Source organism: Arthrobacter sp. MDT2-3 (assembly GCF_059090465.1).
The window spans coordinates 1-55368 of the sequence record NZ_JBNHFS010000008.1 but is presented as its reverse complement, the minus strand read 5'-3'; the positions used below and the strand labels follow the sequence as shown (position 1 = coordinate 55368).

At 64.6% G+C, this 55368-nt stretch carries 56 protein-coding genes, 2 pseudogenes and 1 riboswitch (1 of these 59 only partly in view); of the genes and pseudogenes, 37 read left to right on the top strand and 21 right to left on the bottom strand.

The genetic code is table 11. From position 1 onward, the window contains the following. The 3 genes in view from AC5RUQ_RS19160 to AC5RUQ_RS19150 are tightly spaced (at most 51 nt apart) and all read left to right on the top strand, a layout consistent with a single transcriptional unit that may run on beyond the window. Positions 1 to 770 carry the 3' portion of an ABC transporter permease gene (locus tag AC5RUQ_RS19160; RefSeq protein WP_493948877.1) on the top strand. Its footprint begins 343 nt before the window's first position, so the window shows 770 of its 1113 coding nt (coding positions 344-1113); its start codon lies off the left edge, out of view; its stop codon occupies positions 768 to 770. Continuing rightward, positions 770 to 1993 (top strand): substrate-binding domain-containing protein, encoded by a 1224-nt coding sequence (locus tag AC5RUQ_RS19155; RefSeq protein ID WP_493948876.1) that lies wholly within the window; start codon positions 770 to 772, stop codon positions 1991 to 1993. Before AC5RUQ_RS19160 ends, AC5RUQ_RS19155 begins: the two co-directional genes overlap by 1 nt. A gap of 51 nt (positions 1994 to 2044) precedes the next feature. Next, positions 2045 to 2893, top strand: a complete 849-nt coding sequence (locus AC5RUQ_RS19150; protein ID WP_493948875.1) for a sugar phosphate isomerase/epimerase family protein — start codon at positions 2045 to 2047, stop codon at positions 2891 to 2893. Positions 2894 to 3612: 719 nt separating this feature from the next. Here the strand turns inward: AC5RUQ_RS19150 and AC5RUQ_RS19145 are convergent. Together AC5RUQ_RS19145 and AC5RUQ_RS19140 are read right to left on the bottom strand one after the other, a co-directional pair. Continuing rightward, positions 3613 to 3807 carry a nuclear transport factor 2 family protein gene (locus AC5RUQ_RS19145; protein ID WP_493948874.1) on the bottom strand — a complete coding sequence of 65 codons (195 nt, stop codon included), beginning with the start codon at positions 3805 to 3807 and terminating at the stop codon, positions 3613 to 3615. A 76-nt stretch (positions 3808 to 3883) separates the two neighbouring features. Next, the gene (locus AC5RUQ_RS19140) at positions 3884 to 4360 is read right to left on the bottom strand and encodes a DUF2087 domain-containing protein (RefSeq protein ID WP_493948873.1); all 477 of its coding nucleotides are present in this window, start codon (positions 4358 to 4360) and stop codon (positions 3884 to 3886) included. 241 nt (positions 4361 to 4601) lie between these two features. On the opposite strand from AC5RUQ_RS19140, the gene AC5RUQ_RS19135 reads away from it, so the two are divergent. Next, positions 4602 to 4874, top strand: coding sequence for a hypothetical protein (locus tag AC5RUQ_RS19135; RefSeq protein ID WP_163164015.1), 273 nt, complete (start codon positions 4602 to 4604; stop codon positions 4872 to 4874). Positions 4875 to 4909: 35 nt separating this feature from the next. On the opposite strand, the gene AC5RUQ_RS19130 is transcribed toward AC5RUQ_RS19135, so the two are convergent. From AC5RUQ_RS19130 to AC5RUQ_RS19115, 4 genes and pseudogenes are all read right to left on the bottom strand, one after another. After that, positions 4910 to 5782 (bottom strand): HNH endonuclease, encoded by an 873-nt coding sequence (locus tag AC5RUQ_RS19130; RefSeq protein ID WP_493948872.1) that lies wholly within the window; start codon positions 5780 to 5782, stop codon positions 4910 to 4912. Between the two features lie 55 nt (positions 5783 to 5837). Continuing rightward, entirely contained in the window at positions 5838 to 6035 is a 198-nt protein-coding gene (locus AC5RUQ_RS19125; RefSeq protein WP_493948871.1) for a hypothetical protein, read from the bottom strand. Between the two features lie 237 nt (positions 6036 to 6272). Further along, positions 6273 to 7030 (bottom strand): annotated as a pseudogene (locus AC5RUQ_RS19120) (SDR family NAD(P)-dependent oxidoreductase). Positions 7031 to 7119: 89 nt separating this feature from the next. After that, a complete protein-coding gene (locus AC5RUQ_RS19115; RefSeq protein WP_493948870.1) occupies positions 7120 to 8634 on the bottom strand; it encodes a DUF4389 domain-containing protein in 1515 nt (504 codons plus the stop codon). A gap of 479 nt (positions 8635 to 9113) precedes the next feature. Between AC5RUQ_RS19115 and AC5RUQ_RS19110 the strand changes: the two genes are divergently transcribed. From AC5RUQ_RS19110 to AC5RUQ_RS19085, 6 genes are all read left to right on the top strand, one after another. Next, a complete protein-coding gene (locus AC5RUQ_RS19110) occupies positions 9114 to 9326 on the top strand; it encodes a hypothetical protein (protein WP_430225519.1) in 213 nt (70 codons plus the stop codon). 78 nt (positions 9327 to 9404) lie between these two features. Beyond that, complete coding sequence (locus AC5RUQ_RS19105; protein ID WP_493948869.1) at positions 9405 to 9833, top strand: hypothetical protein; 429 nt, start codon at positions 9405 to 9407, stop codon at positions 9831 to 9833. A gap of 122 nt (positions 9834 to 9955) precedes the next feature. Continuing rightward, positions 9956 to 10144 carry a hypothetical protein gene (locus AC5RUQ_RS19100; protein ID WP_493948868.1) on the top strand — a complete coding sequence of 63 codons (189 nt, stop codon included), beginning with the start codon at positions 9956 to 9958 and terminating at the stop codon, positions 10142 to 10144. A gap of 70 nt (positions 10145 to 10214) precedes the next feature. Beyond that, the gene (locus AC5RUQ_RS19095; protein ID WP_493948867.1) at positions 10215 to 11159 is read left to right on the top strand and encodes a ribonuclease Z; all 945 of its coding nucleotides are present in this window, start codon (positions 10215 to 10217) and stop codon (positions 11157 to 11159) included. A 66-nt stretch (positions 11160 to 11225) separates the two neighbouring features. Then, a complete protein-coding gene (locus AC5RUQ_RS19090) occupies positions 11226 to 12683 on the top strand; it encodes an APC family permease (protein ID WP_493948866.1) in 1458 nt (485 codons plus the stop codon). Positions 12684 to 12686: 3 nt separating this feature from the next. Continuing rightward, positions 12687 to 14162, top strand: a complete 1476-nt coding sequence (locus AC5RUQ_RS19085) for a protein adenylyltransferase SelO (protein ID WP_493948865.1) — start codon at positions 12687 to 12689, stop codon at positions 14160 to 14162. Between the two features lie 169 nt (positions 14163 to 14331). Here the strand turns inward: AC5RUQ_RS19085 and AC5RUQ_RS19080 are convergent, their stop codons facing one another. Beyond that, complete coding sequence (locus AC5RUQ_RS19080) at positions 14332 to 15204, bottom strand: LysM peptidoglycan-binding domain-containing protein (RefSeq protein ID WP_493948864.1); 873 nt, start codon at positions 15202 to 15204, stop codon at positions 14332 to 14334. A 3-nt stretch (positions 15205 to 15207) separates the two neighbouring features. Further along, a riboswitch (cyclic di-AMP (ydaO/yuaA leader) is annotated at positions 15208 to 15371 on the bottom strand. Positions 15372 to 15675: 304 nt separating this feature from the next. Between AC5RUQ_RS19080 and AC5RUQ_RS19075 the strand changes: the two genes are divergently transcribed. The 4 genes from AC5RUQ_RS19075 to AC5RUQ_RS19060 all read left to right on the top strand — a co-directional run bounded on the left by AC5RUQ_RS19075 (position 15676) and on the right by AC5RUQ_RS19060 (position 18146). Continuing rightward, positions 15676 to 16650 carry a dienelactone hydrolase family protein gene (locus AC5RUQ_RS19075; RefSeq protein WP_493948863.1) on the top strand — a complete coding sequence of 325 codons (975 nt, stop codon included), beginning with the start codon at positions 15676 to 15678 and terminating at the stop codon, positions 16648 to 16650. A gap of 146 nt (positions 16651 to 16796) precedes the next feature. Beyond that, positions 16797 to 17156 (top strand): TraR/DksA family transcriptional regulator, encoded by a 360-nt coding sequence (locus AC5RUQ_RS19070; RefSeq protein ID WP_493948862.1) that lies wholly within the window; start codon positions 16797 to 16799, stop codon positions 17154 to 17156. Beyond that, positions 17153 to 17719, top strand: a complete 567-nt coding sequence (locus AC5RUQ_RS19065) for a DNA alkylation repair protein (RefSeq protein ID WP_493948861.1) — start codon at positions 17153 to 17155, stop codon at positions 17717 to 17719. Before AC5RUQ_RS19070 ends, AC5RUQ_RS19065 begins: the two co-directional genes overlap by 4 nt. Continuing rightward, positions 17703 to 18146 carry a DUF1810 domain-containing protein gene (locus AC5RUQ_RS19060; RefSeq protein WP_493948860.1) on the top strand — a complete coding sequence of 148 codons (444 nt, stop codon included), beginning with the start codon at positions 17703 to 17705 and terminating at the stop codon, positions 18144 to 18146. Before AC5RUQ_RS19065 ends, AC5RUQ_RS19060 begins: the two co-directional genes overlap by 17 nt. Positions 18147 to 18229: 83 nt before the next feature. Here the strand turns inward: AC5RUQ_RS19060 and AC5RUQ_RS19055 are convergent, their stop codons facing one another. Both AC5RUQ_RS19055 and AC5RUQ_RS19050 read right to left on the bottom strand, forming a co-directional pair. After that, positions 18230 to 19123, bottom strand: a complete 894-nt coding sequence (locus AC5RUQ_RS19055) for a glucose 1-dehydrogenase (RefSeq protein WP_493948859.1) — start codon at positions 19121 to 19123, stop codon at positions 18230 to 18232. A 109-nt stretch (positions 19124 to 19232) separates the two neighbouring features. After that, positions 19233 to 19751: a metallophosphoesterase family protein gene (locus tag AC5RUQ_RS19050; RefSeq protein ID WP_493948858.1), complete on the bottom strand. Its 519-nt coding sequence runs from the start codon at positions 19749 to 19751 to the stop codon at positions 19233 to 19235. 98 nt (positions 19752 to 19849) lie between these two features. On the opposite strand from AC5RUQ_RS19050, the gene AC5RUQ_RS19045 reads away from it, so the two are divergent. Further along, positions 19850 to 20041 carry a DUF1918 domain-containing protein gene (locus AC5RUQ_RS19045; protein ID WP_493948857.1) on the top strand — a complete coding sequence of 64 codons (192 nt, stop codon included), beginning with the start codon at positions 19850 to 19852 and terminating at the stop codon, positions 20039 to 20041. 47 nt (positions 20042 to 20088) lie between these two features. After that, on the top strand, positions 20089 to 20598 hold the full coding sequence (locus AC5RUQ_RS19040; protein ID WP_493948856.1) for an NUDIX domain-containing protein: 510 nt from the start codon (positions 20089 to 20091) through the stop codon (positions 20596 to 20598). A gap of 13 nt (positions 20599 to 20611) precedes the next feature. Here AC5RUQ_RS19040 and AC5RUQ_RS19035 read toward each other — a convergent pair whose 3' ends face one another. Continuing rightward, entirely contained in the window at positions 20612 to 21289 is a 678-nt protein-coding gene (locus tag AC5RUQ_RS19035; RefSeq protein WP_163163987.1) for an endonuclease/exonuclease/phosphatase family protein, read from the bottom strand. A gap of 170 nt (positions 21290 to 21459) precedes the next feature. Between AC5RUQ_RS19035 and AC5RUQ_RS19030 the strand changes: the two genes are divergently transcribed. Then, positions 21460 to 22263 carry a thioesterase family protein gene (locus AC5RUQ_RS19030; RefSeq protein WP_493948855.1) on the top strand — a complete coding sequence of 268 codons (804 nt, stop codon included), beginning with the start codon at positions 21460 to 21462 and terminating at the stop codon, positions 22261 to 22263. 53 nt (positions 22264 to 22316) lie between these two features. Here AC5RUQ_RS19030 and AC5RUQ_RS19025 read toward each other — a convergent pair whose 3' ends face one another. Continuing rightward, a complete protein-coding gene (locus tag AC5RUQ_RS19025; protein WP_493948854.1) occupies positions 22317 to 22709 on the bottom strand; it encodes a DUF2177 family protein in 393 nt (130 codons plus the stop codon). Positions 22710 to 22725: 16 nt separating this feature from the next. On the opposite strand from AC5RUQ_RS19025, the gene AC5RUQ_RS19020 reads away from it, so the two are divergent. Beyond that, the gene (locus tag AC5RUQ_RS19020) at positions 22726 to 23472 is read left to right on the top strand and encodes a lipoate--protein ligase family protein (protein ID WP_493948971.1); all 747 of its coding nucleotides are present in this window, start codon (positions 22726 to 22728) and stop codon (positions 23470 to 23472) included. Positions 23473 to 23592: 120 nt separating this feature from the next. Here AC5RUQ_RS19020 and AC5RUQ_RS19015 read toward each other — a convergent pair whose 3' ends face one another. Then, complete coding sequence (locus AC5RUQ_RS19015) at positions 23593 to 23850, bottom strand: mycoredoxin (protein WP_163163980.1); 258 nt, start codon at positions 23848 to 23850, stop codon at positions 23593 to 23595. Positions 23851 to 23978: 128 nt separating this feature from the next. Between AC5RUQ_RS19015 and AC5RUQ_RS19010 the strand changes: the two genes are divergently transcribed. After that, the gene (locus AC5RUQ_RS19010) at positions 23979 to 24740 is read left to right on the top strand and encodes an SOS response-associated peptidase (protein ID WP_493948853.1); all 762 of its coding nucleotides are present in this window, start codon (positions 23979 to 23981) and stop codon (positions 24738 to 24740) included. A 38-nt stretch (positions 24741 to 24778) separates the two neighbouring features. Here AC5RUQ_RS19010 and AC5RUQ_RS19005 read toward each other — a convergent pair whose 3' ends face one another. Further along, the gene (locus tag AC5RUQ_RS19005; protein WP_493948852.1) at positions 24779 to 25201 is read right to left on the bottom strand and encodes a VOC family protein; all 423 of its coding nucleotides are present in this window, start codon (positions 25199 to 25201) and stop codon (positions 24779 to 24781) included. Between the two features lie 19 nt (positions 25202 to 25220). Between AC5RUQ_RS19005 and AC5RUQ_RS19000 the strand changes: the two genes are divergently transcribed. Continuing rightward, positions 25221 to 25541 (top strand): chorismate mutase, encoded by a 321-nt coding sequence (locus tag AC5RUQ_RS19000; RefSeq protein WP_256248964.1) that lies wholly within the window; start codon positions 25221 to 25223, stop codon positions 25539 to 25541. Between the two features lie 18 nt (positions 25542 to 25559). Here AC5RUQ_RS19000 and AC5RUQ_RS18995 read toward each other — a convergent pair whose 3' ends face one another. Continuing rightward, positions 25560 to 25949 (bottom strand): hypothetical protein, encoded by a 390-nt coding sequence (locus tag AC5RUQ_RS18995; RefSeq protein ID WP_493948851.1) that lies wholly within the window; start codon positions 25947 to 25949, stop codon positions 25560 to 25562. 132 nt (positions 25950 to 26081) lie between these two features. Here AC5RUQ_RS18995 and AC5RUQ_RS18990 point away from each other — a divergent pair, with 132 nt between their 5' ends. The 6 genes from AC5RUQ_RS18990 to pdxS all read left to right on the top strand — a co-directional run bounded on the left by AC5RUQ_RS18990 (position 26082) and on the right by pdxS (position 34322). Then, complete coding sequence (locus AC5RUQ_RS18990; RefSeq protein ID WP_493948850.1) at positions 26082 to 26420, top strand: DUF6504 family protein; 339 nt, start codon at positions 26082 to 26084, stop codon at positions 26418 to 26420. Next, positions 26417 to 29905: a DNA polymerase III subunit alpha gene (locus tag AC5RUQ_RS18985; protein ID WP_493948849.1), complete on the top strand. Its 3489-nt coding sequence runs from the start codon at positions 26417 to 26419 to the stop codon at positions 29903 to 29905. The genes AC5RUQ_RS18990 and AC5RUQ_RS18985 overlap by 4 nt, the downstream gene beginning before the upstream one ends. 116 nt (positions 29906 to 30021) lie before the next feature. Continuing rightward, positions 30022 to 32031 carry a threonine--tRNA ligase gene (gene thrS / locus AC5RUQ_RS18980; protein WP_493948848.1) on the top strand — a complete coding sequence of 670 codons (2010 nt, stop codon included), beginning with the start codon at positions 30022 to 30024 and terminating at the stop codon, positions 32029 to 32031. 18 nt (positions 32032 to 32049) lie between these two features. After that, positions 32050 to 32637, top strand: a complete 588-nt coding sequence (locus AC5RUQ_RS18975; protein ID WP_430225503.1) for an HIT family protein — start codon at positions 32050 to 32052, stop codon at positions 32635 to 32637. After that, the gene (pgsA, locus tag AC5RUQ_RS18970) at positions 32627 to 33250 is read left to right on the top strand and encodes a phosphatidylinositol phosphate synthase (RefSeq protein ID WP_493948847.1); all 624 of its coding nucleotides are present in this window, start codon (positions 32627 to 32629) and stop codon (positions 33248 to 33250) included. The genes AC5RUQ_RS18975 and pgsA overlap by 11 nt, the downstream gene beginning before the upstream one ends. Positions 33251 to 33395: 145 nt before the next feature. Further along, a complete protein-coding gene (gene pdxS, locus AC5RUQ_RS18965) occupies positions 33396 to 34322 on the top strand; it encodes a pyridoxal 5'-phosphate synthase lyase subunit PdxS (protein WP_430225502.1) in 927 nt (308 codons plus the stop codon). Positions 34323 to 34455: 133 nt separating this feature from the next. Here pdxS and AC5RUQ_RS18960 read toward each other — a convergent pair. Continuing rightward, a pseudogene (locus AC5RUQ_RS18960) lies at positions 34456 to 36472 on the bottom strand (M3 family metallopeptidase). 76 nt (positions 36473 to 36548) lie between these two features. Here AC5RUQ_RS18960 and AC5RUQ_RS18955 point away from each other — a divergent pair. Further along, positions 36549 to 37844 (top strand): CapA family protein, encoded by a 1296-nt coding sequence (locus AC5RUQ_RS18955; RefSeq protein ID WP_493948846.1) that lies wholly within the window; start codon positions 36549 to 36551, stop codon positions 37842 to 37844. 52 nt (positions 37845 to 37896) lie between these two features. Here AC5RUQ_RS18955 and AC5RUQ_RS18950 read toward each other — a convergent pair whose 3' ends face one another. Together AC5RUQ_RS18950 and AC5RUQ_RS18945 are read right to left on the bottom strand one after the other, a co-directional pair. Then, positions 37897 to 38658, bottom strand: a complete 762-nt coding sequence (locus AC5RUQ_RS18950) for a type 1 glutamine amidotransferase (protein WP_493948845.1) — start codon at positions 38656 to 38658, stop codon at positions 37897 to 37899. Further along, positions 38655 to 39947, bottom strand: coding sequence for a MurT ligase domain-containing protein (locus AC5RUQ_RS18945; protein WP_493948844.1), 1293 nt, complete (start codon positions 39945 to 39947; stop codon positions 38655 to 38657). Before AC5RUQ_RS18945 ends, AC5RUQ_RS18950 begins: the two co-directional genes overlap by 4 nt. 91 nt (positions 39948 to 40038) lie before the next feature. Here AC5RUQ_RS18945 and pdxT point away from each other — a divergent pair, with 91 nt between their 5' ends. The 9 genes from pdxT to AC5RUQ_RS18900 all read left to right on the top strand — a co-directional run bounded on the left by pdxT (position 40039) and on the right by AC5RUQ_RS18900 (position 49956). Then, positions 40039 to 40749 (top strand): pyridoxal 5'-phosphate synthase glutaminase subunit PdxT, encoded by a 711-nt coding sequence (pdxT, locus tag AC5RUQ_RS18940; RefSeq protein WP_493948843.1) that lies wholly within the window; start codon positions 40039 to 40041, stop codon positions 40747 to 40749. 3 nt (positions 40750 to 40752) lie between these two features. Then, entirely contained in the window at positions 40753 to 41508 is a 756-nt protein-coding gene (locus tag AC5RUQ_RS18935) for a YebC/PmpR family DNA-binding transcriptional regulator (protein ID WP_256249738.1), read from the top strand. A 32-nt stretch (positions 41509 to 41540) separates the two neighbouring features. Continuing rightward, positions 41541 to 42119, top strand: a complete 579-nt coding sequence (ruvC, locus tag AC5RUQ_RS18930) for a crossover junction endodeoxyribonuclease RuvC (RefSeq protein ID WP_493948842.1) — start codon at positions 41541 to 41543, stop codon at positions 42117 to 42119. A gap of 89 nt (positions 42120 to 42208) precedes the next feature. Next, complete coding sequence (gene ruvA / locus AC5RUQ_RS18925) at positions 42209 to 42853, top strand: Holliday junction branch migration protein RuvA (protein WP_493948841.1); 645 nt, start codon at positions 42209 to 42211, stop codon at positions 42851 to 42853. After that, positions 42846 to 43934 (top strand): Holliday junction branch migration DNA helicase RuvB, encoded by a 1089-nt coding sequence (ruvB, locus tag AC5RUQ_RS18920; protein ID WP_493948840.1) that lies wholly within the window; start codon positions 42846 to 42848, stop codon positions 43932 to 43934. Before ruvA ends, ruvB begins: the two co-directional genes overlap by 8 nt. A gap of 209 nt (positions 43935 to 44143) precedes the next feature. After that, positions 44144 to 44548, top strand: coding sequence for a preprotein translocase subunit YajC (gene yajC / locus AC5RUQ_RS18915; RefSeq protein ID WP_430226356.1), 405 nt, complete (start codon positions 44144 to 44146; stop codon positions 44546 to 44548). Positions 44549 to 44650: 102 nt separating this feature from the next. Beyond that, positions 44651 to 46411, top strand: a complete 1761-nt coding sequence (gene secD / locus AC5RUQ_RS18910; protein WP_493948839.1) for a protein translocase subunit SecD — start codon at positions 44651 to 44653, stop codon at positions 46409 to 46411. Beyond that, positions 46411 to 47433, top strand: coding sequence for a protein translocase subunit SecF (secF, locus tag AC5RUQ_RS18905; RefSeq protein ID WP_493948838.1), 1023 nt, complete (start codon positions 46411 to 46413; stop codon positions 47431 to 47433). Before secD ends, secF begins: the two co-directional genes overlap by 1 nt. Before the next feature lie 132 nt (positions 47434 to 47565). Then, on the top strand, positions 47566 to 49956 hold the full coding sequence (locus AC5RUQ_RS18900) for a RelA/SpoT family protein (protein WP_256249729.1): 2391 nt from the start codon (positions 47566 to 47568) through the stop codon (positions 49954 to 49956). Here the strand turns inward: AC5RUQ_RS18900 and AC5RUQ_RS18895 are convergent. The 3 genes from AC5RUQ_RS18895 to AC5RUQ_RS18885 form a co-directional block, all read right to left on the bottom strand. Continuing rightward, positions 49837 to 50565 carry a type IV toxin-antitoxin system AbiEi family antitoxin gene (locus AC5RUQ_RS18895; RefSeq protein WP_493948837.1) on the bottom strand — a complete coding sequence of 243 codons (729 nt, stop codon included), beginning with the start codon at positions 50563 to 50565 and terminating at the stop codon, positions 49837 to 49839. The two genes, AC5RUQ_RS18900 and AC5RUQ_RS18895, sit on opposite strands and share 120 nt — an antisense overlap. 112 nt (positions 50566 to 50677) lie before the next feature. After that, positions 50678 to 52297, bottom strand: coding sequence for a DUF349 domain-containing protein (locus tag AC5RUQ_RS18890; RefSeq protein WP_493948836.1), 1620 nt, complete (start codon positions 52295 to 52297; stop codon positions 50678 to 50680). Between the two features lie 67 nt (positions 52298 to 52364). Beyond that, positions 52365 to 53177, bottom strand: coding sequence for a peptidylprolyl isomerase (locus tag AC5RUQ_RS18885; RefSeq protein ID WP_493948835.1), 813 nt, complete (start codon positions 53175 to 53177; stop codon positions 52365 to 52367). Between the two features lie 229 nt (positions 53178 to 53406). Here AC5RUQ_RS18885 and hisS point away from each other — a divergent pair, with 229 nt between their 5' ends. After that, positions 53407 to 54777, top strand: coding sequence for a histidine--tRNA ligase (gene hisS / locus AC5RUQ_RS18880; protein WP_493948834.1), 1371 nt, complete (start codon positions 53407 to 53409; stop codon positions 54775 to 54777). A 12-nt stretch (positions 54778 to 54789) separates the two neighbouring features. Here hisS and AC5RUQ_RS18875 read toward each other — a convergent pair. Continuing rightward, positions 54790 to 55368 (bottom strand): HNH endonuclease (locus AC5RUQ_RS18875; protein ID WP_493948833.1); only part of this gene is annotated, 579 nt, incomplete at its 5' end.

Sequence of the window (55368 nt, the reverse complement as noted above, 5' to 3'; positions counted from 1 at the left end):
TGATCCTCATGTTTGTGCTCGGCGCCTTCATCGGACTGGTGAACGGACTGATCACAACGCTGCTCAAGGTGCCCAGCTTCATTGTGACGCTGGGCATGATGCTGGCCCTGCTCGGGCTGGTCCTCTACTGGACGGGCGGCGCGGCCCAGGGAAACCCGGCGGACAGCTTCCGCCAGATAGGGCGGGGCGGGATCCAGGATGTCCCGGTTCTGGACATCATTCCCTACCCTGTGATCATCCTGACGGCGGTGGCCATCCTGGCCGTGGTCCTGATGCGCCGCCCCTTTGGCCGCATGCTCATCGCAGTGGGCGACAACCCGAGGGCTGCTGAACTGTCCGGTTCCCGCGTCTGGTGGGTGCGGACTCGGGCGTTCATCATCTCGTCACTGTCGGCCACCGTGGCAGGCATCCTGCTCGTGGGCTATGCCGGAGTCCATCCTTCGGTGGGGCGCGGTTACGAGTTCACGGCGATCACCGCCGTCGTCCTCGGTGGCGTGGTGCTGGGAGGCGGACGCGGCTGGGTCCTGTCTGCGGCAGCAGGCGCGTTTGCCCTCGAGGCGCTGTTCACCCTCCTGAACTTCATGGGCGTCCAGGCCACGTGGCGGGACACGGTCCAGGGGGTCATCATCATCATCGCTGTGGCAGCAGCGTCCAAGTCATGGCAGCGAAAACGCAAGGGCGCCGCATCCGCTGCCCATGACGAACGGCACCGGCTAAGCGCAGCACCTATGCCCCGCGAGGGCACCGAACAAGGAGGAGATCGAGTCTGATGCGCAAACACTCTATCCGCGCTGTCGCGCTTGGGGCGGCGTTGCCGCTGGTGGTGCTGACCGCCTGTACCACCACGGATCCGTCAGTTACCGAAACGACGGCGCCGGGTACCGGCTCGCCCGCGGCAACCACTCCGGCGAGCCAGGACTGGTTTGACCAGAAGCTGTACGATGACCAGTTTGAGCAACGCTCAGCGACCTTCGAAGGGAATGCGGAGCAGCCCTACCTGCAGTACATTGCCGGTGACATGACGGACACCGCGAAGTTCGCCTCAACGGGGGCAAAGAAGGTCTGCTTCGCCAACGCGTCCATCTCGAACCCGTGGCGCCAGACCGGCTGGATCACCATGAACCAGCAGCTCAAGGTCCTGCAGGACTCAGGGGTCATTTCCGAGATGGAAACCCGGGACGCCAAGGACAACGACAACACGCAGATTGCGGACATTGACTACTTCATCGACGAGGGAAACTGCGATGCGTTCGTCATCTCGCCCAACTCGACGGCGGCCCTGACCCAGGCTGTGGAACGCGCCTGCGAGACCGGCAAGCCGGTGGTTGTCTTTGACCGGGGGGTGGAAACGGACTGCGCCACCACGTTCATCCACCCGATCGGCGGCTTTGCCTGGGGCATTGACACCGCCACGTTCCTGACCGACAAGCTGCAGTCCGGTGACAAGGTGGTGGCCCTCCGCATCCTTCCCGGCGTGGACGTGCTGGAACACCGCTGGGCGGCGGCGAAGAAGATCTTCGAGGAGAAGGGGATCGAGGCCAAGGACTACTTCACCGGGGCGGACCCCACCGAGATCAAGAAAATCATCTCCGATGAACTGGCCACCGGCGACGTCCGGGGCGTCTGGATGGACGCCGGCGACGGTGCCGTGGCTGCCCTCGAGGCGTTCGAGGATGCCGGCAAGGACCTTCCGGTGATGACCGGCGAGGATGAGATGAGCTTCCTGACCAAGTGGAAGGAGACCGGCATCGATGCCATGGCCCCTGTCTACTCCAACTTCCAGTGGCGGACCCCGCTGTTGGCCGTGGAAAAGATCTTCAAGGGTGAGCAAGTCCCGGCAGAATGGATTCTCCCGCAGAAGCCCATCCTCGCGGACGAGCTGGACGACTGGCTGCAGCGCAACCAGGGGATGCCCGGCGGCCACTACGCCAAGTTCGGCGGAGAAGACCTCCCCGGCTACCCGCAGGTTTGGCAGCAGCGGCAGATACCCTGACACTGTCCCTTTGCGAGCAGCGTGGAAGGGAGTGGCGTTGGAGGGAGCGGCGTGAAGCGTTCCATCGGGATCAGCACATGGGTCTGGGAATCTCCCCTGACCGATGCCAACCTGGGCGGGCACCTGGCGAGGATCGCCGCGCTGGGGTTTGACGCCGTCGAACTCCCGTTGGAAAACCCCGGCGACTTCACTGCCGCCGCGGTGCGCGAATCGCTGGAGTCCACGGGGCTTTCACCGTTTCTTGTTGGTGCCATGGCGCCGGGCCGGGACCTCGTAGCCACGGACCCGGCCTCCGTGGAACGGACCCAGGCCTACCTCATGGCCTGCGTCACCATGGCCAGCAGTATCGGTTCGCCCACTGTTTGCGGTCCCTTCTACGCCCGGACGGGCCGCGTCTGGCAGATGTCGGCGGGGCAGCGGCGGGAGGCCTACGCCGAGCTGCGCCGGAACCTGGAGCCGGTAGCCGCCCGGGCCCTGGAAGCGGGCGTAGTGCTCGGTATTGAGCCGCTGAACCGGTATGAAACGTCGCTGATCAACACGGTGGACCAGGCGCTCGAGGCCCTGGAGCCGTTACTTGGCAACGGCGTGGGCCTTGCTCTGGACAGCTACCACCTTCATATCGAGGAGCGTTCGCTGGCCGCCGCAGTCCGGGCGGCCGGCGAACACGTGGTGCACGTGCAGGTGTGCGGGAACGACCGGGGCGCTCCCGGCGGAGACCAGACCAACTGGGAAGGCTTCCTGCAGGCCTTGGACGAGGTGGGCTACAGCGGACCGTTGAACATTGAAAGTTTCACTGCCGATAATGCCGCGATTGCCGTTGCTGCCTCCATCTGGCGGCCGCTGGCCCCGAGCCAGGACGAGTTGGCCGCAAGAGGCTTGGCTTTCCTGCGCGGCCTGTAGTCGAAAGCGCCTGGGGCTGTGGCAGCGGCAGGATCGGCCTGGTTACCTACTGAAGGTCACCCGGTCCCGCTTACACGCACACCGCCAACCGCCCCCGTCCACGGCGTATCGCCCGGGCTGGGCAGGAACAGATGCGCGAAAACGTACCCCTGTTGAAGTGCGATGACCTGTGATGTGGCCCCGGCGCAATCCAGCTCGAGCTCCACCGGCCGAAAGGGTGCCCCGGGATGCTCCTGTCCAACGAAGACCTTCGCGCCTGCTGCACCAACACAGGCCGCGGTGACCGTGTACTGACCGGCCGCGGACACCTTCTCGAACGTGCCAAAGCCCCTGTCGGGTCCGTCCAGTGGCCCCACTTCGGAAAGGAGGACTGGTCCCGGTGATGTCCTGAGGAGCCGCTCCAGCTGAGCGTAGTTCCTTGCCTCCTGCTCCAGGACGTGCCTGCTATTGTATGGCGGGAGCGACGCTGTTGCTGGCGCGGGGGCTGTTGGGGTGTTCACCGTCCCGGGCTCCGGGTAGTCATAGGAGCACCCCGTCATACCGCCAAGAGGGAATGGCAGGCACAGCGCAAGCGCAACCAGGTGGCGCCTGTCCTTCATTCCCACCCTTCAATGGTGGGCAACCTTGCCGTTCAATACAACAGCTGCGTAACCGTATAGAAGTCTGCCGCTCCAGATGGCCCCCTCAGGCAGCACCGCCACAAGCATGGTTCACGGCCTTTAACCAGTAACGGTGTCGCCGTGGCGGTGTGCGACTTTCCAGTCGCCGTCTTCGCGGCGGTATATCTGCGTGGCCCGCAGGACGTAGCTGCGCGGCTCACCGTCCACTGAGGTCGAGGTGTGCTCGAGGCCGGCGGTGTATGCCATATCGCCGTTGTGGATGGCCAGTTCCGCGTTATACAGCGCAGTCCTCACCCACGCCAGAAAATCAGTCCATTTCCAACGGCCTGGCCAGATCGAATCGCTCCACCAAAACTGGAAGTGAGTCCGGCTAACGCAGTTTACGGGAGTAGGACGAGCCCGAGGCGGTCCGCTCCAACAGTCCGAAGTCCACCATGTAGCGGCGCAGCATCACAACGTCCTCGGTATAACTGAGGAGCCGTTCATTAACCTGCTTTTCGGTAAGGTTCTCGCCGGGCTCGATGGCTTCGCTGATGATCCAAGCCAGCAGCTCGCGCCGCTCCGACATGTTGGCTGGATACCTTTCGATCCTGCCCAGGCGCATAAAGCGGTCCACTCCGCTCTGCGGCTGGCGCCGAGGTTGCTGAGCCAAAAGGTCCCGGAAGATCGATTCAGGTGCCACCAGTTCGTCCGCGGCATTCCGTTCGACGAGGCCAGACTCAAGCAGGCTATCCAGCGCCCGGTTTCGCCGCTGATCCTGTGCGCCAGCAAGCACCTCGGGAAGCTCTGCTCCGAGCACAATTTGTGCGTAGGCCGTTCGGGCGTCGCTGTTGGCGAGGGCAGCCACCACTCGCCGCCAATGGGGCCCGCTAAACCTCGTCCCTCCGGCCACAGCATTTCCTCACTCTGCATCTGCGCCCACCTGTACCGATCACGGTGCTGAAATCGTAGTCCTGGTGCCAGTGCCTGCGGAACCGCGGGCGGCCCGCCTCCAGCCCTTCGGCAGGGTCTGGATCACGATGGGCAGCGGGTCTACATTGGTTCTGGCGGTGCAGTAGGCCCAGCCACCACTAATCCAGGAGGCGACGATGAGCCCCAACCCAAAACAACCGATAACCGATGACAGCATCCAAGTCCGCCAAGTCAACCATTACCAGTTCAGCTGGGTGGCCGGAGAAGCAGCGAAACCTGGCACCTGGACCCTCCAGTTGGTCCTTGACCAGGGCGCGTGGGAAGAAGTGCTCACGCTCGATGCGGAGGACGCCGAGGTTCTCCAAAACCTCTTGAAGCGCTCGGCAACGGTGTATTACGACGTGCGGCGCCGGACCCTGATGTTCGGGACCACACCAGCCGGACAGTAATTGGCGCCGCCGTCCTTTTCGGTCCTGCCGGCATGTCAGTCCTGGCGCCCTTCGAGGATGCGCCGCGCATCCTCCTGGGCTTGGAGGGCCAGCTCGCTGACCACCTCGCCCGTCATATGGCCGGCGGCGGAAATGATGCTCCGGAGTTCCGAGACTGTCCGCGGCGAGGCCACGCCGTGGTGTGCCATGGCGTGGCAGTTGGGGCATAACGGTACGAGGTCAGCAACAGGGTCCAGTTGGTACCCGTCCCCGAGCATTACTGGCGGCACGACGTGGTGCACGTCAATGAAACCCGTGCCAATAGCGCCGTAGGAGGCCTCGAATGAGAAACCGCACGCAGCGCAGGACGTTCCATGGAAGGCCAGGCACACGCGCCGAGCGTCAGGGTTTCGCTCGTAGCGGTTTACCTCGACAGTGCTGACAGCGTGCGGCGGGTACGTTCCCGAAACCAGCTGCATAGGCTCCACTGCCGAAGGTCCGTGGTCCCGCCAAAGCTGGCGAAGATCATGTTCCGCCTCAGGCGGAACGGCCAGACTTGAGCAACCTTGTGCGTCACCCCAGGGAATCGCAGGGACGGCTGCGCTGAGGGCGTCGGGACGTATTTGCTCGCCAAGGGGGAGAAGGGCGTCGAAAGCGACGCTGACATAGCAGCCAGGTGCATCAGCATCCCCGGAATGGACGGCCTCTGAAGGCTCGGAGAGCACCACGCCATGGCCGATCAGGCCGGCGCACGCGTCAGTGCCTCCCTGCAGCAAGAGCCAAACCTCAGTTCCCGCCAGGATGTCCCGGTTGTCGCCGGCGCTCCAGCGCTGCAGGAACCGGCCGGACTCCGCAACCTGCTCGACGGCGGCGCGGTAGTTCCAGCCGTTCCACCGGTTGGGGTTCCATCCCAGAATTACTGCAGCCACCACTCACCTGCTCCAGCCCACACCGGATCGCGTCCCATAGCTTGAACGGCGGGACCTAGAGAGGTTCCTTGGCCAGCGCCTTGGTCTTGGCCGGTGTCTCGCGTCCCAGGCGCTGATCAAGCGTGACGCGCAGCCTGGCGGCTGCTACTTGGACGCGATGCTCAGCCGGGGAAGTCTTCTGTTGGGCCGGTTTGGCAGGGGAGCTGCTACGGGGAGTAGGAACGAAGCGGTGTTCAGATGACGCTGCGCTCATACTCCAACCACCTTAATCTTGTCCTCATCCGTCGTTTCATTGTCGCCCATGTCGGCACGTGAGTCCACGAAGGCAAACTGCTGTAGCTCCTGGGCGTCCCGCGAGCGGAGTGGGGGACGGAGCAGGAGTCACTCCACCAGCCTATGTGGCAGCAAGCCCATCAAGAGCATGGCGAAAGGCCTTACCACTTCTGTGTCGCGGACACCGACTGACGCCACCGGGAGTAGGCATAAACCGTCAGACGGCGGTGTAACCTCCGTCGACCAGGTAGTAGCCGCCTGTCATGAAGGAAGCCTCTTCTGACAACAGGAAGCAAACGAGGTGGGAGACTTCCTCCGCGGTACCTAGGCGGTTGAGGGCGTGTTTGCCCTCAGGACCTGCAGGACCTCAGGACTAAGACTGCTTTCGACGAGCGGTGTCCGGATGTAGCCGGGGCCGACGGAGTTGATCCGTAGTCCCTGCGGGCCGTACTCGGCCGCAGCATTCTTGGTAATCCCCACGACGCCATGTTTGGCAGCGGTGTAGGCGCCGTTGCCGAGGGCAGCGACTGTGCCGTGGATGGAGGCCATGTTCACAATCGAACATCTCGTTGCGCCGGCCTCAAGCATCCGGGGGATCTGGTACCGCATCCCGTACAGGACGCCATTGAGGTTGACGCCAATGACCTTGTCCCATTCGTCGAGGTCCGTTTCACCGGCCGGCGCCTGCTTGCCGCCAATGCCGGCGTTGTTCACCGCCAAGTGCAGTGCCCCGAATGTATCCACGGCGTGGCGGACCACCATTTCGGCGTCCTCCTTGCTGGCAGTATCCTGCCTTACCGCCGAGGCGGTTCCGCCGCCGTCGGATATTTCCTGGCCAACGCGCTGCGCCGCCTCAAGGTTAATATCAGTGACGACGACGCTGGCTCCTTTGGCAGCCAACTCCTTGCTGATTGCTTCGCCGATGCCGGAGCCGCCTCCGGTGACAATGGCGACTTTGCCGGTGAACTGTGCCATATTGACTTCCTCTCAGTCGCCGCGGCGTTCGCGACAATTCCGATGGTTGAGGCTGTGATCCACGCTACAGCCTGGAGTTGGAAGCCAGCCTATTGCCCTGCCGTCGCGTCGCCCCCGGGGAGAGTCGTCCCCCCATGTGGCGGGGCCAGGACCGGCCGCGGGACCTCGATGGGGCCCTGATCGAGTCGGAACGGCGGGTACTCGTCACGCATCAGCGAAGTGTAGGCGAGGACCCGGTAAATCCAGCGGTTGATCCCGAGTATCAGGTCGAACAGCGGGCGCTGGTACCCGCCAGTGAAGAGCAATGCCACCACGGCAATCAAGACAAGCAGCCCCAACAGGGAAAGCCCTGTTCCACGTTCGTAAGTAGTCCCCAAGTCAACGGTATCCGCTTGCCACGTCCAGGTGGTACCGGCGAGCGCGGCGACGACGAGCAGATGCGGGATTGCAAGGAGCCACCATTTGACCAGGACCAGCCCGCGGGAGAGCCGTTCGGGGTAGTCCACTTCGAAGTCGGCAGGATAGTTCGTGCGGGCGAGGGTGAAGGGCGGGTAGAGGTCCGTGCCTGCGGCGGCGTAGGCGTAGAAGGCGACCCTCCAGTTCCACCGCAGAACCCCCACATTGAAATTGAACAACCGCCGCGGGTAGCGGCCGGTAAACAGGATGGCGAACCCTGCAAAGATCGTGGTCACGAGGAACGCGAACCAGAGGAAGACCAGCACGATGAAATGCGGAACGGCCAGGAACCATTTCACCAGCCACATCCAGCGCGACATGGCGGGGTCAAGTTCGCCGATGAGCCGTGCCGGGTAGGGTGTCCGGTCCGCTGGCTCCGCCGGGCGGGGGAGGGCCGGCTGAGCTGCTCCCGGCGTTGCCGGAACTCCCACCGTGGTGCCGGGCAGTGCCCCGCCCGGTCCACCGGAGGGCGGTCCCGCATGCCGTCCGAGTCCGGCGGCTCCCAGAATGAGCAAAGGAATCCCGATCACCAGTGCAACGGCTCCGCCCACGAGCAGGCCCGTGGCTGCCGGCCAAATCAGCTCGGACCGGAACCCGGCCTGCACCTCTGAGTCGACGCCGAGGCTGGCATCGGCATTCATGATGACAATTGCCCAGCTGCCGGCGGCAAGATCCCAGGTAAGCTCCTGCTCTCCGGCACCCGACGCGGATGCGGTCCAGAACGTTTGATCTCCCGGCGGTGACGGTGCAGTGGTACCCGGAATGTCACGGTACTCCGCCCGGAAGGGCCGGCCGTCCACCTCAAGCAGCTCCGAGTGATGCACGCCCGCAAGGTACCGCTCGACGTCGGCCTGGGAAGCGATGCCGATGAAGATCTCCTTGCCGGCCTCCGCGGAGGAGGCCCGCAGCCTGAGCGTACCGATGTCGAAGGGCAGGCGTGGCGGAATGCCCTCGCCGACGGCGTCAAGCCGGGGCGTCGTCAGAGCATGCGAGCCAACGGAAAGGCGGGCAGTGCCTGACGTCAGGAATCCGTCGCCTTGGGCAGAGCCCACCACGGACGCCACGGCTCCTCCCGCCAGTACCGTCAAGCCAAAGAGCGAAATGAGGATCCCCAGGATGAGCATTATCACTGCAGCGGTCTTTTTCACGATGCTGTCCCGCCTCTCTGCGGGGCCGTCCAGTCTCAACGGCGCCTGTTTACTTTGATACCCGCGAACTGCCCGGAGTCCGCGGGGAGGCCGCCCAGCGTAGGGACAGTGTGCTCCGGATGGGGCGGCTTGTCGATACCTAATTTGAGCCGGTTTCAGGGTGGCCCGGAGGGGTTGAGCAGCCCTGCTGACCCGCCCTGCGCCGCTACTTCCACGCCTGCTGGGAGGAGAGTACGCTGGGGTCACCGTTAGGAAGTGTGCGGCCACCATTGAAGACTGGGTGTGGATATCCCCAGCGTTCCGGAAGTGATGCTTAGTGGTTGCTCGAACCCCTCTGATTGCCGGTTTTCCGCGGTTCGGGGCCCTTGGGGCTGCGGGCCGCATGTAACGGGCAAAGTCTCCTTCAACCGCCGTGCTCCGGCCTGCCGCGCAGCACTCATCACAGACCCATGACTTAACAAAACCAAAGAGGAGTCCCCGTGGACCCTGGGGCCGTTCTAGCGCTGATTGCCGGTTACATTGCAGCCGGAGTTGGTGTTTTCCTGCTGTACTCGCCTGTGCTTGTTCTTGTAGTCGGTTTGTTGCTCACGGCCGGCCTGCTGCAACTCCTGGCCTGGCCCTTCCTTGTCCTGATCCGCAAACTGCGCCATAAGCCCAAGCCGCCGCAGGACGGATCGTGGCTCCTGCAATGATGCGGGAGTTCACACGTCACCCCTTTCGTCAGTATGCTTACTATTATCCGCAAAGCCGCTGAAGAGAAAGGCATCACCATGACGGAACAGAACCTGCCTGACGACGAACTTGAGATCGTCGAGGAGAACGATGTGCTCCTTGACGAGACCCCCGGCGCGGCTTCTTCCTTTGAGTTGGATCCCGTTGTGGGCGGCCAGCCTGACAGCTACCCCGGCGCCGCGGAGAACAACCCTGACCGCTGGCAGGAGGATCCGCTGCTGCAGGACGAAGTCTCCGGCGAGGAGGAGGATTTCCTCAGCGACCAGACACTGCGCGACGACATGAAGGCGACCCGAGATGGCGCCGGGGACGAACTCCCGGCAAGCACGCCGACCTTGGGCGAGGCGGTTGCCGATGTCGACTTCGGCGAAGACCCCACCGGCCTGGAAGCGGACGCCAGCGACGACCAGGAAAACTTCGGCGGCTCGCCCCTCAGTGAATTCGACCCGGATGACATGGAGCGCTAGCACCCAACGCCAACGGAGGAAGATGGCAGGGCTTCTGCCCTAGCCGTACATCGAAACTACGCTAAAATGATAAGCAGGCTGATGAATATCGGTTGGCAGGATCAAGACTGAAGGAGTTTCACATGAACTTGGGAAGCATGATCAAGAATGCCGCTGGACGATTCGCAGGCAGGTCCGGCACCGGCGGAACAGTCCGCGGCGCCGGAATGAACGCCACAGGGCGGACGCCCCACACCACAGGCGGCATGGGCGGCCGGCCGGGCACCGGCGGCATGGCCAGCAAAATCATGGGCATGCTCAAGCGGCGCTGACCCGTCACACTGAACCACGAAGCAGGTCCCGGATCATTCCGGAACCTGCTTTTTGGTCCCACTAAAAACCATGCGCGAACTCGTCGTCCTGGGCACCGCCTCGCAGGTTCCCACCCGGACCCGCAACCACAACGGCTACCTGCTTCGCTGGGACGGCCAGGGGCTGCTCTTCGACCCGGGTGAGGGAACCCAGCGGCAGATGATCCTTGCAGGCGTCTCCGCAACCCAGATCACGCGCATCTGCCTCACCCACGTCCACGGAGACCACTGTTTTGGCCTGCCCGGCGTGCTGTCGCGCATGGCGCTGGACGGAGTGGCCCACCCCGTCCACCTGCACTACCCGGCGTCCGGCGCCGAGGTGGTCCGCGCCTTGGTGTCCATCAGCTCGGCCGGGATAGACCTGCGGCTTCATCCGCACGGCGTGAGCGGGACTGTGGCGGAAGGCCTGGAGGTCCGGCCGCTGAAGCACCGCATCGAGACTTACGGCTACCGGCTGGTCGAACCGGATGGCCGCACCCTGCTGCCCGACCGCCTTGCCTCAGCGGGGATCACGGGGGCCGACGTCGGACGCCTCCAGCGCGAGGCCACCCTGGCCGGCGTCCACATCAACGACGTCAGCGTTCCCCGGCCGGGCCAGCGCTTCGCCTTCGTTATGGACACCGCTCCCTGTGCGGGCGCGGAGGACCTGGCGGACGGCGTCGACCTCCTTGTCGCGGAGTCCACCTTCAGTGACGACGACGCCCCGCTCGCCACCCAGTACCGCCACCTCACAGCCGGGCAGGCTGGAGCGTTGGCCGCCGGCGGCGATGTAAACACCCTTGTGCTGACGCACTTTTCGGCAAGGTACGACGACGTCAGCGGCTTGGGTGCGCAGGCCGGCGCCCGCGCCGCCCGGGCAACGGTCATTACGGCACACGACCTGCAAAGGATTGCCTTCCCGAAACGGCGGCGGTGGCACCAGGACCCCATCCTGACGAGCGGGGGCAGGGCGGATGATTGCCAAACCCAACCATGAGGTAGAGAGTGAATTATCCGGTATGCACCCCGGGCCCACCCGCCCACCGTGTTGTGGAGGTCGACAATGAGCAAAACTTCCGAAGAAGTCTTCGACGCTACTCCTGAAGGAAGGGAACCCGAACTTAAACGGGTCCTTGGCCCCAAGCTCCTCCTGCTTTTCATCGTGGGCGACATCCTGGGTGCAGGCGTCTATGCCGTCACGGGAACCATGGCAGGAACCGTGGGCGGCATCGTGTGGCTGCCGTTCCTGCTGGCCTTCGTGGTGGCCACCCTGACGGCCTTCTCCTACCTGGAGCTGGTCACGCAGTATCCGCAGGCCGCCGGTGCCGCCCTTTATACACACAAGGCGTTCGGCATCCACTTCGTCACCTTCCTGGTGGCCTTCGCCGTGGTTTGTTCAGGCATCACCAGCGCCTCCACCTCCGCGAACGTCCTGGCCCAGAACCTGTTCGGCGGGTTCGAGATCAACGGCTGGATGGGGCTTCCCGGGCAGGGTGTCATCACCGCGGTAGCAATGGGCTTTATGCTGCTCCTCGCCGCCATCAACCTCCGCGGCGTGGGGGAGAGTGTGAAGTTCAATGTGGTGCTAACCCTGGTGGAGATGATCGCGCTCTGCATCGTGATCGGCGTCGGCTTCTTTGTGATGTCCCAGGGGACGGGGAACCCCGGGGAGATCTTCGTCTTCAACGACTACCAGGACAAGGGAATGTTCCTCGCGGTCACGGCAGCCACATCCATCGCGTTCTTCGCCATGGTGGGCTTTGAGGACTCCGTGAACATGGTGGAGGAAACCAGGAACCCGGAAAGGATCTTCCCCCGCACCATGCTGACCGGCCTGGGAATAGCCGTGCTCCTGTATATGCTGGTCGCGGTCTCCGTGGTCAGCGTGTTGACGCCCACAGAGCTGGAAAACATTCGGGAAGCCGAGGGTGCGGCCCTCCTTGAAGTAGTGCACAAAGGCTCTCCCGATTTCCCGATCGACAGGATCTTCCCGTTCCTGGCGGTCTTTGCCGTAGCCAATACGGCGCTGATCAACATGCTGATGGCGAGCCGCCTCATTTACGGCATGGCACGCCAACGCGTCCTGCCACCTGCCCTCGGGAAAGTCCTGCTGGTCCGCCGCACGCCGTGGGCAGGCATCCTCTTCTCAACCGTCCTGGCACTGGGACTCATCCTGTACGTGACCAGCGATCCGGAAAGTAACATCGTGGCCAACCTCTCGGGCACCACGGCCTTCCTGCTGCTGTGCGTGTTCACGGTAGTGAACGTGGCGTGTGTGGTGCTGCGGCGCAAGCGGGACCCCAACCGCAAGGTGTTCTTCACCTCCCCGGGGCAGCTGCCCGTGGTGGCCGCCCTGCTGTGCGCTTTCCTGGCCGGGCCTTGGGTGGGCAGGAATCCCATCCAGTACCAGATTGCCGGCGGCCTGATGGCCATCGGCGTTGTGCTCTGGTTCGTCACGTGGCTGATCAACCGGAGAACGAACCAGGGTCAACCTGAGAACAAAGCAAGAGGAAAGGCTTAACAAATGACAGCTGCTGCAGAATCGACGGTCACCTTTGACGGACGCTTCGCCAGGGAACTGTCCGAGCTGGCTGTTCCCTGGCAGGCAGAGGAGGCCCCCGAGCCGAAGCTGCTCATCCTCAACGACGGGCTGGCAAGGGAGCTGGGGCTTGATCCGGAATACCTCCGGTCCCCCGAGGGCGTACGTCTCCTCCTGGGCAATCACGTCCCGGAGGGATCGACGCCGGTTGCGCAGGCGTATGCCGGCCACCAGTTCGGCGGCTACTCGCCACTCCTGGGCGACGGGCGTGCCCTTCTTCTCGGCGAGGTGACCGACGCGGAGGGCAGGCTCCGGGACGTCCACCTGAAAGGTTCGGGCCGCACACCATTTGCCCGCGCCGGGGACGGCCGTGCCGTCGTCGGACCAATGCTGCGGGAATACCTCGTCAGTGAGGCGATGCACGCACTCGGCATCCCCTCAACACGTTCCCTTGCCGTGGTGGGCACCGGCCGCCCCGTACGCCGCGACACGATGCTTCCCGGGGCCGTGCTGACAAGGGTAGCCAGCAGCCACCTGCGCGTGGGCAGCTTCCAGTACGCAAGGGCCACCGAAAACCTGGACCTCCTGCGCCGCCTGGCCGACCATGCCATAAGCCGGCACTACCCTGATGCCGCCAAAGCAGAAAACCCCTACCTCGAGCTCTTCGAACGGGTGGTGGCCGCCCAGGCATCACTGGTGGCGCAGTGGATGCTGGTGGGATTCGTCCACGGCGTGATGAACACGGACAACATGACCATCTCCGGAGAAACCATCGACTACGGGCCCTGCGCTTTCATGGACGCCTTTAATCCTGCCGCGGTCTACAGCTCCATTGACGTCGGCGGGCGTTATGCGTACGCCAACCAGCCGGTCATTGCCGAATGGAACCTGGCCCGACTCGCCGAGGCCATGCTGCCGCTTTTCAACGAGGACCAGGAACAGGCCGTGGCCCCTGCCGTCGAGGCACTCGGCAAGTTCCGCCGCCAATACAGTGACGCATGGTTCTCCGGCATGAAAACCAAACTCGGTGTGGCGGAAGCCCCAGCGGGAACCCCTGAGGCTGAAGAAGCCTCGGAGGTGGTGGACGGGCTGGTGGCACTCTTGAGGGACGGACCAATCGACTACACGTCCTTTCTCCGGAACCTGGCCCACGCGGCAAGGGGAAATGACCGCCCGGCCAGGGGAATGGTCCTTGACCTGGCTGCCTTCGACGCGTGGGCGGAGCGGTGGCGTGCCCTGCAACCCGACGCCGGCATGATGGACCGGGTCAACCCCGCCTACATACCGCGCAATCACCTGGTGGAGGAAGCGCTCGCCGCAGCAACGGAGGGAGACCTTGGTCCTTTCAACCAACTCCTCGACGTGGTCCGTGACCCCTTCCACGAGCGGCCGGGGGTCGAACGCTACACCGAGGGAGCGCCGGAGGACTTCGGCAGCTACCAGACCTTCTGCGGCACCTGAGCACGCACGGCACTGAAGCAGCCACAGTATAAGCAGCCAAGGCACCTGCGGGCCGGCTGCCTGGAGGGCCGGACAACAAAACAGGGCCTGGCAACAACAGGCCCGGACAACAAAACAGGGGCGGCAGCCGGGAACAATCCCGTCTGCCGCCCCTGTTCGGGTGGTGTGACTACGCTACGCGGACGAAGGAAGCGCCGCTGAGCCAGCTGATGGAGTGGACCTCGGTCTTGAAACCGTCCACGCCGCCGCTGACAACCTGGCCGTTGCCGGCGAAGACGCCCACGTGGCCGGCGGTGATCACCAGGTCACCGGGAGCGGGGGTGCCCACAGTGGAGCCGTACTGGTAGAACTGGCCCGGGGCGAGGTCGCCAACGCCCTTGCCCACGGAGCGGAGAGCCTTCTCCACCATGGCGGTGCAGTCCTGCTGGACGCCCAGCTGGCCGTAAGCGGCCGCCAGGATGGCTGCGCCGGTGCCGGTGCCGGCGGCTGCCGGTGCCGGAGCGGGTGCTGCCGGAGCCGGAGCAGGCGTCGTGGAGGCGTAGGACAGGTTCATTCCGGTGTTAGCGGGAGCGGCAGCAACAGCAGCCTTGACGGGAGCCGGAGCAGCAGCCTTGGCGGGAGCCGGAGCAGCTGCAACGGCACCGGCACCGGGGATCTGGATCTGGTCGCCGGGGAAGATGATCGCGTCGATCGCCAGGCCGTTGGCGGACAGAACGTCATTCAGGGCTACACCGTTGGCGGCCGAGATGGCGCCCAGGGTGTCGCCGGAGACGACGGTGTGCACGTTGGCTGCAGCTGTTGCTGCGGGGGCAGCCACTGCAGCAGCAGGTGCTGCATAAGCCTGGGTGTTGGTGGTCTCAGTGGTGTCCGGACCGGTAACGCCTGCGTGGGCCGGGGCGCCTACACCGAAGGCAATGCCGGAAGCTGCGGCTACGGCGAGCGCCGGGCGGCCAAGCGACTTGGCTGAGACAGCCAAGCCCTCGAGCGCGATGGAGCGGGCCGGAGTCGCGCGGTGACGGGCGGTGGTGGAATTTTTTGACACGGTTGATCGCCTCTCCCATGCCTGCGGGGTGAGCTGTCGGGTTCGGGTTGGAGATACCCGGCCGGCAGCGACTCCGCACGGAACGGAGGCGCTATCGACTTAACCCCAAGGCCTCGTAGGAGGCCGCGGAAACTTGGTTCCCCCGTCCCTGCCAGCTGGAAACGATTGAATCCCGGGTCAGTGGCAGGGCTCGGCATACTGACGGGAATGTCCCGTCTGAGAGGGACACCTGAAGACCATAACCTGATTCCGGACCGATTGTCACATTTGGGTAACATACGAGGTGTTCCTATCGTATTTAGCAATCGAATAGACTCATTTGCCGCATCCGGCTGACCACCCGAAATAGGCGCGCCGCACATCTGGCCGTGTTGTTTGTCACAAACTGATAAAGGATCTCGAAAAGTGGCCGCGAACCTTGCCCGGAGGTACCGGACGGAGGAGGATGTTCGGCACCGGCGAGGAGGCATAGTGACCCAGCTAGGCAAGTATGAGAAATACCTGATCGAGGAATTTTTTGACGACTACCGTGCCGGCGCGCTGAGTCAGCGGACCTTCACCCGGCGGGTTGCCTTCATCACCGGCAGCATGGCAGCAGCAGCGGCGGCGATGCTGCTGGTGGGCTGTACGCCCAGTGAGGTACCGCGGAGCACCGACCCCATGCCCACCCCGGAGCCTTCAACATCTTCGGCCGCCGGCACTGCCGGTTCCGGTGCTGTGCCCGGGGCAAAGAGCCCGCTTTCCGTTCCGGAGGGTGCGCCAGGGATGACGACGGCGACCGTACAGTTTTCGTCCGGCGGAACCTCAATCAGTGCCTACCAGGCCAGGCCGGAGCGGGAAGGGCGCAGCCCTGCCGTGCTGATCTGCCATGAAAACCGCGGCCTGACACCCCATATCGAAGATGTGGCCCGCCGCTTCGCGAAAGCGGGCTACGCGGCCCTTGCCCTTGACCTGCTCAGCCGGGAGGGCGGGACTGCAAACATGGACCGCGACGCAGTTCCCGGTGCCCTCACCCAAGCCGGCGCCCCGCGCCACGTTGCCGACTTCGCAGCAGCACTGGAGTATCTCAAAGCCCAGGACTTCGTGGACGGCGGCCGTATCGCCATGACCGGCTACTGCTTCGGCGGCGGCATTACATGGCAGGCGGCCACCGAGCTGGACGGGTTAAAAGCCACCTCGGCGTTTTATGGGCCGGCCCCTGACCTGGCCAAAGTGCCGGACATCAGGGCCGCCGTTTTCGGCGTTTATGCCGAACTTGACCAGCGCATCACGGGCGCGATGCCTGCTCTCAAGGATGCGCTCGCAGCCACTGATGTTGTCCATCAGCTCACTGTCTACCCCGGCGTTGACCATGCCTTCCATAACGACACCGGCGACCGCTACAACGAAGCCCAGGCTACGGCGGCGTGGAACGATACCCTCGCGTGGTTCGGCGAGCACCTCTAGGGCGCGGCATGCGCGCCTGGCGTGCGGAAGGCGGATGTTTCTCCGCTCCATAACGAGAAATGCTGGCCGTCAAAGACGGCTCGCCGTGCGCCGCCTGGAACCACCGGTGGCGAGGAACTGGTCCTGACCCCGCGTAGGCTTTTCCCATGCCCGACTACGAACGGTTCCGTCTCCTGCTCGAGGAGGAACGGGAGCGGAAGGCGGCCCTCCTGCCGGCCCTCCGCGCGGACATCGCCTCCGCAAATTCAGCACGCCAGGACTCCAACGTGGACGACGAGCATGATCCGGAGGGCTCCACCATCGCCTTCGAACTGTCCCAGGCGTCCGCCCTGCTGAAGCAGAGCAGCATTGGGCTCGGCGAGGTGGAGGCGGCCCTGGCCAGGATCGCCGTCGGCACCTATGGGACCTGCGCGGTCTGCGGGGACGCCATCGCCGAAGGCAGGCTGGAGGCACGGCCGTGGACCCCGTTCTGCATCCGGCACGCATCGGCAGGCCGCAGTCAATGAGCAGCGGCGTGGACGTGACTGTTGTTGCCGCCTTCATTGACCGCACGCTGCAGAACGAGGGTGCCTGGTACCGTGCGGACGACGTCGAGGGCCGGCTGGGCGGGCAGCTGGCCTCCTACGGCTCCTCTGTGGGTGCTGTCCGGGGGACCATCCGCGACGCCCTGCGAAAGTACAAGGACTTCGATCACGACGCCGTGGTACAGCTGGCATCCGCCCTGTGGGGTCAGCCCAAGCCCGGCTCCAGGGCAGTCTTCGAGCGCCGGCTCGCCGCCGTTGTGCTGCTCCAATCCAGGGAGTCACTCCTGCGCCATTCGGACCTGACGCGGATTGAGGGCTTCCTGCGCTCTGCCGGCACGAGCGAACTGACCGAACCCCTGCTGGCCGACGTCGTGGCGCCCTTCCTGGCGCGGCTCGGCGGGCGCGACCGGCAACGCGCACATGTTGTCCTCGCCCGATGGCGGACGGACTCTGACAGCCGGCTGCGCAGCGCGGCCGCCTACCTCGCACAGCAACCTGCCCACGAAGCCCCATCACAAGGAGACACCCATGAACGATCCCTATAACCTGGACCGATTTGTTGCCGCGCAGGATGGCGGCGGGACCTATGACCAGGCCCTGGCCGAACTGCAGCTGGGCAGGAAATCCGGCCACTGGATGTGGTTCATCTTTCCGCAGATCGCCGGCCTGGGCCAGAGTGAAATGTCGCAGCGGTACGCCATCAGCTCCCTTGCCGAAGCCCGGGAGTACCTGGACCATCCCGTGCTGGGCCCCCGGCTTCTCGACTGCGCCCTTGCGGTCACCAACCACAAAGGCCGCCCGGCGGAGGACATCCTGGGCGGCATCGACGCGCGGAAGCTGCAGTCGTCCATGACGCTGTTCCTCCGCGCAGCTCCCGGGGAAACCGTCTTCAAAACAGTCCTGGCCCAGTTCTTCGATGGGCAGCCCGATGGCGCTACCGACGAGCTGCTGGCGGGCAAGGGCGAACATTAAGGGCCAACGCTTAAGGGCCGACGGCGGCGCCCTGCGCAATTGCGCAAGGTACCGCCGTCGGGCTCGCGTGGTGTAACTCAACGCTACGGCGAGGGGCTGCCGCCGTTGACGTTCAGCGTTTCCCCGATGACGTAGCTGGACTCCGGCGATGCCAGGAAAACATACGCCGGGGCGAGCTCTGCCGGCTGGCCCGCCCGGCCCAGGGGAGTGGACTGGCCGAACTCCGGCAGTTCCTCCTTGGGCTGGCCGCTGCTGACCTGCAGCGGCGTCCAGATGGGCCCTGGCGCTACGGCGTTGACGCGGATGCCCTTGGGCGCGAGCTGCTGGGCCAGCCCCTTGGTGAAGTTATTGATGCTGCCCTTGGTGGTGGCGTAGTCCAGCAGCGTGGGGGACGGGTTGTAGGCCTGGATGGACGTGGTGTTGATGATGGTTGATCCTGCCGGCATGTGTGGGAGCGCAGCCTTGGTCAGCCAGAACATCGCGTACACATTAGTTTTAAGGGTGTGGTCGAACTGCTCGTCCGTGATGGCGGTCAGCTCCTCCTGCGCCACCTGCTTGCCGGCGTTGTTCACCAGGATGTCCACCCCGCCCAGCACGGCCACTGCGGTATCAACCACTTCACGGCAGACGTTGGGGTCCTTCAGGTCCCCTGGGACCTTCACGGCCTTGCGGCCGGCGGCCTCGATGAGCCCCGCGATGCGGGCTGCGTCCTCTTCCTCCTCCGGCAGGTAGGACAGGACGACGTCGGCCCCCTCGCGGGCGAAGGCAATGGCAGTGGCCGCCCCGATCCCGGAGTCCGCACCCGTCACGATTGCCTTCCTGCCGTCCAGCCGGCCGGTCCCTCGATACGTGTTCTCGCCGAGGTCCGCTTTGGGCTCCAGCTCAGCGTCCAGGCCCGGCTCGGGCTGGTGCTGCTCGGGGGGAGAGATCTTCCCGTACGCGGTCACGGGATCGCGGAAGGTGTACTGGTCTGTCATGGTGGTCCTCCTGTTGGGTAGGGGTGGAACACGGTAAAACTAAGCATGCTTACCGTTCCAAGCCTAGGCACTTCAGCCTGTCCCTGCCAACCCGCATTCCACTAGGGGTTCAGTAGGGTTTCGAGTCCCGGCTTACCTCCACCAACCTGACATCCCTGATGGTTCCCGAGTCCACGACCGCTGTCATGAACGTGCAGGCAGGCTGGCGGCGCCGGTCTGTGGGGGAGCCCGGGTTCAGCAACCGCAGCCCTCCAGGGGAGGTGCTGTCCCACGGGATGTGGCTGTGGCCGAAGACCAGCACGTCGGCGTCCGGATAAAGTGCCTCGCACCGCGCTTCCCGGCCCTTCGCCTGTCCGGTCTCGTGCACCATGGCGAAGCGGACACCCTCGAACGTGGCGGTGGCCGTTTCAGGCAGCCGGCGCCGCAGGTCAGGACCGTCGTTATTGCCGTAGACCCCAATAAGGCGGCTGCTCCGGTCCTCAAGCTGGTCCAACAGTTCAGCCGTCACCCAGTCGCCGGCGTGGAACACCACATCGGCGCTTTCGACGGCGGCCCACAACTGCGCAGGGAGAGCCTTGGCGCGCGTGGGCACATGGGTATCGGCGACCAGGAGAAGGTTCAGCGGCATGGGGAAATCCTGCCATGCCGAGCCGTTTCCGTCGGCGCCTTCCTTTGGCATTGTTCCTCATGGCGGGCAGTCGTAATCTGGGGCTGGAGGTGATAGCCATGGAGGCTGCACAGGGCGACAGGATTATTGTTCACGGAAGGACCGTCGGGTCTACAGACCGGCACGGCGTAATTCTCGAAGTGCGCGGGCAGGGCGGAACGCCGCCCTACCTGGTCCGCTTTGATGACGGCCACGAAACCATCATGTACCCCGGCGGTGATTTCGCCGTCGAACGCGGCAACGTGCACTAGCGCCGCAGGTGATGCGCCGGCTCCGGTCCACCTGTCAGACTGGAGCGATGGATCACTCACTGGCTTCGACGCCGTCCTCCACGCCGCCTGTCCGTACCGGCCCGCGCGATCCCGGTGACGCCTGGGTGGACGGGGAACACGGCCGGTACTGGGGCAGGTTCGGCGCGGCCGGGGTGCTCGCCTTCGACCCTGCCAAGGGAGTGCTCCTGCAGCACCGCGCCATCTGGAGCCACAACGGCGGAACCTGGGGACTGCCCGGCGGGGCGCTCCACAAAGGCGAGGACGCTGTTGTGGGCGCGTTGCGTGAGGCCTTTGAAGAGGCCGCCGTGCCGCCGGAGAGCGTGGACGTGCTCTTCACCTCGGTGCTGGACCTGGGTTACTGGTCCTACACCACGGTGGTGGTACTGGTGACAGAGCCATTTGATCCGGTCATCAGCGACCCCGAGAGCATTGAACTGCTGTGGATTCCGCTGGCTGACGTGGAGAGCAAGGAGCTGCATCCCGGTTTCGCGGCGGCGTGGCCTGACCTGCGGGACCGGCTCGTTTCCGGCGCTTAGCCCAGTACGCCGGTCAGTAGTCCGGGCCGTATTCGGCGTGGACCAGGATGGGCAGGTGGTCCGAGTTGCCGCGCGGGAGGGTCTCCACGCTCGTGATGTCCAGCCCCAACGACGTGGCGAAGTCGAAGTGGCCCTTGAACACCTTGTAGCGGGTGTACGTGCGGCGGTTGCTCAGCGAGAGCGCATACCCCGAGTTCTTCATGTGCACGTGCAGGTTCTTGGTGAAGAACGGGTAGTTGAAATCGCCCACCATCAGCGTCATCAGGCCTTTGCCCATACTCAGGAGTTCGGCATGGGCGGCGTGGATCTGCTTCCGCCGCAGCGAGTTGGAGGCGGTCAGGGGTGCGGCGTGGAAGGAACCGATCACCAGTTCGTGCTGGGTCTCGTTGTCCATCACGCGGGTACCGATGAGCCGTTCGTGGGCCGGTGCCAGCACGCGGTCATGCATGGACTTCTTCAATGCGAACGACTGGGTGTCCAGGGCCGTGAACCGGCTGGTGCGGTAGTAAATGGCCAGCCCGAGCCGGTTTCCCTTGGTGGCGTCCGCGAGGTGAAGCGGGCCCAGGGTCTCCGGCAGGTCGCTGGAATCCACCTCCTGGAGGCAGAGCGCATCAATATCGTGGTTCCGTGCCAGGGCAAGGAGTTCACCGCTTGCCTTGTGCTTGCGGAGGTTGTAGCTGATGACGCGCATGGAACACCTCTTCCGAGGGTTGCTGACAGGACCAGTTCCTGAGTCTACCCAGATGACGGCCCCCAGGCTCCAACATTTCGCCGCGTCGGATGGCAGCTCCTGGCGGCGGTCCCGGAGCAAAACGATAGAGTTATTGGCAATTCACTGACATCTCCTTCGAAGGGCACCCGTTGACTGCTGATCTGCCTGAACTGGCTGAGGGAAACTTCTATTACCGGTCCCTGGGTGATGGCCGTTTCCGCTCCACCATCCACGCCCAGGGCGCCTGGAACGTCCACGAGCAGCACATGGCGCCGGCCTCCGGGCTGATGGCCGACAGCCTCGAACGGCACCAGCCGCGGACGGACATGCGGATGGCCCGGCTCAGCTTCGAGATCCTGGGCCTGATCCCCGGCGGCGAATTCCACATCGAGACCACCACGCTGCGGCCTGGCAGGACCATCGAACTGCTGCAGGCCGAGCTGGTGGCAGGCGGCCGGACAGCGATCCGTGCCACCGCCTGGCGGCTGGTCACCAGTGATACCTCCGAGGTGGCCGCGGTGGAAGACACCGCCATTCCCGGGCCCGACGAATGCAAGCCGTACGACGGAGCGTCAGTATGGCCGGGCGGCTACATCCGCTCCCTTGAGATGCGGGTGGCGGAAGGGCACCGGCCCGGGGCCGGCAAGGTGTGGCTGCGCACGGACCATCCCCTGTCAGACCGCGAAGACAGCGGCGACCTCGCGCGGCTGATGGGGCTGGTGGACACCGCCAACGGCATTGCTGCGCGGGTACCTCCGGGCGCGGACAGCTACGCGTTCCCCAACCTGGACCTGCAGATCCACATGTACCGCCGCCCCGAAGGGGAATGGCTGGGGCTGGACAACGCGGTCTCCTTTGGCGGGGACGGAATCGGCCTCACCTCAACGGTGCTGCACGACCTCCAGGGCCCCTTCGGCAGGGCGGAGCAGATCCTGACCGTGCGCAGGACGTGACGGCTGCGCCGGCGTGACTCCATGCGGGACGTTAAGTCCGGCCCGGGCCGGGTTCAGCCCCGGCCTTGGAAGACAAGCCATCCGGCGAGGGTGGACAGCCCGGTCAGAGCAGCGCCCCAGAGCATGTCCACCACAATCAGCTGCAACGGCCACACCTTGAGTGTTGCCGCGTTGGTCAGGTCGTACGTGGCGTAGGCGAAGGCACCCAGCGCCGCACCGTAGCCCAATGCCGTAAGCCAGCTGCCGCCGTCGATCGCGGGCCGGAGGGCAAAGAACACAATTCCGGCGATGTAAATGACGTAGAAGGCAACCGCGTACCCTAGGTTTGGCTTGTCCGCCAGCAGATCGCCGATGTGGCTCCGGTAGAACGGGTTCATCAGCTTGAGCCAGACGGCGTCAATTACTGCGAATGCTGCGGCGACAACGAGGAATTGCAAGATGACCATAGGGGAGCTTAGCAACATGCATCACGCCGGACCGGGACCCCGCACGCTGACAGTAGTGCGGCAGGAGACGTCGCTGGGCGCCGCCCGTGACCTGGAATTTGGCCTGGAGCTCCTGGCTAAGGCAAGGACGGGGGACATCGGCCCCATGTTGCGGCTGTACCGCCCTGCCCCCACGGTGGCATTCGGGCAGCGGGACACCCGGCTGCCTGGCTTCGAAGCAGCAGCCCAGGCCTGCCGTGACAACGGTTTCGAACCGCTGGTCCGCAGGGCGGGAGGGCGCGCTGCTGCCTACCACCAGGGAACCCTCGTGGTGGACCACATCGAACCGGACGCAGATTCCATTGCAGGATCGAAAAGCCGGTTCGGATATTTTGGTGAGCTGTTCGCTGAAACGCTGCGCAGCATAGGAGTGCACGCGGCCGTGGGTGAGATCCCGGGTGAGTACTGCCCCGGGGAATACAGTGTGCACGGCACGGACCGGACAACCGGCTCCCGGATCAAGCTGGTGGGCACTGCCCAGCGCGTGGTGGCAGGAGGCTGGCTATTCAGCTCCGTCATCGTAGTGGAAAACTCCGCCCCCATCCGCAAGGTCCTCACCGACAGTTACGCAGCATTGGGGCTGGAGTGGGACCCCGCCACGGCCGGAGCCGTCAATGATCTAGTGCCGGGAGTGGACGTCGCAGCGGTGGAGGACGCGCTGCTGGCAACCTATGCGGGCCATGCCACCCTCACGAGCGCTGCCTTCAGCAGCCTGGGGGCATGACCGGGCGGGTATGGCAGGTACACAAAACGGGACCAGCACCGAAATGCTGGTCCCGTTCTGGTTATCACACGCCTCCGACGGCGGGTGCCTGGGCTGCCGGCCCTTTGGCCGGCTTCCCGGCTACGCTGCGAGGCGGTTCTTGACCTCGGCAGCGGAAGGGTTGGTAGCCGCGGTGCCGTCCGGGAACAGGACCGTGGGCACCGTGCGGTTGCCGCCGTTCAGCTGCTCCACCAGTTCTGCCGTACCGTCCACTTCCTCGATGTTGATCTCGGTGTAGCCTATGCCCTGCGCGTCCAGCTGCTTCTTCAGCCGGTTGCAGTAGCCGCACCAGGTGGTGGAAAACATGGTGATGGTGCCGGTTTCGGGGGTGAAGTCCACGGATTTCTCCTACGTGTCGCTTACGGGTTCATTCCTGACAACGGTAACGTGCAGTCCGCTATTCCCGGCAACTGCGCCCCTGGCCGCCCCCGGATGACAGCTCCTGCCGCCGATGGCATGCTGGAGCCATGTGTGGACGCTATGTGATGGCACGTGCCGTGGGGGACCTCCTGGCTGAGTTCGACGCCGAGCTTGAGGAGGAGGTGGCCATCCCGCCGTCGTGGAATGTCGCGCCAACTGATGACGTTCCCATCGTCCTGGAGCGGCTGATCGATGAGGGCCCGGAGCGCAAGCAGGTGCGCCAGCTGCACGTGGCGCGGTGGGGACTGGTTCCCTCCTGGGCGAAGGACCCGGGTATCGGCTCGCGGATGATCAACGCCCGGAGTGAATCGGTGCTGGAGAAGCCCGCGTTCCGGAAGGCCATCCAGTCACGCCGGTGCGCTGTGCCCGCAGACGGTTACTACGAATGGAAGCAGGGACCGGGGAAAGGGAAGCAGCCCTACTACGTACATCCGGGCGAGGGCCGTGGCCTGGTTTTTGCCGGGCTCTATGAGTGGTGGAAGGATCCGGCCTGGCCGGCGGGGGAGCCCGGCGGCTGGATGCTGTCCACGTCAATCCTGACGACTGACACCCCACCACCCGGCAGCGAATCAACTGTCTTCGGCAAGCTGACCGCACTGCATGACCGCGTGCCGCTGCCGATGGACAAGTCCACGATGCAGGCCTGGCTCGACCCGGAGGCCGACGACGCCGCGGGGCTGGTTGACCTGGTGCGGTCGCGGGTCAAGGACGTGGCTTCGGACTGGCACGTGGATTCAGTGGGAAGGGACGTGGGCAACGTCCGCAACAACGGCCCTGAACTGATCCGCCCGGTGGAAGCACTTTTCTAGGCGTTACCCATAGCAGCCCGGATGGCTTTGCCGGCGGGCTAAACGGTGACCGACCCGGCGTCATCCACCGTCCACGTGGGGTTGTACGCCACTTCCCAGCGGAAGCCGTCCGGGTCTGCGAAGTAGCCGCTATAGCCGCCCCACGGCTGGGTGATGGGCTCGGCGATGATGTCCGCTCCCGCTGCGGCAGCTTCTGCCATGACCCGGTCAACGTCTCCTGTGCTGGGGAGGTTGTGGCTGAGCGTGATGCAGGGGACGGGGCCCGGCGCGCCGACACCGGCGTCAGCTTGCATCTGGCGGACGTCCCACAGGGACAGCACCAGGCCATGGTTCACCTGGATGAACACCACGTCCCCCGGAAACTCGCGCTTGACGGGCCAGCCAAGGCCGTCCACATAGAAGGAGCGGGACGCCGGGACGCTGCGGACGCCCAGTGAAATGAAGTCGACTCTGGGTTGCATGGTTCGATACTGTCAGAGGATGGCAACAATTCAAGGGAACGATAGAGACGCCCTGGCCGACAAGGAACAGCTCGCTGCCGTCCGGGTTGCCGTTGACGAGGTGGATGACCAGATTGTCACCCTCATTGCACGCCGGGAGCGGCTGATCCGGATCGCCGGAACGCTCAAGGGCGACGACGCCGAGGTCCGTGCGCCTGGCCGCGTGGAGCGGGTCATCGAGCACGTCCGCTCCGCCGCTGAGAAGAAGGCCATCGATCCGGACATCGTGGAGTCCACCTACCGGGCCATGATCTCAGGGTTCATCGAACTCGAACTCCGGGTCCACAAAGAGAACAGCTGAGCGGTTTCTGCCCAGCTGTTAAAGGTTTTCCTCCACCGGAACTCCGGACTGGAATTCCCGGCCGTCCGCTTCGCTGAAGCCGGTCATCACGTGCCCTTTGCCGAGTCCGTTGATTGCTGCGAGCGGGAAGTGGCCGGTGATGGTGTTGCCGGAATGGGTCACGCCTGAAAGATCGTAGTTCTCTTCCGTGCTCTGTTCGTGGTTAAACGAGAAAAAGGCGATTGCCTCCCCGTTCATGAATTCAATGCCCAGCCGCCGCTGCGAGGAGTAGTCCGGGGTGGCAGCCACAAGCCCCACCACGTAGGCACCGGAACCGGGGATGTTGCCGTCGATGTCGAAGGTGGCCACGAGTGTGGAGTCCTGGGCTTTGATGCTGACCTGCTTGAGGAGTGCGTCATGGGTGCTCATGGACCAATCCTGCTCCCTGCCGATCGGTCCGTCCACCCCCGCCTAGGATTTGTCCTGCCGCTGGCTTAGACTGGAAGCATTCGAACACATATTCGAATTCTTCTTGTTTCTTTGGCCTGTCGGGAGGTTCCCATGGCGATGTTCAGCGAATCCGTGGTTGTTGCCTGCAACCCTGACGGCCAGCCCGTGAGCCTTCAATGGGCAGGACGGTCCTATTCCGTCTGCGCTGAACCGGTGCGCTGGTACGAACGCCGCCAGTGGTGGGCGGAAGAAAGCCGTGCCCCGCTGGGGAGCGGGCCCGGGCTTGTTGACCACGAAATTTGGCGGGTCCAGGTGCTCCCGTCCGCTGCAGGTTCCGGCACGGCCAAGGAGCAGGACGAGGCGCTCACCCTTGACCTCACCCGCCATATCCGCAGCGGCCGCTGGCGGCTCCTGCGCATCCACGACGCCTTGCGCCCACGAACAGCATGAGTTTCACCCATCTCCACGTCTCCACCGCATTCAGTGCCCACTATGGCGTTTCCTGGCCTGATGAACTGGCGCAGGCTGCTGCTGCCGACGGCGCAACCGCGCTCGCCTGCACTGACCGCGACGGCCTGTACGGAACCATCAAGCACCTCAAGGCGTGCATGGCCGCAGGTATTGATCCCATCGTCGGGGTGGACCTGGCGGTGTATGACGACGATGGCGATCACCGCACCCAGCTGGCCGGCCGCGTGGTGGTGCTCGCCCGCGGCAACAACAACGGGGCTGGGTACCGTGCTTTGTGCCGGCTGGTGTCAGATGCCCATGCCCGCACCTCGGGAAAATCCGGCGGAACCATTCCAGTGGCAGTGACCAGGGCAGAGCTTGCCTCCCGCACTCTGGACCCCCAGACCCTCAAACCAGTGCTGATGGTGCTCCTTGGGCCGGACTCCGACGTCGGGCGTGCAATGGGCGGCCGCCGGTACCTGCGCCCGCGGACCCTTTTCAAACAATGGCTCGAGGCCATGCCCCGCGGAACAGTGGTGGCCGAGATCGTTTCCCAGCTCAGCGCACCGGGGGCGCCCCTGAGCACCTCGCATGCCGTCCGGATGCTCAAGCTCGCGGCGGAGCACAACGTTCCGGCAATCCTCAGCAACGCCGTCAGGTACTGCGCGGAGGACGGCGCCGCCACCGCTGACGTGCTGGATTCAGCACGGACCCTGAAATCGCTGCCGGAACTGGCCCAGGAACCACTGCTGCAGCCCAACGGCCAGGGCTGGTTGAAGTCCGCCGCCCACATGCTGCAACTGGGCAAGGAAATCATCGCGGCAGCGGGTTACGGTGCCCAGGACCTTAAACAGCTCATGGCGCAGACCGAGGCGCTCGCCGATCTCTGCAGGATAAACCCCGAAACCGACATGGGCTGGAAGCAGCCAGTGGTGCCGGAGGCTTCTGTCATCGGGATCAGCCAGGACCCGCACGTTGAACTGGTGCAGCGCTGCGAGGCGGGAATCGGGCGGCGGTTCCCGGGAATCCACGGCAGCCGGGAAAAGGAAATGCGGAAACGCCTTGACCATGAACTGGGGATCATCCGGAACCTGGGCTTCTCCTCCTACTTCCTCACCGTCGCCGAAGTTTCACGCATGATCCAGGACATGGGGGTAAGGGCAGCGGCCCGCGGGTCGGGAGCTTCCAGCCTGGTGAACTACCTGATCGATGTCAGCCAGGTAAACCCTCTGCAGCATGACCTGATCTTCGAGCGCTTCCTGTCCCGGGATCGCGCCACCCTGCCGGATATCGATATCGATGTCGAAAGCGCCGAACGGCACAACGTCTACCGGCGCATCTTCGAGCGCTTCGGCGCGGAGCGGGTCACGCTGATGAGCATGCAGAACGGTTACCGGGCAAGAGGTGCAGTGCGGGATGCCGGCATGGCATTGGGAATGGATGATGGCGACATTGGGGACATCGCCAAACAGCTATGGCGGTTTTCCGCCCGGAAGTTCCGCGAGGCGCTGCAGGAAAAGCCGGAACTGAGGGAGTTTGCCGGCCGGGTGGAGCAGCGGGAGACCCACGGCAACCAGCAGCTGGACCTGCTGGTGGACCTGACGGAACGCCTTGACCGGCTGCCGCGGCATATTTCAATGCATCCCTGTGGTGTGATCCTGGGGGACGCAACCCTGCTGGACAGGACACCCGTCCAGCCCAGCGGCCTGGGGCTGCCCATGAGCCAGTTCGACAAACACGATATGGACCCCATGGGCATGCTCAAGCTGGATGTCCTGGGCGTCAGGATGCAAAGCGCCATGGCGTTCGCAGTCCGGGAAATCATCCGGATCCATCCCTCAAAACAGGAAGTGGTGGCTGCCGGGGCCCATCCTGCCGGGCAGGACGGAACCGGCCCGGATTACATTGCAGAAAACGGGCAGATAGACCTCAACGCCATACCGCTGGATGATGAACCCACCTTTGAACTCATCAGGAGCACGTACACCCTCGGTTGCTTCCAGATCGAGTCTCCCGGGCAGCGCGAGCTGATCGGCAAAATGGCGCCGCGGGAGTTCAACGACCTCATCATCGACATTTCGCTTTTCCGCCCCGGGCCCATGAAGTCGGACATGGTCCGGCCCTTCCTGGAACACCGGCACGGTTTCGCCCCCGAGGTGTACCCCCACCCGGACCTGAAACCTGTGCTGGCGGAAACCCATGGGGTGACCGTTTTCCATGAGCAGATCCTAAAAACGTTCAACGTGATGACCGGCTGCGGCCTGGCCCGGGCAGACGAATTCCGGCGTGCACTGGGCAATGAAGTGCTGGAGTTGGGTGTTGAGGAGTTCTTCCGCAGGGAAGCCCGGAAGAAAGGCTATTCGCCGGAGGTAGTGGACAACGTCTGGGGGACCCTGAAGGCTTTTGGCAGCTTCGGCTTCTGCAAGGCCCACGGTGCGGCTTTCGCCGTGCCCACCTACCAGTCGGCCTGGTTGAAGGCGCACCATCCCGAAGCCTTCCTGGCCGGACTCTGGGAACACGATCCCGGCATGTACCCCAAAAGATTGCTGGTGGCCGAAGCCAGGAGGCTGGGCATTCCCATCCTTCCCCTGGATATCAACCGCAGCAAGGGCGAATACAGGGTGGAGCGGGTCCGGCAGGGGCCCGATGCGGGAAAACTGGGAATCAGGCTGAGCCTGAACGGTATCTATGGGCTGTCTGCCACAGAATTGAAGAGGATTGTGGCAGGCCAGCCTTATGACTCCCTTGCAGACCTCCGTGCGCGCTCGCGGCTTAGCAAGCCCAGTATCAAACGCCTGGCCCAGCTTGGTGCTTTTGATTCCCTGCACCGCGAGGCGGGCGGGGTGGCGAATCGGGCAGACCTGGTCCAGCACCTGCAGCAGCTTCAGAACTCAGGCAGTACGCGGAAAGGCGTCGAGGTTCTCGAGGGGCAGCTGTCCCTGCCCCTGGGAGATGTGGAACTGCGCAACGTCAAGCCCGGCCTCCCTGAACCTACCCTGATCGAAAACGTACGGGCGGAGCTGGATTTGATGGCGGTGGACGTCAGCAGCCACCTGATGGACAGCCACCGGCCAATGCTGGACAGATTGGGAGTGACGACGGCAGACAAGCTCCTGGGCTTACGCAACGGAACTGAAGTACTGGTGGCCGGAGTGAGGGTAGCCACCCAGACGCCTCCCATGCGCGGCGGCAGGAGGGTGGTGTTCATCAGCATTGACGACGGCACCGGCTGTATTGATTCTGTCTTCTTCCACGAAGCCCAGGAAAACGCCGGCCTGCTCCTGTTCGGGACCAGGCTGCTGCTGATTCGCGGCACCACACGCAGGACAGGCCCGCGGGGAATCAGCCTGAGCGCAAGCATGGCCTGGGACCTGAGCCGTACTGAAACCCTGCCATTTCCACCTTCGGACACCGGTGCACCGGACGGCCCTCACCCCCTGGATGGAATCAACCGGAGTCTGGCCATCACGGGATTTAACGGCTGAGCCTGCCGTGCGCCGCGTTGGTCGGCCCTTTGCTGAACCGATAGCATTGACGATGGCTGGCTGTGGTCCCCGTACGCCACAAGCTATGAAGCCTTAACTTTGAATAGGAGACACCCGTGTCAGATGCCCAGCAGATCACCCTTCTCGTCGATGGCGAAGAGACCAAGGTGACTACCGGGACAACCGGTGCGGAACTCTTCTTTGAGCGCCGTGATGTTGTTGTTGCCCGCGTCAACGGCGAACTGAAGGACCTTGACCAGGAACTTCCGGAAGGTGCCGACGTCGAAGGCGTCACCATCGATTCCCCCGACGGACTGAATGTGCTCCGCCACTCCACCGCCCACGTGATGGCCCAGGCAGTCCAGCAACTGCGCCCCGATGCCAAGCTGGGCATCGGCCCGTACATCGCCGACGGTTTCTACTTCGATTTTGACGTGGCCGAGCCCTTCACCCCCGAGGACCTCAAAACCCTCGAAAAAATGATGCTCAAGATCGTCAACCAGAACCAGAAGTTCGTCCGGCGTGTGGTCTCCGAAGACGAGGCCCGCGAAGCCATGAAAAACGAGCCCTACAAGCTCGAACTCCTGGGCAAGAAAAACGAAGCCGCCGAAGCCGGTGAAGGCGTCAACGTCGAGGTGGGCGCCGGCGACATCACCATCTATGACAACGTTGAGCGCAAGGAAGGCACCACCGTCTGGTGCGATCTCTGCCGCGGTCCGCACCTGCCCAACACCAAGATGATTTCTAACGCCTTCGCCCTCACCCGCTCATCCTCCGCATACTGGCTGGGAAACCAGAAAAACCAGCAACTGCAGCGGATCTACGGCACGGCCTGGCCCACCAAGGACGCGCTGAAGGCCTACCAGGAACGGCTGGCAGAGGCCGAACGCCGCGACCACCGCAAGCTGGGCTCTGAGCTGGACCTGTTCTCCTTCCCGGACGAGCTCGGTTCCGGCCTGCCGGTGTTCCACCCCAAGGGCGGCATCATCCGCAAGGAGATGGAGGACTACTCGCGGCAGCGCCACGTTGAAGCCGGCTACGAGTTCGTCTACACGCCGCACATCACCAAGGGCCACCTGTACGAGGTCTCGGGCCACCTGGACTGGTACAAAGAAGGCATGTTCCCGGCGATGCGCGTCGATGAAGAGCTCAACGCCGACGGCTCCATCCGCAAGCCGGCGCAGGACTACTACCTGAAGCCGATGAACTGCCCCATGCACAACCTCATCTTCCGGTCCCGCGGACGCTCCTACCGTGAGCTGCCCCTGCGCCTGTTCGAATTTGGCTCGGTCTACCGGTACGAGAAGTCCGGCGTGGTGCACGGCCTCACCCGCGTGCGCGGCATGACACAGGACGACGCCCACATTTACTGCACCCGCGAGCAGATGAAGGACGAACTCACCAAGACGTTGACCTTCGTCCTGGACCTGCTCAAGGACTACGGGCTCAACGACTTCTACCTGGAACTGTCCACCAAAGACCCGGAAAAGTACGTCGGTGACGACGCCACCTGGGAGGAAGCCACCCGGACCCTCGCCGAAGTGGCACAGGAATCAGGTCTTGAACTCGTACCGGATCCGGGTGGAGCTGCCTTCTACGGCCCCAAGATCTCCGTCCAGGCAAAGGACGCTCTGGGCCGCACCTGGCAGATGTCCACCATTCAGCTGGACTTCAACCTGCCCGAACGGTTCGAACTCGAGTTCCAGGCCGCCGACGGCAGCCGCCAGCGTCCCGTTATGATCCACCGTGCGCTTTTCGGGTCGGTGGAGCGGTTCATGGGCGTGCTGACCGAGCACTACGCCGGCGCCTTCCCGGCGTGGCTCGCCCCGGTCCAGGTGGTGGGCATCCCGGTGGCGGAGACGTTTAACGAGTACATGTTCGACGTCGTTGATCAGCTTAAGGCCGCCGGCATCCGGGCCGAGGTGGATACGTCGTCGGACAGGTTCCCGAAGAAGATCCGCACTGCCAGCAAGGACAAGATCCCGTTTGTGCTGATCGCCGGCGGCGACGACGCCGAGGCAGGCGCAGTGTCGTTCCGGTTCCGTGACGGCAGCCAGGACAACGGCGTGCCCGTGGCAGAGGCAGTCAAGCGGATCACGGAAGCCGTCCGTAACCGGACCAGCTAGCGGAAACGGAACAGCACCGTGCAGGAGAACACAGGCGCAGGATATCCAGGCGATGCCGGCGTAACCGACGACTTTGACCTCGCCGGTGTCCCGGACGCCTTCCAGCGCCTGTGGACTCCGCACCGCATGGCTTACATCAAGGGCGGCCAGCACCAGTTCAAGAACGAAAACGACTGTCCCTTCTGTGTCGGACCGGCAAGGACCGATGAAGATGCGCTGATCGTCTACCGGGGAAAGACCTGCTACGTGGTGCTGAACCTTTTTCCCTACAATCCGGGGCACCTCCTGGTCTGTCCCTACCGCCATATTCCCGACTACACGGACCTCACCGTCGAGGAGACGGCGGAGTTCGCCGAGCTGACCCAGACCGCCATGCGGGTGCTGCGGAAAGTAGCGAACCCGGGCGGATTCAACCTGGGGATGAACCAGGGCGTGGTGGGCGGAGCGGGCATTGCCGCGCACCTGCACCAGCACATTGTTCCGCGCTGGGGCGGTGACGGGAATTTCTTCCCCATCATCGCCCAGACCAAGGCGATCACGCAGACCCTTGACGAGGTCCGCCAGCAGGTCGCCGACGCCTGGCCCGGGGAGACGGATGCTGAATAAGCACGCCCGCGGGTTCTTCACCGCGCTGTTCACCCCGCTCGCCCGCTGGCTCCTTCGAATCGGCGTCTCACCGGACGCCGTGACCATCATCGGTACCGCCGGTGTGGTGGTGGGAGCCCTCGTCTTCTATCCGATGGGCCAGCTCTGGTGGGGAACACTGTTCATCACCGCGTTCATCTTCTCCGACGTCCTGGACGGCATCATGGCCAGGATGCAAGCGGTGGGCAGCCGTTGGGGCAACTTCCTCGACTCCACCCTGGACCGGATCGCCGACGGCGCCCTTTTCGCCGGCCTGGCCGTCTGGTTCTTCACCGGCGGCGCGAATGTTCCGATCGCCATGTCCGCTACCGTCTGCCTTGTCCTTGGCATGGTGGTCTCCTACGCCAGGGCAAAGGCGGAGTCGCTGGGGTTCACGGCCAACATCGGTATAGCAGAACGCGCTGAACGCCTTGTTTCCGTGCTGGTGGTGACCGGATTCACCGGCCTTGGGCTGCCGCACGTGGTGCTGCTGGTGACACTGATCCTGCTCGCCCTCGCCAGCCTCATCACCGTGATCCAGCGCATGGTGTCCGTACGCCGCCAGGCACTCGCTGAACCATCGCCTGCCGATTAACACGAATTAAGCCCGCCGGGCGCGGTAAGACTAGTATTAGGACTGCCCGATCAATGGATCCGGCAACCCGGTGTGTGTACATATGGCATCTCCGTGCCGCCCTGCACCCCCGGCGAAGGTCATCTATCTACCCATAGGGGTTTTTGTGTCTACACCTGATGTAAGCAGCGAAGCCGGTTCCTCCGCGAACAGCGTCACGGGCAGCAGCCGTGTGAAGCGGGGCATGGCTGAGATGCTCAAGGGCGGCGTCATCATGGACGTCGTCAACGTCGAACAGGCCCGCATCGCCGAAGACGCCGGTGCCGTTGCAGTAATGGCGCTGGAACGCGTTCCGGCCGATATCCGCGCCCAGGGCGGCGTGTCCCGCATGTCCGATCCGGACATGATCGACAAGATCATCGACGCCGTGTCCGTGCCGGTCATGGCCAAGGCCCGGATCGGTCACTTCGTCGAAGCCCAGGTCCTGCAGTCCCTCGGCGTGGACTACATTGACGAGTCCGAGGTCCTGACCCCGGCCGACTACGTCAACCACATCGACAAGTGGAACTTCACCGTTCCCTTTGTCTGCGGCGCCACCAACCTCGGTGAGGCGCTGCGCCGCATCAACGAGGGCGCGGCGATGATCCGCTCCAAGGGCGAGGCCGGCACCGGTGATGTCTCCAACGCCACCGGCCACATGCGCCAGATCCGTTCCGAGATCGCCAAGCTCGCAGCCCTGCCCGAGGACGAGCTGTACGTTGCGGCGAAGGAACTGCAGGCCCCGTACGAACTGGTCAAGGAAGTTGCCGCGGCCGGCAAGCTTCCCGTGGTCCTGTTCACCGCCGGCGGCATCGCCACCCCCGCCGACGCTGCCATGATGATGCAGCTCGGCGCCGACGGTGTGTTCGTCGGTTCGGGCATCTTCAAGTCCGGCAACCCCGCCCAGCGCGCCGCCGCCGTCGTTAAGGCCACCACCTTCTTCGACGACCCCGACGTTATCGCCAAGGCTTCCCGCGGCCTGGGCGAGGCCATGGTGGGCATCAACGTCGACGAGATCCCTCAGCCGCACCGCCTGGCTGAGCGCGGCTGGTAATTTCCGCCCTCTTTGGTCGCCTTTGGGGCGCCGGGCGTCGCTAAGCGGTCGCCTTGCGTCTTTATGTACGACGCCGGTTCCTCACCTTTCTCTGCTGGGGGACCGGCGTCGTACTTTTTGGGCTTGGGGAGGTTTACTCCAGGCCTCGGCGCTTCAGCAGGGGCTCCAGTTTTGCTTCGCGGCCCCGGAGGGTGCGGAAGGACTCGAGTGGGTCGCGGCTGTTTCCCCGGGACAGGAGCTCCTGCCGGAAACATGCACCGTTAGCCCGGGTGAGGCCGCCGTTTTCGGTAAACCAGTCCACCGTCTCGGCGTCCAGCACTTCGCTCCAGATGTACGAGTAGTAGCCGGCCGCGTAGCCGGCCCCCGCGAAGACGTGCTGGAAGTATCCCGTGCGGTAGCGCGGCGGAATCAGCGCATGGGCGATTCCGGCAGCCGCCAGGGCCTTGTCCTCGAACGCCAGTGCATCCTCGGGGATTTCGCTGCTCCCCAGGACATGCCAGGCCAGGTCCAGCAGCGCCGCCCCCAGGTATTCGGTAGTGGCAAAGCCCTCACCCCAGAGCCGTGATTCGTTCAGTTTGTCCACGATTTCCTGGGAAAGCGGCTCGCCGGTGGCGTAGTGCTTCGCGTAGTTGGCCAGCACCTCCGGCCACATGATCCACATCTCGTTGACCTGGGACGGGTACTCCACAAAATCGCGCGGAACCGAGGTGCCGGAAAACCGCGGATAGGTGACACTGGAGAACAGCCCGTGCAGGGCATGCCCGAACTCATGGAACGTGGTCCGCAGCTCATCCAACGTCAGCAGCGTCGGTTCGCCTGCGGGCGGCTTGGAGATGTTTAGGTTGTTGATGACCACTGGCTTGGTACCGAGCAGTTCAGACTGTTCCACCAGGGAGTTCATCCAGGCCCCGCCGCGCTTGGATTCACGGGTGTAGTAATCGCCGAGGAACAGCCCGAGGGCGCTGCCGTCCTCATTCCGGACCTCCCAGACCCGCACGTCGGGGTGGTAACCGGAGAGATCCTTCCGTTCGTGGAAGGTAATGCCGTAGAGGGATGTGGCAGCGAAGAAGACGCCGTCGGCCAGGACCCTGTCCAGTTCGAAATAGGGCCGGAGGGCCTGCTCGTCCACGTCGTACTTTTCCCGCCGGACCTTCGCGGAGTAGAACGCCCAGTCCCAGGGCTCCAAAGCGCGCCCGGCTGCCTCCGACAGAGCCGCGGCCTCGCGGTCCGCATTGCGGACCGCGGCCGGGGCCATGCGGTTCAGCATCGACTGCACCGACTCGAAATCCGGTGCTGTCTGCCGGTCCACCACCAGTTCGGCGTAGTTGGCGAAGCCCAGCAGCGAAGCTTTTTCGGCGCGCAGGGCGGCCATGGACCTGGCGAGTTCGAGCACGTCGAGGTTTCCGCCGCTGCTCCCGCGGGCCACGGAGGCTTCAAACAGCCGCCGCCGGACGTCGCGGTTCTCCAAAACGGCGAGGGCCGGCTGGTTGGTGGGCTGGATCAGCGTCAGGAGGAACTTCCCCTCATGGCCGGCCGCACGGGCTGCTTCTGCGGCGGCGGCCATGTCGTCGGCCGGCAACCCTGCCAGGTCTGCGGGGTCCTCCAGCAGCAGGGCCGCGGACTTCATCCCCTCCTTGACCCGCTGGCCGAATTCGGTTCCCAACCTGGAGAGCTCGGCATTGAGCTCCCGCAGCCGCTCCTGCCCGGGACCGTCCAGCTGAATGCCTGTCTGCCGGAACTCCTTCAGATACTCATCCACCAGACGTGCCGACTCCGGATCAAGACCCGTTGAATCGATGGCAGCGAAGCGCTCGAACAGGGCCCGGTTCAGGAACACTTCGTCCTGGTGGGCTGCAAAGCGCGGTGAAAGCTGGGTTTCCAGGTCCTGGATTTCGTCAGACGCGTCGGCAGAGACCAGGGTGAAGAACGCCGCAGCAGCCCTTTGGAGCAATTGGCCGGAGCGTTCCATCGCCACTGCCGTGTTCTCAAACGTGGCGGGATCACTGTTCTCCGCGATCGCCTGGACTTCGGCCAAGTGCTCCGCGAATCCTGCCTCAGCCGCCTGGGCATAGTGGGATGCCTCTATGTCCACGAACGAACGGGGGCAGTGCGAACGGGAGCATGCTCGGAGTGAGCAGGGGGTTTGTCATGAGGTAAATCTTCCACACAGGCCGCACCTTCTCAACGTCCCTCAAATGCTCGTGGCGTCCGTGGGCGTTGCCTAGAATGACCGCTATGGGGATTACCTGGCGAGGTGCTGCCTCGCGTGCCGGGTCCACGACAGTGGCCTTGGTCGCGGCTGCTGTGCTGGCAGGCTGCGGCCTCGTGGCGGAACAGGACGGGCAGCCGCTGCGGACGGCGGAGTCTGCTCCACAGAGTCCGGGTTCGGGCATCGCGTCGCTCACGGACACCGGTCCTGCCCCTAGCCCCACAGCCACACCTAGACCCACCCCCACACCCACGCCGGGTAAGGGCCCGGCCTGCCCAATGGTCCGGTGCACCACCGTGCTGGTCACCGGCGACATGTTGATCCACACCCAACTCTGGCAACAGGCGCAGCAGGACGCCGCAGCCGCCGGCAAGCCGGGCATGGATTTTGGGCCACTCCTGGAAGGGCAACGCAGGTACATCAACAACAGCGACCTCGCCATCTGCCACCAGGAGACGCCGGTGGCCGGCCCGGACGGTCCGTTTTCTGCGTACCCGTCGTTCAATGTTCCGCCCCAGATCATCACCGCGTCCAAGGACGTGGGGTACCAGGCCTGCACCACCGCCAGCAACCACACCATTGACCGTGGCACCGACGGGCTGCTGCGCACCCTGGACGCCCTGGATGCTGCCGGCCTTAAACACACAGGCTCCTACCGGACTGAAAGCGAATCCCACGGCATCCTCATCATGCAGACGGCGGCAGCAAAAGTCGCCATTATCCAAGCCACGTACGGGCTCAACGGACTGGTCCCTGAATATCCCTGGCAGGTGGACATGCTGGACACCGCATCCATGATTGCCAAGGCCGAAAAGGCAAGGACGTTGGGGGCGGACATTGTCCTGGCCGCCATGCACGCGGGTGATGAGTACGCCAGCGAACCGAACGCCCAGCAGGAGGAGGTGGCGCGTGCCCTGGTGGACAGCCGGCAGTTCAACCTGGTCTATGGCCACCACACCCACTCGGTGCTGCCCATCGAAAACTACAAAGGCACCTGGATTGTGTACGGCCTGGGCAACGGCGTCACGGAGCTGTCTCCCTGGTACGTGGTCAATAACGAGGGCCTGCTGGTGAGGGCGCAGTTTGGCCAGGACGTGTCAGGAAAGTGGTCGGCCACAGACCTGGCGTGGGCGCCATCGGTGATTGTCCGCGACCCGTACCGCTGGTGTTCCGTCGCCGCTGATGCGCCGCAGGGACAGTGTGCCGGTCCCGAGGAGGACATCGCCACCAGGCAGCGGACCAGCACGGTGGTGGAATCCCGCGGTGCGGGGGCAGCGGGTGCCCACGAACTCCTGATAACCCGCGAACCCTAAGCCTGGCCGCCAAAAGGTGCGGGCCGCCGTCGGCCGCTCGACGCTGTGCCAGTCAGCGCGGGCGGCGCGCCGCGTGTTCCCTCGCCAGTTCCGCGTAATGGTCATCCGGGTGGCCGGGCTGGAATGTGCCGTACTTCCGCTCGGCCGCCGTCCGGATCAGGAAGTCGGCAATGGCTGGATTCTTCGGCAGCAACGACCCGTGCAGGTAGCTCGCCACGATGTTGCGGTACCGGGCACCTTCGTGGCCGTCGCTGCTGTTGTTTCCTGTCCCTTTGGCTACCGTGCCGAGCGGCCGCACCCCGTTGCCGAGCGTGGTCTGCCCGCTGTGGTTCTCGTAACCCAGCACCTCGCCGAACTCGGGCGTAGCCACCTTGACGTTGCCGATCAGGCGCTCCTCAGTGCCGTGGGTTTCCACGTCAAGAATGCCGATGCCGGGAATTACTGCTCCGGTGCGCGTTTTGAAGAACCGTCCGAAAAGCTGGTACAGCCCGCAGATGACCAGCATCGGCGCGCCGTCCTCAGCCAGGTCCTTCAGCGCTCCCGCGCGTGCCTGCAGGTCGTCCTGGATGACCAGCTGGCCGCTGTCCTGGCCGCCGCCGCCCACGATGATGTCCACGTCCTTTGGGAAGGGATCACCAACGTTGTATTCGAGCAGTTCCGGGGTGTAACCGTGCCATCTGATGCGTTGCTGAAGGACCAGGGCGTTGCCCCAGTCGCCGTAGATGTTCATGTCGCGGGGGTAGAGCTGGACTATCCGGATGGTGCCCTTGCTCGCGGAGCTATCCGTTGCAGGATCCGCGCCTGACTGGCTCAAGAGACAACCTCCACGGTGGTGATTTTGGACAGCTCGCGGCGGATGGCCAGCATGGCTGTGTAGGTGCAGAAGATGCGCTTCGGCTTGCCCTGGGCTTCCCTAATAAAGGAGGCAAGGGCAGGCGTAATCTCGGGCTCGACCCCGCCGATCCGCACGTCGTCGTACTGCAGGCGCAAGGCCATGTCGTAGGCGCGGGAGCCGGTGAGCTGGTCCACTCCGCCCTCTCGCAGGGAGTCGAATTCCACATCCCACAGCCAGGACATGTCCCGGCCATCGGCGTAGTTGTCGTTGATGGCAATCATGGTGGCATAGCCGCGGGCGGGGAAGGACTTCAAGCCAAGCCGGAACCCGCTGGGGTTCTTGACCAGGACCAGGTCTAGGGGCTGCCCATCGACCGTGAGGCTTTCCCCGCGGCCGAAGGCAGGCGCAACCTGGGCGAGTGCGGCCAGCAGGGTGTCGTGGTCGGCGGTGGCTGCGCCACCGCCGCAAATGCTGCGGGCCAGGGTCAGTGCCGCCGCCGCATTGAAGATGTTGTAGACGCCGCGAAGCTTCATCCCGGTGGTGACCGTGACGCCGTCGTACTCAAATTCGGCGGTGTCCGCACCCACTTTGCGGAGGACGACGTCGGCGGCAGGCTTCTCGGGAAGGCCCGCCGGAGCGGGACTTCCGGGAGCGGCGCGCATGTCGTCGTCGTTGGGGAAGGTGCCCAGCAGCGAATCGTCCAGGCCGAAGTACTTGACGTCCTGCCCGGTCAGGGTGCTGGCGATCCTGGCGACGCGGGGGTCCTCCCGGTTCAGCACCACTGTTCCGGTGGTCTTGGCGGCGATGTGCTGGAGCAGCTGGGCCGTCTTGTCGATCTCACCGAACCGGTCCAGCTGGTCGCGGAGGACGTTCAGGAGCAGGCAGTAACGGGGCGGGACGCTGTTGACGAAGTGCACGGCGTGGGCCTCGTCGAGCTCCAGGACGGCGACGTCGGCATCGAGCCGGCCCCGCCAGTCCACTTCACCCAGCAGTGCGGCGGCGACGCCCCTCGTGAAGTTACTGCCGGTGCGGTTGGTGAAAACCTTCAGCCCCTGGCTCTCCAGCAGCTCCACCACCATTTTGGTGGTGGTTGTTTTGCCGTTGGTACCGCTGACCACGGCCACGCCGTGGGGCAGCGTGGTGAGGGTCCGCCGCATGAAGCCGGGATCGATTTTTTCGACCACCAGCCCGGGCAGGGCAGAGCCGCCGCCCCGTAGCCGGGACACCCGGCGGACCAGCTTGCCGAGCGGAACACTGAAGTAGAGCATGCTTCGAATATATCCCAGCAACGGCATGCAAGGGCCGTCGGGGCGGGTCTCCGGCGCCGGTCGGGAAGGCCGCGCCCCGTATGCTGGATGGATGACAAATTCCCCTTCAGCTGCTTCCGCGCGCGTGGGCTCGGGCCTGCGGATCGGCGTGCTGGCGCTTCAAGGTGACTTCCGCGAGCACCTCCATGCCATCGAAGCAACCGGAGCCGAGGGCGTCGGGATCCGCCGTCCAAAGGAACTGGACGGCCTGGACGGGCTGATCATTCCTGGCGGTGAATCCACCGCGATCGACAAGCTCGCCCGCGCCTTCGACCTCGCGGGACCCCTTCGGGAGCGGATTGCAGAGGGCCTGCCCGTTTACGGTTCCTGTGCCGGCATGATCCTGCTCGCCGCGGACATCGCTGATCCAGCCACAGACCTCGCCGGAGCTCCGCAACAGACCTTCGGCGGACTTGATATCACCGTCCGGCGCAACGCGTTCGGCCGGCAGCGCGAGTCCTTCGAAACGGACCTTGACTTCAAGGGACTCGATTTCAGCGCCACCGAAACCGGTGTTCCTCCGGTCCACGCCGTCTTCATCCGGGGCCCCTGGGTGGAACGCGTCGGCCCGGACGTGGAGATCCTTGCCCAGGTGGAACCGGCGGATCCGGAGCACGCCTCCCACGCGGTCCCGCTGCCCGGGACGGCTAGAATTGTTGCAGTGCGTTCCGGCCAGTTGCTGGCCACCTCCTTCCATCCGGAAGTGACCGGGGAAAAACGCGTACATGAACTTTTTATCCGCATGATCAGAGGAGAAGCGTAAAGCATGTCAGGCCACTCCAAATGGGCGACGACCAAGCACAAGAAGGCGATCATTGACAGCCGCCGCGCCAAGTCGTTCGCCAAGCTGATCAAGAACATCGAAGTTGCAGCCCGGATGGGCGGCCCGGACCTCGCCGGCAACCCCGGCCTGGAACTTGCCGTCACCAAGGCGAAGAAGACCTCGGTCCCCAACGACAACATCGACCGTGCCATCAAGCGCGGCGCCGGCCTCACCGGTGAAGTGGTTGACTACACGGAAATTATGTACGAAGCCCGCGGCCCGCAGGGCTCCGCGCTGCTGGTCGAGTGCCTCACGGACAACAAGAACCGTGCCGCCTCCGAGGTGCGCCTGGCCATCTCACGCAACGGCGGCACCATCGCCGACCCCGGATCCGTGAGCTACCTCTTCGCCCGCAAAGGCGTTGTCAACCTGCCCAAGAACGGCCTCAGCGAGGACGACGTCCTGATGGCAGTCCTGGACGCCGGCGCGGAGGAAGTCAAGGACAACGGGGAAACGTTCGAGATCCACTCCGAACCGGGTGACCTGCAGGCCATCCGCGAGGCACTCAACGAAGCCGGCATCGAGTACGACACCGACGAGGTGGAGTTTGTCCCCTCCATGCAGGTGGAACTCGACGTCGACGGCGCCCGCAAGTTCCTGAAGCTCGCAGACGCCCTCGAAGACCTCGACGACGTGCAGAACGTCTACAGCAACGCCGACCTCAGCGACGAAGTCCAGGCTGCCCTGGAATCCGAGTGACGCCCGGCCTTGCATGCTGAAACCGGACGCCCGTGACGCTGCGCGTACTGGGGGTTGACCCCGGACTGACCCGCTGCGGCATCGGCGTGGTGGACGTCGAACGGAACAGGCGTGCCACCATGGTGGCCGTTGGGGTGGTCGGGACCTCTCCGGACGAAACGCTGGACCAGCGCCTCCTGGTGATCGCGCTGGCAATCGACGAATGGCTGGACCGTTACGAGCCCCAGGTGCTCGCCGTCGAGCGTGTCTTCTCCCAGCTGAACGTCAGCACCGTGATGGGGGTGGCCCAGGCGTCCGGCGTGGTCATCGCCGCTGCCGCGCGGCGCGGGATCCCGGTGGCACTGCACACGCCGTCGGAAGTCAAAGCCGCAGTTACCGGCAGCGGATCCTCCAACAAGGATGCGGTAACCAAGCTGGTTACCAAGATCCTGCGGCTGGACGCGCCGCCGCGCCCGGCCGACGCGGCGGACGCCCTGGCGCTGGCCATCACGCATGCCTGGCGCGCCGGCAGCGGCGCGGCCGTTGCCACCACCGGGCCCGGCAGTTCTTCGCTCACGCCGGCCCAAAGAGCGTGGGCTGAAGCCGAAGCGAAGGTGCGGCGCGCACGCTGATTGTCCTGGCTGCTTGCTAGGGTATTCGTAGATATGTTCGGATCGCCGGTCCAATTCCTGGAGCCCGGCAGTAAACAGGAGCCAGGCCCTTGATCAGTTTCCTCCGCGGAACCGTAGCGCACGTTGGCCTGTCCACGGCCGTCATCGACCTCAATGGCGCGGGCATGAGCGTCAACGCCACGCCGCAGACCCTCAGCCGGCTCCGCACGGGCGAGGAGGGGCAGCTTTTTACCTCCCTGATCGTCCGGGAGGATTCGCTGACCCTCTTCGGTTTCGCGTCCGACGACGAGCGGGAAGTTTTCGATGTCCTGCTCAGTGTCAGCGGGGTGGGGCCGCGGCTTGCCCTGGCGGTTCTCGCTGTCCATGACCCGGAAGCTATCCGGGTGGCTGCACATACCGGGGACAGCAAAACGTTCACCAAGGTGCCCGGTATCGGGCCCAAGGTCGCCGGCCGGATCGTCCTGGAACTCGCAGGAAAGCTGGTTCCGCACGGCACCGGTGGCACGGCCAGCGCGCCCACCCCTGCAGAGGCTGCCTGGAAGCCCCAAGTGGTCGCGGCCATGACCAGCCTCGGCTGGTCCGAAAAGGACGCGTCGGCAAGTATCGACAAGGCATTGGCCGATGATCCCGAGGTCTCGTTCCGCGGCAATGTCCCGGAGATCCTGCGGACCACCCTTCGCTGGCTGGGCCAGGACGGGGCCCGCGCCGGCAACCGCGTAGGCAGCCGTGGTTGAACCGTCAGTGGTGGCCGCAGGGGAGGAGCCGGAGGAGCGCGCCATCGAGGCCGCCCTCCGGCCCAAGAACCTGCACGACTTCGTGGGCCAGCACCGGGTCCGCAAGCAGCTTTCCCTGGTGCTGCAGGCCTCCCGGATGCGGGGCCGGAGCGCGGACCATGTGCTGTTCTCCGGCCCGCCCGGCCTCGGCAAGACCACGCTGGCCATGATCGTTGCGTCCGAGATGAACGCCCCGCTGCGGATCAGCAGCGGCCCCGCCATCCAGCACGCCGGAGACCTGGCGGCCATCCTCTCCTCCCTGTCGGAGGGCGAGGTCCTGTTTTTGGACGAGATCCACCGCATGTCCCGGCCGGCAGAAGAAATGCTCTACATGGCCATGGAGGACTTCCGTGTGGACATCGTGGTGGGCAAGGGAGCCGGTGCCACGGCGATTCCGCTTGAACTTCCGCCGTTCACCCTTGTTGGCGCTACGACCCGCGCCGGCCTCCTGCCCGGGCCGCTGCGCGACCGCTTCGGCTTCACCGGGCACCTTGAGTTCTATTCCGTCGCCGAGCTCGAGCTCGTCCTGCGGCGCTCCGCGGGTCTGCTGGACCTCAAGGTCAATTCCGCCGGCTTCAGCGAAATCGCCGGCCGTTCACGCGGCACGCCCCGCATCGCCAACAGGTTGCTGCGGCGGGTACGCGACTGGGCGCTGGTCCACGGCATCGAACAGATCGACGCGCGGGCGGCGTCAGCTGCGCTGGATATGTACGAAGTGGACAAAAAAGGACTGGACAGGCTCGACCGGTCAGTCCTGGAGGCGCTGATCACCAAGTTCGGCGGCGGCCCTGTCGGGCTGTCCACCCTGGCCATCGCCGTCGGCGAAGAAACCGAGACCGTGGAAACGGTGGCCGAACCCTTCCTGGTCCGCGAGGGACTCCTGGGCCGCACTCCTCGGGGCCGGATCGCCATGGCCCCCGCCTGGACCCACCTTGGCTACGCCATCCCTGCCGGGGTCTTCGGGCAGGAGCCGCTGGACCTGTTCGAAACGGCCGGCGACGACGCTGACGGCAAGGAAGACTGGGCCCCGCAGAGCCAATAACAGGCTCCCTTCAGCTTTTCCCTTTAGACTGGTATGACGCTCGGCACGTTCGGGTCTTTGTTCCTGCAGCCACCAGAATGCGGCTGCTCCGGCGGAGAAGGAAATCCGTCAGGTTTTCTGTCCGCCAGTCCGGCCAGCGGACGGAACTCATCGGACGTCGCCGGTAACCGGCCAGGCACGCAATAGAACGGATTTCTCCCTTGGATCTAATGTCAATACTCCTCTTCGTCATGCTTGGCGTGTTCATCTTCATGATGTTCCGCCGCAACAAGAAGACGCAGCAGCAGCAGGCTGAACTCCAATCGCAGTTCGCTCCGGGCGTTGAGGTCATGACCAGCTTCGGTCTTTTCGGCCGCATCGTCGACATGGACGACGTCGAGAACAAGGTCACCCTGGAACTCTCCCCGGGCAACCTCGCCACGGTGCACCGCCAGGCCGTCACCAAGATCGTGGAGCCCGTCGCGGTTTCCGACGAGGACGCACCGGCTGTGCCCGCCGTGCCGGATGACGCTTCATCCCTCACCGCCCGCGAAACCGGCACCCAGTCCGCGTCAGTGGAGACCCCGGACGAGACCCTGAAGCGACTCAATGACGAGGGCAAGAAGGACAACTAGTCCCGCTGGTTCTACACAACACCTCTACGGCTGCGGATCGCCGCCGGTGCCGGCACCAAGCATGCACCGGCGGTTCCTCCGTGAATAAGAGAAAGATCAACAATGGCACGAACTGGCCTTAAGAAACCGGGCCTCAGGGTCCTGGTCTGGCTCGGCGTAATCCTCGCCGTGCTGACTGCTGTCCTTGCCGGCGGCACCATGGCCGGACAGGCGAGCTGGGCGCCGAAGCTGGCGCTGGACCTCGAAGGCGGCACCCAGATGATTCTGGCGCCGAAGGTCGAGGGCGGTTCGGACATCAACGAAGAACAGCTCAACCAGGCTGTGGCCATCATCCGCCAGCGCGTGGACGGTTCCGGCGTCGCTGAAGCAGAGATCAGCACCCAGTCGGGGCGCAACGTGGTGGTCAGCCTTCCAGGCACCCCCTCAAGCCAGACGCGCGACCTCATCCAGGCTTCCGCGGACATGAACTTCCGCCCGGTCCTCCTCAACGGTGCGGGCGCACCCGTCCCGGAGGAGTCGCGGGCTCCCGAGGACCAACTGCCTAAGCCGACGGCGGAACCCGCCAACAGCAGCGACACCAACTGGATCACGCCGGAAATCTACCGCCAGTTCGAAGCCCTTGACTGCGACAACCCGTCCCAGGACGAGCAGGAACGCTCGGATCCGGCCAAGCCGCTGGTGACCTGTGAGCCCGCCTCCGGAACGAACCCGGCCATCAAGTACATCCTCGGTCCGGTAGAGGTCAAGGGCAGCAACATCGTCACGTCCTCCTTCCAGCTCCAGCAGGGCGCACAGGGCGCCGTCACTAACGAGTGGGCCGTCAACATCCAGTTCGACGACGAAGGCACCGCCAAGTTCAAAGAGGTCACCGAACGCCTGAACCAGTTCTACGTGGCTGCCGGCGGCGATACCGGAAACGACCCCAAGGCCCAGTTCGCCATTGTGCTGGATGACCAGGTGATCTCCGCGCCCCGCTCGCTTGCCGTCATTACTGACGGCCGGCCCCAGATTACCGGCGGCTTCACGGAACAGAGCGCCAAGGCCCTGTCCGACCAGCTCCGCTTCGGCGCCCTGCCCATCAGCTTCGAGATCCAGAGTGAGCAGCAGATCTCTGCCACCCTCGGTGGCGAACAGCTGCGCATGGGCCTCCTCGCGGGCGTGATCGGCCTGCTGCTGGTGGTGGTGTACTCGCTCTTCCAGTACCGGGCCCTCGGCTTCGTGACCATTGCCTCGCTGGTGGTGGCCGGCATACTGACCTATCTCGCCATCGCCATCCTGGGCTGGACCGAAAACTACCGGTTGTCCCTGGCCGGAGTGGCCGGCATCATCGTCGCCATCGGCCAGACGGCAGACTCATTCATCGTCTACTTCGAGCGCATCCGCGATGAGCTCCGTGAGGGACGCGGCCTGGTGTCCGCCGTCGAAAACGGCTGGAAGCGGGCCAAGCGCACCGTCCTGGCTTCCAAGGCCGTCAACCTCCTTGCAGCCCTGGTCCTGTACTTCGTAGCGGTGGGCAACGTCCGTGGTTTTGCCTTCACCCTTGGCCTCACGGCCATCGCCGACCTCATTGTGGTGTTTATGTTCACGCACCCCACCCTGCAGTTGCTGGCACGCACCAGGTTCTTTGGTGAAGGCCACCGGCTGTCCGGCCTCGACCCCAAGCGTCTGGGCGCCGTGCCGCTCTACCGTGGTGCAGGCCGAATCCGTACGCCCGAAGACAAGCCTGCCGCCGTGGTACGCACCAAGAATGCCGGTGCCGCGGCCGAGGCAGAGCGCCGGATGACCATTGCCGAACGCCGGATGGCGCAGAAGCAGGAGCAGCTCGCAGGCTCCTCCAAGTCTGCAGCGAAGGAGAACAAGTAATGCCAAGCTTCGCGAATTTCGGCAACGAGCTCTACACAGGCAAACGCTCCTACAACTTTGTGGGCGCCAAGAAGATCTGGTTCATCATTGCGGCGGTTGCCGTTGCCCTGTCCATCCTGATTCCCGTGGCCAAGGGCGGCTTCAACCTCGGCATCGAGTTCCGCGGCGGGTCCGAGTTCACCGTCTCAAACGTCCAGACGACTGACGCGGCCTTGGGCGAAAAGGCCGTCACGGATGTGGTGGAGGGCAGCGTTCCGCGCGTAGCCAACGTGGCCGGGACCACCATGCGGATCCAGACCGACAAACTGACCGACGACGAAACCCTTCGCATCAAGGAGGGCCTGACCGCGGCGTACGGCGTCACGGACAACGAAGTGACGTCAACGTTCGTGGGTCCGACGTGGGGTGCAGACGTAACCAAGCAGGCACTGATCGGCCTGGTGATTTTTGTGCTCCTGGCCGCGGTGCTGATGGCGTTGTACTTCCGCACCTGGAAGATGTCACTCTCGGCAATCGCCGGCATGGTGGTCACGATGTTCGTCACGGCAGGGGTGTACGCCCTCAGCGACTTCGAAGTCACCCCGTCCGCCATTATCGGGTTCCTGACCGTCCTCAGCTACTCGCTGTACGACACGGTGGTGGTGTTCGACAAGATCCGCGAGAATACCGCGGACCTGGACGCCTCAACCCGGCGCACTTTTGCTGAGGAAGTCAACCTGGCGGTGAACCAGACCCTGGTCCGCTCGATCAACACCATGATGGTGGCGATCCTCCCCGTGGGTGCCATCCTGTTCATTGGTGCGGGCCTGCTGGGCGCGGGAACCCTGCGCGACCTATCTCTTGCGCTGTTCGTCGGCATCCTGATTGGCACCGCAGCCACGATTTTCGTCGCGGCCCCCATGTACGCCTGGCTGCGCCAGAACGAGCCCGATCTGGTCAGGCAGGCCAAGCGGGTGGAGCACCGCCGTGCCGAGGCTGCTTCCAGGTCTGGAGCAACGGCGGTGGAGCCGGCCCAAACCTAAGCCGCTGGTGCCGGGCCGGGCCGTGTCAGAACCTTGACACGGCCCGGCCCGTCCTGTTTTAAGGGCCGGTTTAAAAAGTCCCCCGGCGGAGGAATAGACTGAAGTAATTAAACGGTGGTGAGGGGTGCTTCATTGGAAGAACGTTCGGCGTCGGTGCCAACGGCACAGGGAGATAAAAGTCCTTCCGGTCTGCAGACCGGTGCGGCTGCTTCCGCACGTCCGGGTTCGTTGGTTCCCGTGGACAACTCCGGGTCCCGCCCCACGTTCCCGGGCCGTAGGGAGCGCACCCGCTCCAGGCTTGCCCGGCTGACAGGACGCGGCGCGGCCAATTATTCGCCCATCCTCGAGCCGCTGCTGAGGACGGTCAGGGCCAACAATCCCAAAGAGGATTTTGACCTGATCCAGCGCGCTTTCGACGTGGCGGAGCAAAGCCACCGGGGGCAGAAGCGCAAGAGCGGCGATCCCTACATCACCCACCCTGTTGCGGTGGCCACCATCCTTGCCGAACTGGGCCTGAGCGGGACAACCCTGGCGGCGGCTCTCCTGCACGACACCGTCGAGGACACCCCGTACACCCTTGCCGACCTGAAGCGCGATTTCGGGCCTGAAGTGGCCATGCTCGTTGACGGCGTGACCAAGCTGGACAAGGTCAGCTTCGGGGAAGCAGCGCAGTCCGAGACCGTGCGCAAGATGGTCGTGGCCATGGCCAAGGACATCCGCGTCCTCATGATCAAACTGGCGGACCGGCTTCACAACGCCCGCACGTGGCGTTTTGTGTCCGCCGAATCTTCGGCCCGCAAGGCCCGGGAAACGCTGGAAATCTTTGCCCCGCTTGCACACCGCCTGGGTATGAACACCATCAAGTGGGAACTGGAAGACCTCTCCTTCGCGGCGCTGTACCCGAAGGTGTACGAAGAGATTGTCCGCATGGTGGGGGACAGGACCCCTGAGCGGGAGAAGAGCCTGAGCGTCATCCGCGACCAGATCACGGAAGACCTCCGCACTGCCCGCATCAAGGCGACCATCACGGGCCGTCCCAAGCATTACTACTCGATTTACCAGAAGATGATTGTCCGCGACAAGGACTTCGACGACATCAACGACCTCATGGGTGTACGTGTCCTGGTGGACTCCGTCCGGGACTGTTACGCAGCCCTTGGTACCATGCACTCGCGGTGGAACCCGCTGCCCGGCAGGTTCAAGGACTACATCGCGATGCCGAAGTTCAACATGTACCAGTCGCTGCACACCACCGTGATCGGCCCGGGCGGCAAGCCGGTGGAAATTCAGATCCGGACCCACGAGATGCACCGCCGCGCCGAATACGGCGTGGCGGCACACTGGAAGTACAAGGACCAGCCCAACCGGACTGCCGTGGGCCCGGGCAGCCCCCGCGACGGCGACATGGGCTGGCTGCGGTCGCTGGTGGACTGGCAGCAGGAAACGTCGGATCCTGGCGAGTTCCTTGACTCGCTCCGGTTCGAGATCAACGCCCGTGAGGTGTTCGTTTTCACGCCCAAGGGTGAGGTCATGGCCTTGCCGGCTGGATCTACTCCGGTGGACTTCGCGTATGCCGTCCATACCGAGGTGGGGCACCGGACCATCGGCGCCCGGGTCAACGGGAAGCTGGTTCCGCTCAACAGCGAGTTGAACCACGGCGACTGGGTGGAGATCTTCACCTCCAAGGCCGAAGGCGCCGGACCCAGCCAGGACTGGCAGCATTTCGTCAAGAGTGCCAGGGCCCGCAACAAGATCCGGCAGTGGTTCAGCAAGGAACGCCGTGAAGAGGCGATCGACCGCGGCAAGGAACTGCTGACCCGGGCCATGCGGAAGCAGAATCTTCCCCTGCAGCGCCTGATGACGCACGAGGCCCTGGCCGCAGTAGCGCAGGAATTCAAGTACGTTGACATTTCCGGCCTGTACGCCGGCGTTGGCGACGGCCACACCTCCGCGCAGTCGGTCATGGAGAAGCTCGTCGAAAGTCTCGGCGGCAACGAAAGCACCGACGACGACATCACCGAAGTCAGCGTCCCCACCCAGGTAACGAAGGCACGGTTCTCCGATTCAGGCGTTGTGGTCCGCGGCGTCGGTGACGTCTGGGTGAAGCTTGCCCGCTGCTGCACTCCTGTGCCGCCGGATCCCATCCTCGGCTTCGTGACCAGGGGCTCGGGGGTGTCAGTACACCGCACCGACTGCACCAACATCTCGGACCTGAAGGACCAGCCGGACCGGATCGTTGACGTGGACTGGGCGCCCACGCAGTCCAGCGTGTTCCTGGTGGAAATTCAGGTGGAGGCGCTGGACCGCAAATCCCTGCTGTCCGACGTGACGCGTGTGCTGTCCGAAAACCACGTGAACATCCTCGCAGCGAGCGTCCATACCTCCACGGACCGGGTGGCCATCTCAAAGTTCGCCTTCGAGATGGGGGACCCCAAGTATCTGCACCACGTCCTTAGTGCCGTCCGTCGCATTGACGGGGTTTTCGACGTCTACCGCACCACCGGGAACAAGCGCCGGAGCTAGCATGGCCAACTTCTCCAGCGCTGCTTTCTTATGGGGAACGCGGGGGCTGGCCTCGATGGCAAGTACCAGCAAACGCAGGCGCACATCGTTCTGCGGGCGGGCGAGCAGCCCCTGAAGCGTGGGAATGGCGCGTTCGGCCTCCACATGAATGGCGACATCAAGGGCAGTCCGCAGGGGACTGGAGACCATCAGGCCGCCGAGGCTGACGACGTCAAAGGGACCAAGCCTCACCTCGTGCAGGGTGCAGCCCCTGGTGTTCCGGAGGCTTGAAACCCGCCGCTTCGCGTCCACCAGGAGGGCAATCCGGTCCGGTTCGCCCGCGCAGCCGTAAATCCATGCCGCTGTCATACGGCCCGCGACTACCCGCTGGCGGACAGCCGCGGGGACGGCCCCCGCTGCAGCCCGTGCCCGCAACTGCGGGGAGGCTGTGGCACCGGGCAACGTGTAGCCGTGCTGATGGAAACGTTCCAGCAGGCCGTCCGAGGCCAAGGATTGCAGCTCCGGCGACGCAAAAGGCATGCCAGGGGCGTACAACTCAGGAAAACGGGGTGCTGCTTCTCCGCCCTGGACATGGTCCTTGGCGGAGGGAGGAGTTGATGGATTCGCCATCCACCCATCCTGCCGCGCCTGCGCTTAACAGGCACAGGCCCGGCACCGGATATGTGGATAACCGGGGCCGGGCCTGGAGTAAGTGGCGGCGTGTATGGGCCGACCGATAAGCCTAGGACAGCTCGCTGGCCGAACGCTGGATCTGGTCAAGCCACGCCTGCCGTGCTTCAAGGGCTTCCTGCGCGGCCTTGATCCGACGCTGGTCGCCGGTTTTCTCGGCCTTGGCGAGGTCGTCCTGCAGCCCGGCGATGGCGGATTCCAGCTGGGAGAGGGCGCTGTTGGTGCGTGCTTTCCGTTCAGGGTTGGACCGCTGCCACTGTTCTTCCTCAGCGTGGCGCACTGCGTCCTCAACCTTGCGCAGTCCGGCTTCAATGCGTCCCATGTCTGCCCGGGGGACCTTGCCGGCCTCTTCCCAGCGGTCCCGAACGGACTGCAGGGCCTTCTTAGCGGCCCCGAGGTCCTTCACGGGGAGGATCGCGTTGGCCTCGGTCAGGAGGGCTTCCTTGACCGTGAGGTTTGCCGCGTACTCCTGGTCGATCTCGTCATTAGCGGACTGGCGGTTTGTAAAGAAGACGTCCTGGGCGGCCCGGAACCGTGCCCACAGGGCGTCGTCGTCCTTCCGGCTGGCGCGCGGGGAGGCCTTCCACTGGTCCATCAGGCGGCGGTACTCGCCGGCGGCGAAACCCCAGTCGGTGGAGGTGGACAGCGCTTCCGCTTCGGCGATCAGCTTTTCCTTGGCCGACTTGGCAGCGGAGTTGTTGCTGTCCAGCTGTGAGAAGTAGGCACGGCGGTGCCGGTCAAAGACGGTGCGCGCAGCACGGAAGCGCTTCCACAGGGCGTCCTCGTTGCTGCGTCCCAACCGGACTCCGCTCTTCTGGGCAGTCTTCCAGCTCTCGAAGAGTTCGTTCATCCTGGCGCTGGAGGTCTTCCACTGCGTCTGGGCCGGGTCCTGGCCGGAAATCTGCTCTGCTTCGGCAACGATCGCCTCGCGTGCGGCGAGCTCGGAGGCGCGGACGGCCTCGTGCTCAGCCTTTTCCGCCTTTTCCAGCTCAGCAATCTGGGTGGAGAGCTCGTCGAGGCGCGCCTCCGCGGACCGGAGGTCGCCCACCATATTCCGCTCGGCCAGCTGTTCGCGGAGGTGCGTGACGGTCTTCTGCATGTCGGTGCTCGGGGCCTTGGAGCTGACGCGCTGCTCGAGCAGCACAATCTGGGCCACTACGTCGTCGTATTTCCGGGCAAAGTACGCCAGGGCTTCGTCGTCACTGACGTCCGGGTACTGGCCGACAGGGTGCTCGGCGCCGTCGATGGTCAGGAAAACGTGTCCGTCGCCCTCAACGCGTCCCCATTTCGAGGCTTCCGCCAGCGAAGTGGACGGCGCTGGTGCGACCGGTGCTGCGGCAGGTGCGGCAGCGGGCTTGGGGCGGGAGGCAAAAGCAGCCGGGGAGGGCGCCGGGCGGGGCGCCGCTGCCGGGGCACTGCTCTCCGGTTCGTTGCCCTCTGGTTCGTTGCTCTCCGCGGCGTTCTCCGCCGGGGCTTCCGCTGCCGGGGCGTTGCTCTCCGCGGCGTTCTCCGCCGGGGCTTCCGCTGCCGGGGCGTTGCTCTCCGCGGCGTTCTCCACCGGGGCCTCCGCTGCCAGGGTGGTGGCTGCTTCAGATGCTGCGTCGTCGGCGGCAGATGCCGTCGTCTCGGTCAGGTCTGTTGCTGTTTCGTCGGATTTCTGACTGTCTGTCACCGCTAAAAGTCTTTCGCTTGGAGGAAAATACTCAGGTCCTGCGCCGCAGCCGCCGGGGCCGGGCCTCCTACTTCAGAGAAAACGAGTCTATCGTGACTGGTTCCACAGGTGCGCCGTCTGTGTCGCTGCTGCCCGGCGTAATTCCGGCGGAAGCTATGTTCGACACCACTTCCAGGCCGGAGGTCACCCTTCCCACCACCGTGTACCCGCCGGCGGTATCGGCCGGGATGACCGTGTCCTTGTAGACGATAAAGAACTGCTGTCCGTTCCCAAAGGCGTTATTGCCCGTACGGGCTACGGCGACAGTTCCGGCGGGATAAGTGTTGTCCGCGGGGGTGTTTTCTAGCGGTCCCCACGTGTAGTCAGGATCGCCCTGGCCCTCAGGGCCGGAGGCGCCGCATTGCAGCAGCCCAAAGGTCTCGCCGGTGGTGAGGCGGTGGCAGGATTTTCCGTTGTAATAGCCCTCATCGCTGAGGGACTTGAAAACAGCGGCGGCCTGCGGGGCGGTTGTCCCGTCAAGCTCCACCGCGAGGGCGCTCCCGTTAAGGACCAGGTCTCCGGTGAACGTCTTGCCCGCAGCGGTCTCGGCCGCCGGGATATTCGGGCCGTTGGTGGCCTGGGCAGTCGGGCTCGCAGGTGCCGACGCGGACGGGCTGGTCAGCCCGGCCTCGGCTGCGGCGAACTCCTCCTCAGTCGGATTACCGGCAAAAGCGGTGAGCTGGAGTACGACGGCGAGGACAACGGCGGCGGTTCCGGCACCGGCGGCGATGACGTTGTCCCGCTTACGACGCTTCTCCTGGTCCCGCCGCAGCTCGCGCTTGGCTTCCATCTGCTGGATGCGGCGCTTTGCTTCGCGGGCGCTGCGTGAACTGGCCGCCAAGGGTCCTCCTTATTGTCGGGCTGCTGCACAGCGTGGCGTGAGGCCTCGGGCGCAGTTGTCTGACGGCCGAGCCCTGACGGTCCGCCGCATTAGAGATGCCGGCGGATGACGCATAAACTGACTGCCGCACATAGTTTATGCATGACTGGCTGGACTGCCGCCGTTCCTGGCCCGTTTCGGGATGCCGGGCAAGTCCCCAGGCACAACACCTACGAGGAGAAAATCCACCATGGCACGCACCGCCTCCCTGTCCGGATTCCCCGAGTGGCTTCCCGAGGAGCGGCTGGTGGAGCTGCATGTGCTGGACACGCTCCGCCGGGTATTTGAGCTGCATGGCTTCTCTTCCATCGAGACCCGGGCCGTGGAAACGGTTGGCCAGCTGCTGCGCAAGGGTGAGATTGACAAGGAAGTGTACGGCCTCAGCCGGCTGCAGGAGGACGAGAGCGACAATCCGGTCAAGGGAGGCAAGGCCGATCCGCACGCCCTTGCCCTGCACTTTGATCTCACCGTCCCGTTTGCCCGTTATGTGGTGGAGAACGCCGGCTACCTCGCCTTCCCGTTCCGCCGTTACCAGATCCAGAAGGTTTGGCGCGGTGAGCGTCCCCAAGAAGGCCGTGCCCGTGAATTCACACAGGCAGACATCGACGTGGTGGGGGACGGCGAGCTGCCCTTCCGGTACGACGTCGAAATCGCGCTGGTGATTGCCGAGGCCCTCAGCGCCCTCCCCATCCCGGACTTCCGCCTTCGGATCAATAACCGCAAGCTCGCGGAGGGCTTCTATCGGGGCATCGGGCTCGAGGACACTGCCGGCGTGCTGCGCAGTATCGACAAACTCGAAAAGATCGGCCCGGACAAGGTGGCTGACCTGCTCAAGGCCGAACTGGGGGCAACCGACGAACAGGCGCAGAAGGCGCTGCAGCTGGCTGCGATCCGCACGGAGGACACATCCTTCGTGGCACAGGTTCAGGCGCTGGGGGTGAGCAACGAGCTGCTGGATGAGGGCTTGAACGAGCTGGAACAGGTGATCGAAGCGGCTGTCCAGCGCGCCCCCGGCAAGGTGGTGGCTGACCTCAGCATCGCCCGCGGCCTGGACTACTACACCGGCACCGTTGTGGAAACCGTACTGGTGGGCCACGAGCAGCTGGGCTCCATCTGCTCCGGCGGTCGTTACGACGCGCTGGCGTCAAAGGGCAACCGGAAGTTTCCGGGGGTGGGCCTTTCCATCGGTGTCACCCGGCTGGTCTCCCGCATCCTCAGCCAGGAACTGGCCAGGGCCTCGCGATCGGTTCCGACCGCAGTCCTCGTTTCCCTCGCCTCCGATGACAGCTGGAGTGCGGCACAGGACGTTGCAGCCCAGCTCCGCAGCCGTGGGATCGCCACCGAGGTCGCGGCAAAGGCGGAGAAGTTCGGCAAGCAGATCAAGTTCGCCGACCGCCGGGGCATCCCCTTCGTCTGGTTTACGGACGACGACGGCACCCACCAAGTGAAGGACATCCGCACCGGCGAACAGGTGGTCGCGTTCCCGGAAACCTGGACCCCCCCGTCGGAGGATCTGACCGTTCAAGTGGCCTCAACAGTGCCGGTGGCATCCGGGGTTTAGGGACCTGACGTTCTACGTCATCACCGATTGCTTGAAGTGGGCGCGTTTAAGTGCCGCGGTGCGCTCCCGGTGCTGACGACAGTGGTGCGGGGCAGCAGCCCCTGCGGTCGCCAAGGTGCCGGTCAAGCTAGTTCTGGTCATTTGGGTGCCGGGCAGTGGGGGAGCTGGTGACCGGTATCGGTGGCCCGTGGGTGTGCGGAATTCTACTGAGTGTCGGGGTCCCGGGATGGGTGTGGCTGTCCATCCGGGTGCTTCTTTGGTGTGGTTGCAGGCTTCGCAGAGGCCTTGTCCGTTTCCGCTGTTGGTGGGGCCGTCTTGGTGCCAGGGGATGATGTGGTCGTGGTGGCGGATGGGCGCGTCGCAGTAGGGGGTGCGGCAGGTGTCGTCCCTGATTTGAATGAACCGGCGGAGCCCCGGTGGGAAGAGCCGTGCCTTGGAGTCCATCGCGACCAGTTCGCCGGTGGTTGGGGCGGTGTAGAGCCGGCGAAGCCAGACCTTGAACCCAGCACTCTCCAGGGGTGCTGTTTCCCTGCCGACAGGCTCTGAGCGAAACGCTCCCATGACCGCGTTTCTGGCCCAGCTGCCGGGGAC

Excerpts from the sequence above, each read along its gene's own strand:
- AC5RUQ_RS19155 (WP_493948876.1), top strand. The coding sequence starts at position 770 with ATGCGCAAACACTCTATCCGCGCTGTCGCGCTTGGGGCGGCGTTGCCG.
- pgsA (WP_493948847.1), top strand. The coding sequence starts at position 32,627 with ATGCTGAATAAGCACGCCCGCGGGTTCTTCACCGCGCTGTTCACCCCG.
- AC5RUQ_RS18990 (WP_493948850.1), top strand. The coding sequence starts at position 26,082 with ATGGCGATGTTCAGCGAATCCGTGGTTGTTGCCTGCAACCCTGACGGC.
- AC5RUQ_RS19025 (WP_493948854.1), bottom strand. The coding sequence starts at position 22,709 with ATGGTCATCTTGCAATTCCTCGTTGTCGCCGCAGCATTCGCAGTAATT.
- AC5RUQ_RS18955 (WP_493948846.1), top strand. The coding sequence starts at position 36,549 with ATGACCGCTATGGGGATTACCTGGCGAGGTGCTGCCTCGCGTGCCGGG.
- AC5RUQ_RS18935 (WP_256249738.1), top strand. The coding sequence starts at position 40,753 with ATGTCAGGCCACTCCAAATGGGCGACGACCAAGCACAAGAAGGCGATC.
- AC5RUQ_RS18895 (WP_493948837.1), bottom strand. The coding sequence starts at position 50,565 with ATGGCGAATCCATCAACTCCTCCCTCCGCCAAGGACCATGTCCAGGGC.
- AC5RUQ_RS19105 (WP_493948869.1), top strand. The coding sequence starts at position 9,405 with ATGACGGAACAGAACCTGCCTGACGACGAACTTGAGATCGTCGAGGAG.
- pdxT (WP_493948843.1), top strand. The coding sequence starts at position 40,039 with ATGACAAATTCCCCTTCAGCTGCTTCCGCGCGCGTGGGCTCGGGCCTG.
- AC5RUQ_RS19020 (WP_493948971.1), top strand. The coding sequence starts at position 22,726 with ATGCATCACGCCGGACCGGGACCCCGCACGCTGACAGTAGTGCGGCAG.
- AC5RUQ_RS19060 (WP_493948860.1), top strand. The coding sequence starts at position 17,703 with ATGAACGATCCCTATAACCTGGACCGATTTGTTGCCGCGCAGGATGGC.
- yajC (WP_430226356.1), top strand. The coding sequence starts at position 44,144 with ATGTCAATACTCCTCTTCGTCATGCTTGGCGTGTTCATCTTCATGATG.
- AC5RUQ_RS18945 (WP_493948844.1), bottom strand. The coding sequence starts at position 39,947 with ATGCTCTACTTCAGTGTTCCGCTCGGCAAGCTGGTCCGCCGGGTGTCC.
- AC5RUQ_RS19000 (WP_256248964.1), top strand. The coding sequence starts at position 25,221 with ATGGCAACAATTCAAGGGAACGATAGAGACGCCCTGGCCGACAAGGAA.
- AC5RUQ_RS19035 (WP_163163987.1), bottom strand. The coding sequence starts at position 21,289 with ATGCGCGTCATCAGCTACAACCTCCGCAAGCACAAGGCAAGCGGTGAA.
- secD (WP_493948839.1), top strand. The coding sequence starts at position 44,651 with ATGGCACGAACTGGCCTTAAGAAACCGGGCCTCAGGGTCCTGGTCTGG.
- AC5RUQ_RS19090 (WP_493948866.1), top strand. The coding sequence starts at position 11,226 with ATGAGCAAAACTTCCGAAGAAGTCTTCGACGCTACTCCTGAAGGAAGG.
- AC5RUQ_RS19010 (WP_493948853.1), top strand. The coding sequence starts at position 23,979 with ATGTGTGGACGCTATGTGATGGCACGTGCCGTGGGGGACCTCCTGGCT.
- hisS (WP_493948834.1), top strand. The coding sequence starts at position 53,407 with ATGGCACGCACCGCCTCCCTGTCCGGATTCCCCGAGTGGCTTCCCGAG.
- AC5RUQ_RS19065 (WP_493948861.1), top strand. The coding sequence starts at position 17,153 with ATGAGCAGCGGCGTGGACGTGACTGTTGTTGCCGCCTTCATTGACCGC.
- AC5RUQ_RS18985 (WP_493948849.1), top strand. The coding sequence starts at position 26,417 with ATGAGTTTCACCCATCTCCACGTCTCCACCGCATTCAGTGCCCACTAT.
- AC5RUQ_RS18995 (WP_493948851.1), bottom strand. The coding sequence starts at position 25,949 with ATGAGCACCCATGACGCACTCCTCAAGCAGGTCAGCATCAAAGCCCAG.
- AC5RUQ_RS19045 (WP_493948857.1), top strand. The coding sequence starts at position 19,850 with ATGGAGGCTGCACAGGGCGACAGGATTATTGTTCACGGAAGGACCGTC.
- AC5RUQ_RS19095 (WP_493948867.1), top strand. The coding sequence starts at position 10,215 with ATGCGCGAACTCGTCGTCCTGGGCACCGCCTCGCAGGTTCCCACCCGG.
- AC5RUQ_RS19135 (WP_163164015.1), top strand. The coding sequence starts at position 4,602 with ATGAGCCCCAACCCAAAACAACCGATAACCGATGACAGCATCCAAGTC.
- AC5RUQ_RS19100 (WP_493948868.1), top strand. The coding sequence starts at position 9,956 with ATGAACTTGGGAAGCATGATCAAGAATGCCGCTGGACGATTCGCAGGC.
- AC5RUQ_RS19085 (WP_493948865.1), top strand. The coding sequence starts at position 12,687 with ATGACAGCTGCTGCAGAATCGACGGTCACCTTTGACGGACGCTTCGCC.
- AC5RUQ_RS19055 (WP_493948859.1), bottom strand. The coding sequence starts at position 19,123 with ATGACAGACCAGTACACCTTCCGCGATCCCGTGACCGCGTACGGGAAG.
- AC5RUQ_RS19040 (WP_493948856.1), top strand. The coding sequence starts at position 20,089 with ATGGATCACTCACTGGCTTCGACGCCGTCCTCCACGCCGCCTGTCCGT.
- AC5RUQ_RS19005 (WP_493948852.1), bottom strand. The coding sequence starts at position 25,201 with ATGCAACCCAGAGTCGACTTCATTTCACTGGGCGTCCGCAGCGTCCCG.
- AC5RUQ_RS19050 (WP_493948858.1), bottom strand. The coding sequence starts at position 19,751 with ATGCCGCTGAACCTTCTCCTGGTCGCCGATACCCATGTGCCCACGCGC.
- AC5RUQ_RS19125 (WP_493948871.1), bottom strand. The coding sequence starts at position 6,035 with ATGAGCGCAGCGTCATCTGAACACCGCTTCGTTCCTACTCCCCGTAGC.
- AC5RUQ_RS19070 (WP_493948862.1), top strand. The coding sequence starts at position 16,797 with ATGCCCGACTACGAACGGTTCCGTCTCCTGCTCGAGGAGGAACGGGAG.
- secF (WP_493948838.1), top strand. The coding sequence starts at position 46,411 with ATGCCAAGCTTCGCGAATTTCGGCAACGAGCTCTACACAGGCAAACGC.